The sequence below is a fragment of the Pseudomonadota bacterium genome (genome assembly GCA_039028935.1).
Lineage (GTDB): Bacteria > Pseudomonadota > Gammaproteobacteria > Steroidobacterales > SZUA-146 > SZUA-146.
The window spans coordinates 57,672-115,342 of the sequence record JBCCHD010000008.1 but is presented as its reverse complement, the minus strand read 5'-3'; the positions used below and the strand labels follow the sequence as shown (position 1 = coordinate 115,342).

Annotated in this window: 50 protein-coding genes (1 of these 50 only partly in view); 29 read left to right on the top strand and 21 right to left on the bottom strand. The window is 56.8% G+C overall.

What is annotated here, in order from left to right; translation table 11 throughout:
- From AAF465_06070 to AAF465_06060, 3 genes are all read left to right on the top strand, one after another.
- A protein-coding gene (locus AAF465_06070) for a protein-L-isoaspartate O-methyltransferase (protein ID MEM7082282.1) crosses the window boundary here: on the top strand, nt 1-462 show its 3' portion. The gene continues 189 nt to the left of window position 1, outside the view; 462 of the gene's 651 nt are visible here — the last part of the coding sequence; the start codon falls outside the window, past its left edge; it ends in the stop codon at nt 460-462.
- Nucleotide 463: 1 nt separating this feature from the next.
- Nucleotides 464-790, top strand: coding sequence for a rhodanese-like domain-containing protein (locus tag AAF465_06065; protein MEM7082281.1), 327 nt, complete (start codon nt 464-466; stop codon nt 788-790).
- 154 nt (nt 791-944) lie between these two features.
- On the top strand, nt 945-2,285 hold the full coding sequence (locus AAF465_06060; protein ID MEM7082280.1) for a TolC family outer membrane protein: 1,341 nt from the start codon (nt 945-947) through the stop codon (nt 2,283-2,285).
- A gap of 123 nt (nt 2,286-2,408) precedes the next feature.
- On the opposite strand, the gene waaA is transcribed toward AAF465_06060, so the two are convergent.
- Together waaA and hldE are read right to left on the bottom strand one after the other, a co-directional pair.
- Entirely contained in the window at nt 2,409-3,683 is a 1,275-nt protein-coding gene (gene waaA, locus AAF465_06055) for a lipid IV(A) 3-deoxy-D-manno-octulosonic acid transferase (protein MEM7082279.1), read from the bottom strand.
- Nucleotides 3,680-5,098, bottom strand: coding sequence for a bifunctional D-glycero-beta-D-manno-heptose-7-phosphate kinase/D-glycero-beta-D-manno-heptose 1-phosphate adenylyltransferase HldE (gene hldE / locus AAF465_06050; protein ID MEM7082278.1), 1,419 nt, complete (start codon nt 5,096-5,098; stop codon nt 3,680-3,682). Before hldE ends, waaA begins: the two co-directional genes overlap by 4 nt.
- Before the next feature lie 26 nt (nt 5,099-5,124).
- On the opposite strand from hldE, the gene lpxL reads away from it, so the two are divergent.
- A complete protein-coding gene (lpxL, locus tag AAF465_06045; GenBank protein MEM7082277.1) occupies nt 5,125-6,123 on the top strand; it encodes an LpxL/LpxP family Kdo(2)-lipid IV(A) lauroyl/palmitoleoyl acyltransferase in 999 nt (332 codons plus the stop codon).
- Between the two features lie 22 nt (nt 6,124-6,145).
- Here lpxL and AAF465_06040 read toward each other — a convergent pair whose 3' ends face one another.
- The gene (locus AAF465_06040) at nt 6,146-6,904 is read right to left on the bottom strand and encodes a 3-deoxy-D-manno-octulosonic acid kinase (protein ID MEM7082276.1); all 759 of its coding nucleotides are present in this window, start codon (nt 6,902-6,904) and stop codon (nt 6,146-6,148) included.
- 44 nt (nt 6,905-6,948) lie between these two features.
- On the opposite strand from AAF465_06040, the gene AAF465_06035 reads away from it, so the two are divergent.
- Nucleotides 6,949-7,992, top strand: coding sequence for a glycosyltransferase family 9 protein (locus AAF465_06035; protein ID MEM7082275.1), 1,044 nt, complete (start codon nt 6,949-6,951; stop codon nt 7,990-7,992).
- A gap of 101 nt (nt 7,993-8,093) precedes the next feature.
- Here AAF465_06035 and waaF read toward each other — a convergent pair whose 3' ends face one another.
- The 4 genes from waaF to glnE form a co-directional block, all read right to left on the bottom strand.
- The gene (gene waaF / locus AAF465_06030) at nt 8,094-9,104 is read right to left on the bottom strand and encodes a lipopolysaccharide heptosyltransferase II (protein ID MEM7082274.1); all 1,011 of its coding nucleotides are present in this window, start codon (nt 9,102-9,104) and stop codon (nt 8,094-8,096) included.
- Nucleotides 9,101-10,048 (bottom strand): ADP-glyceromanno-heptose 6-epimerase, encoded by a 948-nt coding sequence (rfaD, locus tag AAF465_06025; GenBank protein ID MEM7082273.1) that lies wholly within the window; start codon nt 10,046-10,048, stop codon nt 9,101-9,103. The genes waaF and rfaD overlap by 4 nt, the downstream gene beginning before the upstream one ends.
- Before the next feature lie 46 nt (nt 10,049-10,094).
- On the bottom strand, nt 10,095-10,238 hold the full coding sequence (locus AAF465_06020) for a zinc-finger domain-containing protein (GenBank protein MEM7082272.1): 144 nt from the start codon (nt 10,236-10,238) through the stop codon (nt 10,095-10,097).
- Between the two features lie 95 nt (nt 10,239-10,333).
- On the bottom strand, nt 10,334-13,189 hold the full coding sequence (glnE, locus tag AAF465_06015) for a bifunctional [glutamate--ammonia ligase]-adenylyl-L-tyrosine phosphorylase/[glutamate--ammonia-ligase] adenylyltransferase (GenBank protein ID MEM7082271.1): 2,856 nt from the start codon (nt 13,187-13,189) through the stop codon (nt 10,334-10,336).
- A 215-nt stretch (nt 13,190-13,404) separates the two neighbouring features.
- Between glnE and AAF465_06010 the strand changes: the two genes are divergently transcribed.
- The gene (locus tag AAF465_06010) at nt 13,405-14,589 is read left to right on the top strand and encodes a DUF2914 domain-containing protein (protein ID MEM7082270.1); all 1,185 of its coding nucleotides are present in this window, start codon (nt 13,405-13,407) and stop codon (nt 14,587-14,589) included.
- 99 nt (nt 14,590-14,688) lie between these two features.
- Here AAF465_06010 and groL read toward each other — a convergent pair whose 3' ends face one another.
- Entirely contained in the window at nt 14,689-16,326 is a 1,638-nt protein-coding gene (groL, locus tag AAF465_06005; protein MEM7082269.1) for a chaperonin GroEL, read from the bottom strand.
- A gap of 56 nt (nt 16,327-16,382) precedes the next feature.
- The gene (gene groES, locus AAF465_06000) at nt 16,383-16,670 is read right to left on the bottom strand and encodes a co-chaperone GroES (protein ID MEM7082268.1); all 288 of its coding nucleotides are present in this window, start codon (nt 16,668-16,670) and stop codon (nt 16,383-16,385) included.
- A 352-nt stretch (nt 16,671-17,022) separates the two neighbouring features.
- Between groES and dsbD the strand changes: the two genes are divergently transcribed.
- The 5 genes from dsbD (at nt 17,023) to AAF465_05975 (ending at nt 23,716) form a co-directional block, all read left to right on the top strand.
- On the top strand, nt 17,023-19,206 hold the full coding sequence (gene dsbD / locus AAF465_05995) for a protein-disulfide reductase DsbD (GenBank protein ID MEM7082267.1): 2,184 nt from the start codon (nt 17,023-17,025) through the stop codon (nt 19,204-19,206).
- Nucleotides 19,207-19,264: 58 nt separating this feature from the next.
- Entirely contained in the window at nt 19,265-19,813 is a 549-nt protein-coding gene (locus AAF465_05990) for a TlpA disulfide reductase family protein (GenBank protein MEM7082266.1), read from the top strand.
- Nucleotides 19,814-19,854: 41 nt separating this feature from the next.
- Nucleotides 19,855-20,421 (top strand): elongation factor P-like protein YeiP, encoded by a 567-nt coding sequence (gene yeiP / locus AAF465_05985; GenBank protein MEM7082265.1) that lies wholly within the window; start codon nt 19,855-19,857, stop codon nt 20,419-20,421.
- Nucleotides 20,422-20,598: 177 nt separating this feature from the next.
- The gene (locus AAF465_05980; protein MEM7082264.1) at nt 20,599-22,146 is read left to right on the top strand and encodes an AbgT family transporter; all 1,548 of its coding nucleotides are present in this window, start codon (nt 20,599-20,601) and stop codon (nt 22,144-22,146) included.
- Nucleotides 22,147-22,189: 43 nt separating this feature from the next.
- Nucleotides 22,190-23,716, top strand: a complete 1,527-nt coding sequence (locus AAF465_05975) for a leucyl aminopeptidase (GenBank protein ID MEM7082263.1) — start codon at nt 22,190-22,192, stop codon at nt 23,714-23,716.
- 101 nt (nt 23,717-23,817) lie between these two features.
- Here AAF465_05975 and AAF465_05970 read toward each other — a convergent pair whose 3' ends face one another.
- The 5 genes from AAF465_05970 to AAF465_05950 are packed head-to-tail and all read right to left on the bottom strand — an operon-like array spanning nt 23,818 to nt 27,058.
- On the bottom strand, nt 23,818-24,615 hold the full coding sequence (locus tag AAF465_05970) for a hypothetical protein (protein MEM7082262.1): 798 nt from the start codon (nt 24,613-24,615) through the stop codon (nt 23,818-23,820).
- Between the two features lie 14 nt (nt 24,616-24,629).
- Nucleotides 24,630-25,451, bottom strand: a complete 822-nt coding sequence (locus AAF465_05965) for a hypothetical protein (protein ID MEM7082261.1) — start codon at nt 25,449-25,451, stop codon at nt 24,630-24,632.
- Complete coding sequence (locus AAF465_05960; GenBank protein MEM7082260.1) at nt 25,448-26,149, bottom strand: HEAT repeat domain-containing protein; 702 nt, start codon at nt 26,147-26,149, stop codon at nt 25,448-25,450. The genes AAF465_05965 and AAF465_05960 overlap by 4 nt, the downstream gene beginning before the upstream one ends.
- Nucleotides 26,142-26,711 carry an RNA polymerase sigma factor gene (locus AAF465_05955; protein MEM7082259.1) on the bottom strand — a complete coding sequence of 190 codons (570 nt, stop codon included), beginning with the start codon at nt 26,709-26,711 and terminating at the stop codon, nt 26,142-26,144. The genes AAF465_05960 and AAF465_05955 overlap by 8 nt, the downstream gene beginning before the upstream one ends.
- Nucleotides 26,699-27,058, bottom strand: coding sequence for a hypothetical protein (locus AAF465_05950; GenBank protein MEM7082258.1), 360 nt, complete (start codon nt 27,056-27,058; stop codon nt 26,699-26,701). Before AAF465_05950 ends, AAF465_05955 begins: the two co-directional genes overlap by 13 nt.
- Before the next feature lie 449 nt (nt 27,059-27,507).
- Here AAF465_05950 and AAF465_05945 point away from each other — a divergent pair, with 449 nt between their 5' ends.
- The 9 genes from AAF465_05945 (at nt 27,508) to purD (ending at nt 40,556) form a co-directional block, all read left to right on the top strand.
- Nucleotides 27,508-30,540 (top strand): EAL domain-containing protein, encoded by a 3,033-nt coding sequence (locus AAF465_05945; protein MEM7082257.1) that lies wholly within the window; start codon nt 27,508-27,510, stop codon nt 30,538-30,540.
- Between the two features lie 432 nt (nt 30,541-30,972).
- Nucleotides 30,973-31,449, top strand: coding sequence for an acetyl-CoA carboxylase biotin carboxyl carrier protein (gene accB / locus AAF465_05940; GenBank protein MEM7082256.1), 477 nt, complete (start codon nt 30,973-30,975; stop codon nt 31,447-31,449).
- Nucleotides 31,450-31,453: 4 nt separating this feature from the next.
- Entirely contained in the window at nt 31,454-32,794 is a 1,341-nt protein-coding gene (accC, locus tag AAF465_05935; GenBank protein MEM7082255.1) for an acetyl-CoA carboxylase biotin carboxylase subunit, read from the top strand.
- A gap of 74 nt (nt 32,795-32,868) precedes the next feature.
- Nucleotides 32,869-33,747, top strand: coding sequence for a 50S ribosomal protein L11 methyltransferase (gene prmA, locus AAF465_05930; GenBank protein MEM7082254.1), 879 nt, complete (start codon nt 32,869-32,871; stop codon nt 33,745-33,747).
- Nucleotides 33,748-33,785: 38 nt separating this feature from the next.
- Nucleotides 33,786-36,152 (top strand): DUF3426 domain-containing protein, encoded by a 2,367-nt coding sequence (locus tag AAF465_05925; GenBank protein ID MEM7082253.1) that lies wholly within the window; start codon nt 33,786-33,788, stop codon nt 36,150-36,152.
- Nucleotides 36,153-36,368: 216 nt separating this feature from the next.
- Nucleotides 36,369-37,364 (top strand): tRNA dihydrouridine synthase DusB, encoded by a 996-nt coding sequence (gene dusB / locus AAF465_05920; protein MEM7082252.1) that lies wholly within the window; start codon nt 36,369-36,371, stop codon nt 37,362-37,364.
- A 37-nt stretch (nt 37,365-37,401) separates the two neighbouring features.
- Nucleotides 37,402-37,680: a DNA-binding transcriptional regulator Fis gene (gene fis, locus AAF465_05915; GenBank protein ID MEM7082251.1), complete on the top strand. Its 279-nt coding sequence runs from the start codon at nt 37,402-37,404 to the stop codon at nt 37,678-37,680.
- Between the two features lie 10 nt (nt 37,681-37,690).
- Nucleotides 37,691-39,262, top strand: a complete 1,572-nt coding sequence (gene purH, locus AAF465_05910) for a bifunctional phosphoribosylaminoimidazolecarboxamide formyltransferase/IMP cyclohydrolase (protein MEM7082250.1) — start codon at nt 37,691-37,693, stop codon at nt 39,260-39,262.
- A 16-nt stretch (nt 39,263-39,278) separates the two neighbouring features.
- The gene (gene purD / locus AAF465_05905) at nt 39,279-40,556 is read left to right on the top strand and encodes a phosphoribosylamine--glycine ligase (protein MEM7082249.1); all 1,278 of its coding nucleotides are present in this window, start codon (nt 39,279-39,281) and stop codon (nt 40,554-40,556) included.
- Nucleotides 40,557-40,563: 7 nt separating this feature from the next.
- Here the strand turns inward: purD and AAF465_05900 are convergent, their stop codons facing one another.
- The 5 genes from AAF465_05900 to AAF465_05880 form a co-directional block, all read right to left on the bottom strand.
- Nucleotides 40,564-41,166, bottom strand: coding sequence for a response regulator transcription factor (locus AAF465_05900; GenBank protein MEM7082248.1), 603 nt, complete (start codon nt 41,164-41,166; stop codon nt 40,564-40,566).
- Nucleotides 41,163-42,296 carry a sensor histidine kinase gene (locus AAF465_05895; protein MEM7082247.1) on the bottom strand — a complete coding sequence of 378 codons (1,134 nt, stop codon included), beginning with the start codon at nt 42,294-42,296 and terminating at the stop codon, nt 41,163-41,165. The genes AAF465_05900 and AAF465_05895 overlap by 4 nt, the downstream gene beginning before the upstream one ends.
- Nucleotides 42,293-44,074 carry a CIA30 family protein gene (locus AAF465_05890; protein ID MEM7082246.1) on the bottom strand — a complete coding sequence of 594 codons (1,782 nt, stop codon included), beginning with the start codon at nt 44,072-44,074 and terminating at the stop codon, nt 42,293-42,295. The genes AAF465_05895 and AAF465_05890 overlap by 4 nt, the downstream gene beginning before the upstream one ends.
- Nucleotides 44,075-44,149: 75 nt before the next feature.
- A complete protein-coding gene (locus AAF465_05885) occupies nt 44,150-44,887 on the bottom strand; it encodes an ABC transporter permease (protein MEM7082245.1) in 738 nt (245 codons plus the stop codon).
- Nucleotides 44,884-45,768: an ABC transporter ATP-binding protein gene (locus AAF465_05880; GenBank protein MEM7082244.1), complete on the bottom strand. Its 885-nt coding sequence runs from the start codon at nt 45,766-45,768 to the stop codon at nt 44,884-44,886. The genes AAF465_05885 and AAF465_05880 overlap by 4 nt, the downstream gene beginning before the upstream one ends.
- A 223-nt stretch (nt 45,769-45,991) precedes the next feature.
- On the opposite strand from AAF465_05880, the gene AAF465_05875 reads away from it, so the two are divergent.
- The 9 genes from AAF465_05875 (at nt 45,992) to AAF465_05835 (ending at nt 55,332) form a co-directional block, all read left to right on the top strand.
- Entirely contained in the window at nt 45,992-46,183 is a 192-nt protein-coding gene (locus AAF465_05875) for a hypothetical protein (protein MEM7082243.1), read from the top strand.
- The gene (locus tag AAF465_05870) at nt 46,183-47,484 is read left to right on the top strand and encodes an efflux RND transporter periplasmic adaptor subunit (protein ID MEM7082242.1); all 1,302 of its coding nucleotides are present in this window, start codon (nt 46,183-46,185) and stop codon (nt 47,482-47,484) included. Before AAF465_05875 ends, AAF465_05870 begins: the two co-directional genes overlap by 1 nt.
- Nucleotides 47,485-47,524: 40 nt before the next feature.
- Complete coding sequence (locus AAF465_05865; protein MEM7082241.1) at nt 47,525-48,244, top strand: ABC transporter ATP-binding protein; 720 nt, start codon at nt 47,525-47,527, stop codon at nt 48,242-48,244.
- Between the two features lie 9 nt (nt 48,245-48,253).
- The gene (locus AAF465_05860) at nt 48,254-49,570 is read left to right on the top strand and encodes an ABC transporter permease (protein MEM7082240.1); all 1,317 of its coding nucleotides are present in this window, start codon (nt 48,254-48,256) and stop codon (nt 49,568-49,570) included.
- A 39-nt stretch (nt 49,571-49,609) separates the two neighbouring features.
- Nucleotides 49,610-50,824 (top strand): FtsX-like permease family protein, encoded by a 1,215-nt coding sequence (locus AAF465_05855; GenBank protein ID MEM7082239.1) that lies wholly within the window; start codon nt 49,610-49,612, stop codon nt 50,822-50,824.
- Nucleotides 50,825-50,857: 33 nt separating this feature from the next.
- On the top strand, nt 50,858-52,186 hold the full coding sequence (locus AAF465_05850) for a sigma-54 dependent transcriptional regulator (GenBank protein MEM7082238.1): 1,329 nt from the start codon (nt 50,858-50,860) through the stop codon (nt 52,184-52,186).
- A 55-nt stretch (nt 52,187-52,241) separates the two neighbouring features.
- On the top strand, nt 52,242-53,555 hold the full coding sequence (locus AAF465_05845; protein ID MEM7082237.1) for an ATP-binding protein: 1,314 nt from the start codon (nt 52,242-52,244) through the stop codon (nt 53,553-53,555).
- A 64-nt stretch (nt 53,556-53,619) separates the two neighbouring features.
- Nucleotides 53,620-54,369 (top strand): gamma-glutamyl-gamma-aminobutyrate hydrolase family protein, encoded by a 750-nt coding sequence (locus AAF465_05840; protein ID MEM7082236.1) that lies wholly within the window; start codon nt 53,620-53,622, stop codon nt 54,367-54,369.
- Between the two features lie 249 nt (nt 54,370-54,618).
- Nucleotides 54,619-55,332 carry a DUF6090 family protein gene (locus AAF465_05835; protein ID MEM7082235.1) on the top strand — a complete coding sequence of 238 codons (714 nt, stop codon included), beginning with the start codon at nt 54,619-54,621 and terminating at the stop codon, nt 55,330-55,332.
- A 166-nt stretch (nt 55,333-55,498) separates the two neighbouring features.
- Here AAF465_05835 and AAF465_05830 read toward each other — a convergent pair whose 3' ends face one another.
- Together AAF465_05830 and AAF465_05825 are read right to left on the bottom strand one after the other, a co-directional pair.
- Nucleotides 55,499-56,239 (bottom strand): Abi-alpha family protein, encoded by a 741-nt coding sequence (locus AAF465_05830; GenBank protein MEM7082234.1) that lies wholly within the window; start codon nt 56,237-56,239, stop codon nt 55,499-55,501.
- A gap of 239 nt (nt 56,240-56,478) precedes the next feature.
- Entirely contained in the window at nt 56,479-57,252 is a 774-nt protein-coding gene (locus AAF465_05825) for a hypothetical protein (GenBank protein ID MEM7082233.1), read from the bottom strand.
- Between the last annotated feature and the right edge of the window lie 419 nt (nt 57,253-57,671).

Here is a 57,671-nt window from a genome sequence, read left to right as displayed (position 1 = left end):
TCAGTCGCGGGCCGCATTCTCCAGAGTCTGGACGTGCAGCCGACCGACACAGTCCTTGAAATTGGCACCGGCAGTGGCTACCTCACCGCCTGCTTGGCGCACCTGGCAAAACGGGTGGTTAGCCTCGATACGCTGGGCGACTTTATTGCTCAAGCCTCGCAGCGCTGCGAGGATCTGGCGCTCAAGAATGTGTCCTTTGAACAGCGCAGCAATTTTGCCCCCGATGGCGAGCGCCGCTACGACGTGGTGGTTTTTACCGGCTCATTGCCCGAACTCGATCCGGGCTATCTGGACCTACTCAATCCCGGTGGACGTCTGTTTGTAGTGGTGGGTGATGCGCCTGTCATGACCGCGCAGCTCGCTACCCGAGTCGATGCCAGTCAAACGCTCACACGCAATCTGTTTGAAACCACTTTGCCCCGCCTCGCGGGCCTTCATGAACCCGACGAATTCGACTTTTAATATGCAGCAACGCTCAGCCGCCGCCGTTGCGCGGCAACTTAAATCCGATGAACCGGTCGTCATCTTAGATGTGCGTGAACCCTGGGAGCTCGATCTTGCGCGTCTCGATCAGACAATCGACATGCCCATGGCCACCATCCCCGACAGGGTCGAATCTTTGCGCGACCAATTGCGCGGTCGTGAACTCATAGTGATGTGCCACGGCGGTGTGCGCAGCGCCCGGGTTGTTCACTACCTTGAACAACAAGGCTTTAGCGACGTCGTTAACCTCGAAGGCGGCATTCAAGCCTGGTCTGAGCAGGTTGACTCATCCATACCAACATACTGATCGCGGCGTGGTGGCCGCGGTGGTTTACGCTTAGGCGATATAGTGATATAGTGAACTATAACACCTGGCAGAGACGCTGGAACTTCACACGGAACTCGTTATGAAACGTGCAAATTTTATACTTTTCACAATATTTATCAGTGGCTTAACATCAATGCCTGCAACGGCGGAGAACCTCATGGAGGTCTACGAGATGGCCACGGCCAGCGACCCCCTGCTGAAGGAGGCCGCGGCCAACCGATTGGCGACGCTCGAGACGAAACCGCAGGCCAGGGCCGGATTGTTGCCGCTTATCAACCTTGGCGGCAACTATGACGATCAGTCCTCCGACGGGGTCTTTTCCAATTTCTCCCCGAGCCTCGGCACGACCGTTGAAACCAACAGCGACAGCGACACCACCTCGTTGGCGTATCAACTTCGACTGCAGCAGCCCTTGTTCCGCTGGGACCGTTGGATCGCGTTGAAGCGCGCCGATAAGAGCGTCGCACAGGCGGAGGCCACATTTGCGGCGGCCGAACAGGATCTGGCTGTTCGGGTCACGAGCAGTTACTTTTCGGCGTTAGCCGCGCGCGATAGTTTGGACGCCGAAACGCTGAACAAAGAGGCCATTAAGCGCCAGCTTGAACAAAACGAGACCCGTTTCGAAGTCGGGCTGATCGCGATTACCGACGTACTCGAGTCTCGTGCGGCGTACGATCAGTCCGTTGCGGCCGAAATCGCCTCGAAACGTCAGCTCGCCATCGCCATTGAGAGCCTGCGCGAAATTATTGGCCAGCGCGTCGACGATCTGGTGGCCCCCGGTGAGGACCTGCCCCTGATGAATCCCGACCCCGCCAATGAAGACGCCTGGGTAGAGAAAGCCATGGCGCAAAATCTCAATCTTGAGGCCAGTCGCATTGCGGTACAGATTGCCAACGACGATGTGCGCTCCCAGCGCACAGGGCATTACCCCACGTTGGATCTGGTGCTCACACACGGTGAGTTTGACTCAGACGGTAACTCCCTCAACACCGTAATGGGCGTGAGCACACCCGGTAGCAACGATCAGGACAGCAACAGCGACACCATCTCACTTCAGTTCAACGTACCAATCTACAGCGGTGGCGCGGTGTCGTCGCGGGTACGCCAGGCGGTCTACAACAAAGAAGCGGCTCAGCAGCGATTGGAACGCATAGCGCGCGAGACAGAACGACAGACACGCGACGCGTATCTGAGCGTGCTCGCCGAGATTTCACGAGTCAAAGCGCTCAAAGAGGCGGTGAAATCTAGCGAGACTGCATTATCGGCCACCGAGGCCGGATTCGATGTCGGCACGCGCACCAGTGTCGACGTTCTCAACTCCCGACGCGATCTACTGCGTGCCCAGGTCAACTTCTACCAGTCACGCTACGACTACCTGGTGAACCTGATCAACCTTAAGCGGGCGGCGGGAACACTGTCCGGGGCCGATCTGCAGCAAATCAGTGATTGGCTTGAAACCAGTCGCAGTGAATAACATCGACAACCACTCCAAACCAAACGCCGATCATTCGTATCGGCGTTTTTTTTAGGCCAATACACGTCACCAATCGATGCACCGACTTACTGGCGAGCTCTTAAGCGACCACGGGTGTGTGGGTTACCGATGCTCGATCAGCAGCGGTTCAATAAGGCGTAACAAGCGATCGAGCGCGCCGCGATTCTCTTCCACCACTTTTTTGCCCGCCTCGCCCTGTCGCAAACGAGCGTCTGGATCGCCGAGCAAACGAACCATTTCGGCGCCCAGACCGGCCGCATCACTGACGGTGTTCATGGCGCCAGCAGCCAGAAACTTCGAAGCAATATCCTCGGTGTTGTATAGATGCGGGCCGGTAATTACCGGCTTGCCCAGCACCGCAGGCTCCAATAAGTTGTGGCCGCCCACCGGCACCAGACTGCCACCCACAAACGCGACATCGCACGCCGCGTAGTAGTCGCGCAACTCTCCCAGCGTGTCCAGAAGCAAAATAGCCGTCGCGTCAGTAGCGGCCGAACCGCTGGTGCGAGTGACGAAACGCAATCCGTGTCCTTCCATCAGTCCTTCTACGTAGGCGAGACGCTCGGGGTGCCGCGGGGCCAAAATTAGCAGCGTTTCAGGGTAGCGTTGCCACACATCATCCATGGCGTCGAGCACCATGGGCTCCTCGCCGTCGTGGGTGCTCGCCGCCAACACGACAGGTCGATTTGGCGCATGCAGCGCGCGCGCCACCTTGCCGTTCCGGCGCACCGATTCGCTGAGTTCAAAATCAAATTTAATGTTGCCCGTTGTATGGGTGCGCTCTGGGTTGGCGCCCAAATCGCGAAAACGCTCGGCGTCGGCCTCGCTTTGTGCTGCAATCACAATCCCGTGAGAAAGCGCTTCTTTGAATAAGCCGATGAAACGCCGGTACTTCTTGACCGACGGTGGTGAAATACGTGCACTGGCCAAAATCAGCGGCACGTCCCGTCGACCACACTCGTGATACAGCGTTGGCCAAAGTTCGGTTTCCACCACAATCATGATGCGCGGTTTCACTCGGGCAAAGAATCGTGACACCGAACCGGGTAAGTCGTAAGGCGCATAGTGATGGCGCACACGTTCACCAAATATGGCGTTCACGCGAGCACTGCCGGTCGGCGTCATCGTGGTAATCAGCAGCGGCAGATCGGGGTTCTGCCGAAGTAACCGCTCGACTAGCTCCTTACACGCCTGCACCTCGCCGACCGACACGGCGTGCACCCAAATGCACTCCCGGTTGTAATTCGGCAGGCCAAACCCGAAGCGTTCCGGCAAGCGATCCCAATAGGCTCGATTGCGAAAGCCCCGCCAGACCAAAAACAGCAGAACAACCGGCGCGAGTAAATACGACAGTGTAATGTATAAAAATCGGGTCATCGCATTCGCTGAATAGCCGCGATGAGTTCGGTGGTTGAGCGACCGGCCTTGAAGGTCAATACCTTGACGTCGCCACCGCTCTGTCGGACCCAATCAGCACCGACAATGGCGTCTGCCTCGTAGTCACCACCCTTGACCAACACATCGGGACTGAGTGTTTCGATCAGCGCTAAGGGTGTGTCGTCTCCAAATGACGTTACCCAATCGACGGAGGCCAATCCGCTCAATACGGCCATGCGATCTTCAAGTGAATTGACCGGGCGGCCCTCCCCCTTCAGGCGACGCACCGAATCGTCGTCGTTTACCGCCACAATAAGCCGATGGCCCAACGCTTTGGCCTCTTCCAGATAGGCCACGTGACCGGCATGCAGTAAATCGAAACAGCCGTTGGTAAATACCAGCCTTTCTCCGCGCGCACGCGCCTCGTTTACCGCCTGTTCTAACTGGGTTGGTGTGAGTGTGCTGCGACCGCCGGTACCCCGTCGATGGAGGGCCTGACGTAATTCGGAACGCGACACCGTGGCGACTCCGAGCTTGCCCACGACGATACTGGCAGCAAGATTTGCCAGCGCCACGCTTTGCTCCAGGGTCGCACCCGCGCCAAGCGCGGCGGCAAGCGTCGCGATGACTGTGTCGCCCGCACCCGTCACGTCGTAAACCTCACGTGCCGCGGCCGCAAAGTGCGTGCTCTTGTCCGCTTCGATGAGCGTCATGCCTTGAGCCGAGCGCGTGACCAGCATCGCCTGAACAGAGAGGCGGCGGCACAGCTCGCGACCCTTTTGAACCAACTCATCATCCGAATGACATTGGCCCACCACCGCTTCAAATTCGCTGAGGTTTGGCGTCAGCAGTGTGGCGCCACTGTACTTCTCAAACTGCGCCCCTTTTGGATCAACGAGCACCGGTTTTCCTGCCGCTCGCGCCTGCTCGATCAACGTCAGCGGATCGCGCAACGCGCCTTTGGCGTAGTCCGATAACACCACCACATTTGCTGCGGCCAGCCCGGCCTTAAACGCGTCGATCGAGATCGCGTCGACCGCATCCGCCCGATCTTCGCGATCAAGCCGAATCAGTTGCTGGTTGCGGCTCAACACGCGCAGTTTTGTGATGGTGCGCGGCGCACCGTGTTCGAGCAAGCTCGTCACACCCGCATCGCTCAGCAAGCGCTCGAGCACGTGCCCCTCCTCGTCATTACCGATCACACCACTGACCGCGCAGACTGCGTCGAGCGCGCGCAAATTGGTGGCCACATTGGCCGCGCCGCCTGCGCGATCCTCATGGCCTTCAATGTTGACGACCGGCACCGGCGCTTCAGGGGATATGCGCGAGGTCGGACCAAGCCAATAGCGATCCAACATGACATCGCCAGCGACCAGCACGCGGCTTGCGGAAAAATCGGGAACAGTGAGCGTCATGGCTCCTTCCGGTAGGTAAATAACGCGTGCAGTATACCTACAATTGGAACGTATACCCCGTCTTCACGCTACAACCCGTGCGCGCCGCCGGGTACACTTCGGCTGTGTCCGACACTACGCCTACACCCAACGTACCCCTCACCCGCTTTCTGGGACCCCGCTACTGGCCGGTCTGGCTCGGTCTCGGCTTCATGCGTCTGAGCAGCTGGTTGCCGTATCGTGGCCTCATGCTGATCGGGCGCCTGCTGGGCAGGCTGGCGTACTACGCCATTCCCAAACGGCGTCGTATCGCCGAACGCAACATCGCCAAGTGTTTTGCCGATTTATCCGAGCAGGAGCAAGCGCGTCTCGTCAAAGAACACCTGCAATCTATCGGCACGGCACTGATGGAAATTTCATTGGCCTGGTGGGGTTCCGAAAAACGACTGCGCGAACTCACCGAATTGGTGGGCCTGGAGCATCTACAAGCGGCGCAGGCTCGAGGCTGCGGCGTCGTGCTCTTGGCCGGTCACTTCACGACGATTGAAATTGGCGGTGTCTTGCTCACGCGACACGCCGAGTTTGATGCGATGTACCGAAAGTTCGAAAACCCGCTTTTTGAGGAAGTCATGCGGCGCAAACGTGAGCGCTGGGCGCGAAGGGTGATCAAGCGCGGCGACTTCCGACAGATGCTGCGCAGCCTCAAAGAAGGACGCACCGTCCTGTATATGCCCGATCAGGCCTATGTGCGAAAAGGCCACGTACTGGCGCCGTTCTTCGGTCATCCGGCGCCCACCAACACCGGCACCGAGCGTCTTACGCGGAATACCGGCGCTCAGGTTGTACCCTTTTTACCGGTACGTAAAGCCGATGGCAGTGGCTATCGCATCATGCTCTTTCCAGCGCTTGACGATTTCCCAGGCGATAACTCTCTCGCTAACGCCACGCGCATCAATCAAGTATTTGAAGCACATGTGCTCGAAGCCCCCGAACAATATTTGTGGATGCATCGTCGCTTCAAAGATCAGCCTGGCTTTTACGACTGACCTCGTCGGCCCACGCCATGATTCAACGCGAACCGAGCAACGAACGCTCGTACGCGGCGAGCAAATGTGGCCAACCGCGTGTCAGCACCTTGCTGTCAGGCAAAATTTTCAGTAGAGAGCGCTTCAAACGAGCGATATTGGCCTGCTGCCAATCTCGCTCGGGCGGTCGCTCAACGCATTTATCGAAATCAATAATAAACACCGCGTCGCGAGCATCAACAAGAATGTTGTGTGCGTTGAGATCCACATGATCAACTCCCGCGCCATGCAATCGGGCAATCGTCGCGCCGATTTCAGCCCACCGCTTATCCGACGTCGCGTCGCCGGATTCACGCGTTACCAGTTCGGACCAGGCGCGGGCATCGGGAATGCGTCGGGTAATCAGCTGCGCGGTATACCAACGCCCATGTCGGTGAAAACCGGCCGCCAACGGCTCGGGAACAGGCAGTCCCTTTTCATGTATTACGCGCAGTAAACGAAACTCGGCCATACTGCGCACCGCTTGCTCCCCACGAAACCAGTACTTGTCGCCGAGCACGCGCGCAAGGGCCCCGCCTCGCTGAAAGTGCCGCAGCACACACTCATCCTGCCCGTTTCCGATGAACCAGTTGGCCCCACGACCCGTGCCGACGCGTTCGATGTGCGGCCACGCATCCGGATCAAATAGCTGCTCCGGCTCAATCGCCGCCAGTGCCTTTACATACAACACGACGCGCGGTCCGCTTTGCCAACGGTGCACGCCATCGCGCGCTTCATTTTGCTTTGCGCTACTTTCAGCCATCGGCTACGATCCCAATCGCATAGACAAACCCTGACGGGAAACGCGTGAATCCCACTTCGCCGCAATCAATCTGCGTGCTCAGGCTTTCGGCCATTGGCGACACCTGTAACGTGGTGCCCACCGTCCGACAACTGCAGAGCACCTTTCCCGACGCCACGATCACTTGGATCATCGGCGCAACGGAGCATCGCTTACTCGGCGCGTTTCCCGGCGTTGAGTTTATCATTGTTGATAAAAGTGGCGACAGCCAGTCGCAACAAGCGCTCAAGGCGTCGTTGCGTGCCAGGCACTTCGATGTGCTGTTACACATGCACGCGTCAATGCGAGCAAACTTGTTGAGCCGCTATATCCGAGCGACTCGAAAGGTGGGCTTCGACCGAGCCAGGGCGCGAGATTTCCAGCGCTGGTTCTGCACCGAGCGCATCGCACCGCGCCCGCGCAGTCATGTGGTGGATGGGTTCTTGCAGTTCGCGATGCACCTTGGCGCAACGCCGGCGCCGCCCTGCTGGGATCTTCCGATCGACGCCGACGCCGACGCCTTTGCCGCGCGACACATCGTTTCACCCACTTTGATCATCAGCCCATGCAGTAGTGATCGACGACGAAATTTTCGTAATTGGTCCGTCGACAACTATGTGGCACTCGCACAGCACGCTATGGATACATTCGGTCTCTCGGTCATGTTGACCGGCGGCGATACGAGCCGAGAGCACGAATACGGCCAGGCGATCGGTGAATCAGTGCCCTGCACTAACCTGATTGGTCAAACCTCCTTGCCGCAGTTGCTCGCCCTAATCGCCCGTGCGCGCGTGGTGGTATGCCCAGATTCGGGTCCGGCCCACATGGCCAATGGTGTGGGCACGCCGGTTGTCGGTTTGTTCGCGACATCGAATCGACTTCGCACGGGCCCTTGGCGCTATCAGGCACTAGCCGCCGATCGCTACCCAGATGCCGTGAATCGATTTTTGGGGAAAGGCGTCGACGAGGTTCGTTGGGGGCAACGGGTTCGTCATCCCGATGCCATGCACCTGATTCAACTGACCGACGTCACCGAGGCGCTTGCGCGTGCGCTCAACACCGATGCGTAACACGCCGCCCGTGCGGAAATCACCCATGACATCTCCCCGCGTCGATTCGCCGCAGCCCGTCGGTGCAAAGCGCCTCCCATCGCGCGCTCAGTCGCCACGGCTTAATGTGTACGAAGCGTCGACACCGCCGTAAACACCTCGTCGGGCGTCATATCGTTGAGGCAGCGCGTGTGCCCAAGCGGGCAGACTCGCTTGAAACAGGGGCTGCACGACAGGTTTTGGCTCACGATTTGTTTATTCTCGGTGAGCGGTGGCGTGAACACGGGCGAGGAGGAACCATACAAGCCGACCACCGAGCACCCAACGGCTGCCGCTACATGCATCAGCCCCGAATCATTGCTCACCGCCACATCCGCGCTAGACAAGAGGTCGATGGCCTCGACAAGCGAGGTTTGACCACACACATTATGAACGGTCTTTGGCAGTCCGCTCACGATCCGTTCTCCCAACGCTTGTTCTTTGCTCGAACCGACCACAATGACTTGAAAATCGTTGGCGGCCAGACGCTCTGCCAGCGCCCGAAAATGAACCACAGGCCATTGCTTCGCCGGGCCGTATTCCGCGCCGGGCATCAACGCCACGGTCTTCGCGCGGGCCAAACCCAAACGATCGAGTACATTGCTGTCCTGGTAGGCGGTCAATACCGGCGTCGGCACCGGCTGTGGTTGAACCGCTGTGCGGTCGTGACCCAGCGCTACATAGCGCTTGGCCGTGCCGTCCAGCACGCTTTTGTCGAGCGGCCGAATGTCGTTAAGCAAACCGTAGCGACCTTCACCTTTGTACCCGGTGCGCATCGGAATGCCAGCAAAAAACGGTACAAGCGCGGCCTTGAAAGAACGTGGGATTATGATCGCTTGGCTGTAGCGTTCGACCCGCAAAGCGCGACCCAATTGTTTGCGTACCGACCAGCCAAATTGACCGTGCCCAAGCGGTAGCGGAATGGCCCGCCGCACGCCCGGCATCCGTTCAATCAGCGGTTCGGACCAAGCGGGCGCGACAATATCGATTGATGCTCCCGGCTGTTTACGGGCCACCGTTTGCACCAGAGCGTGGGCCATGACCATATCCCCAACCCAGGCCGGTCCCACGATGAGTACGCGTGGTTCGGTCACCGTCCTCCCAGCATCCGATCCAAGTAGGCGTGCGTGCCCGTCGCCACATCCGCGAACTCACCGTCGTAACCCGCGGCACGCAATTGGGTCAGGTCGGCTTGGGTGAAGCTCTGATAGCGGCCGTCGAGATGGTCAGGAAACGGAATGTACTGAATTTGGCCGCCGCCATGCCAACCGATCACCGCCTGCGCCACGTCATTAAACGTCTGACTGCGCCCGGTGCCGACATTAAAAACGCCCGACACGGAAGGCGTATTGAGCAACCAGCCAACCACTCGGCACACATCGTCAACGAACACAAAATCACGACGCTGCTCGCCGGAGCGGTACCCGTCATGCCCCTCAAACAGACGACACACACCGCCGTCTTGGATCTGGTTGGAAAAGTGATAGGCCACGCTCGCCATTGACCCTTTATGCTGCTCATGCGGCCCATAGACGTTGAAGTATCGCAGTCCCACTACCTGAGCCTTGGATTGAACCAGCCGGCGCCGGACGCGTTGATCAAAGAGTAGCTTGGAATATCCATAAACATTTAACGGCCGTTCAAACTCGACGCGTTCTGCAAATGTATCGCTACCGCCGTAAACCGCGGCCGAAGACGCATAGATCAGCGGTATTTGGTGCCGCTCGCAATAGTCCAATAAGGCACACGAATAATGATAGTTCACGTCCATCATGTACTTGCCATCCCACTCGGTCGTCGCCGAGCACGCACCCTGATGGATAATGGCGCGCACCTGGCCAAACGATTCGTTCCGTTTTACGCGGCCCAGAAAATCGTCCTTGTCGAGATAATCCACAAGATCGGCGTCAATCAAATTCCGAAATTTGGTCCCATCGGTAAGATCGTCCACCACCATTACGTCTTCGCTGGTGTGGGCGTTGAGATACGCAACGATATTGCTGCCGATAAAACCGGCACCGCCGGTTACGATGATCACAGCGTCACTCGTCTGTTTGGATTACTCATTACGAATCAGTCTCGACCTACCGGCTCAGCGTATACACCGCCCCACAATACGGACATTTGGCGGTGCCCGTCTTTTCAATGGGCAAATAGACACGCGGATGGGAATTCCACAGACTCGTGCCCGGCAACGGGCAATGCAGTGGCAAATCATCGATGGTCACGGTGTAAGCGTTATGAGTGTTGGGCTGAGTCGGTTTGCCGCTGTGGGTGGTTTGAGAATTAGTCACGGTCAGGCCTTTTAAAAAGTGGAGCCGGGTTAAGAAAGTATATCAGGCGACGATTCAGGCGCCAGCGCCTGAGCGTTGAACTGAGCCGTGACCAGGGCGCGCTCCTCGCGAATGGCACTCTGATCGATGAGCACGGATCCACCGGCGAGCGCCTGAGTATGCGAGTGTCGCCGCATGGTCAAATACGCAGCCCGCAGCGCCCGCGCCACGTCTACATCAAGCACACCCGCGCGCTCGATGGCTTCCAACTGCCGCACGTTATCGCTAAACACGGCCAGATCGGGCAACTGTGCGGCATGCGCAAGCACCAAGAACTGAACGAGAAACTCAAGATCCACGATGCCTCCATCGCCCTGCTTGAGATCAAAGTGGCTGGCCGTGCTTTTATCGAGCTCCTTTTTCATGCGTATGCGCATGCTGCGCACGTCGCGGCGAAGAGTGTCGATCGGCCGTTGCTGCGACAAAAACGCGAGACGAAAGCCTTCGAATGCCTGTTTGAGTGTCGCATCGCCCGCCACTGCTCGAGCACGGATCATGGCCTGATGCTCCCACGTCCACGCCTGCTTTTGCTGATAGTCGGCGAACGCCGATAGGCGACTCACCAATAGTCCGGAGCGACCGCTCGGCCGGAGTCGCATGTCCACCTCATACAACGTGCCAGCTCGCGTCGGCACGGTAAGCACATGGATCAACCGACGAGACAGTTTGGCAAAATAGACGCTATTGTCGACCGACTTTTCACCGTCGGTCTGACCGTTGCCGTCATCGTCAAACAAGAACACCAGATCGAGGTCGGACCCAAACCCAAGCTCAATACCGCCCAGCTTACCGTAACCAATAATGGCAAAGGCGGCGACCGCACCCTGGCCCCCATCGCTGCGAGGTACACCATAGCGTGCTTGCACATGATCAGTGGCCAAGCTCAACGCTTGTTCAAGCGTGAGCTCGGCGATGTCGGTGAGACGATCGGAGATTTTCATTAGCGGCATTTGTTTTTCAAGGTCCGCCACCGCGACGTCAAACACCGCGGCTTTGCGAAATTCCCGTAACGCGATCAGTGCCGCCTCCTCGTCATTGTGGTCGACACCAGCGAGTTGTTGTTGCAAGCGCGCCTCAAGGCCATCACGATCAAGCTGTGCGCTGCTTCCGCGTGGATCGACCAGTGTGTCGAGCAGCACTGGACTGATCGCAAGCTGGTCGGCCAGATCCGGACTACGACGACAAATTGAAATCACCCGTTCCAACACGGCGGGGTTCTCAAGCAGCAGCGAAAAGTAAGCGCTCCGCCGACCGATACCCGTCAGCAAGCGCGTCAGTCGGGGGGCGATGTACTCGGCGTCGTCGGCGCTTTGCAGACGTTCAACAATGCAGGGCATCAACTGATCGAACCGTGCCTGTCCGGTTTTTTCTAACCGCCCCCGTAGCGTGCGCAACGACTGCAACGAACGAAGGGCCTCATTGTTGTCCACCTCATCAAACGTTTGCGTGGTGGTCATACTCGACGAACGGGCGTCTTTAGATAGCAGGCTCATGTCGTCAAACAGCGCTTGTACGCGCGTGCGAACCGCATGAAGCGCTTCTTCAAGCTGCGCGTAGGAGCCGGTATTTAGCAGTAACGCTAAGCGCTGCTGATCCACCGCTGCCGTCGGCAGCACATGCGTCTGCTGATCACGGATTCCCTGAATACCGTTTTCAACGCGGCGTAAAAACCGATAGTCCGCGATCATCGCCTGCGCCATCGCCTCGGGCAGGTAATCAAGCTCGGCGAGGCGCTTGAGAGCAATGAAGAACGAAGGCGTCTGCAATGCAGGAAACTTTCCACCAAAGACCAGCTGCAGAGTTTGAACCATAAACTCGAGTGAGCGAATACCGCCTGGCCCACGTTTGATGTCCGATTGTAAGTCGCTGCGTGTCACCTCTTCGTCGATCAGTGCTTTCATCGCACGCAAATCGTCGTAGACGCCATAGTCCATGTATTTGCGATAGACGAACGACTGAACAAGCGCATTGAGTTCGCGGACGTGTGACTCCCCGCCCGTGAGCGTGCGCTGCTTAATATAGGCGTAGCGCTCCCACTCACGTCCGTGGGTCGCCAAATAATGTTCAAGCGCGGCGAGATTGACCACCGGTTGCCCGCTCGCGCCGAAAGGACGCAACCGCGTATCGAGTCGATAGCAGAAACCCTCCGCCGTCGGAGTCGCCAGAAGATCGGCAAATACCTTGGCCTGCCGTGCAAAAAACTCTGTGTGTGTCACCGATCGTTTGCCGTCCGTTTCGCCCGCCTCGGCGTGGGTTAAAATCAGATCGATGTCGGACGACACATTGAGCTCTCCACCCCCCAACTTACCCATCGCCAGCACACACAGCCGGTCGGCGTTCGGTTCACCTGTACGTTCGACCACCTGCGTATGGCTGAGTGTGACGGCTTGGCGAATCTGATGATCGGCAAGCGCTGATAAGGCGTCGAGGGTTGTTTCAAGCGCATCCACCTCGCCGTTCGCTCGCCAGAGAATGCGGGCGAGGTTGAGATGCCTTTGCTGCCGCAATGCGGTGCGTTGTGTATCGAGTGGCGCATCCTCGGGCGCACCGACAGACAACACGCCCGGTGCGTCAAATGCCGTATCAGCGAGCAAACGGTCAATAAGCCGCTCGCCGGTCGCGTTCGCACCGGGCTCGGAAGCCGCACCAATTTGGCGCGTGAGAATGGATACAAAGTAGTCGCTAGTCGCAAGCGTGCGCAGAAACGACATTTCAAGGCCACGAGCGGCCAGTCTCTTGGCCTGCACAGGGCATTCCCTGATAAACGCATCAAGCGCCCGATGCGTGACGTCACGCAATTCGTCGGGTAGCGACAGTCGCTCTAGAGCGCGCTCAAGGTCTGACATTCCGATTCTCTCCGTTCCACCGCCTATCGTCACAGCACACCGTGTTTCGCGCTATACTCTGGCGCAGCAGGTTGAGGACCGACCCGCCGGCATGCGCCGGGGCTTGTCGCACACCGGCAAAAAACGGCGCCTACACGATCTCGGTGACGATTGCCTAAACAGTCAGTCGCCAGAGCGGTTCTCAACACGCTGCACGCGCTGCAACCGGAGTCTGCATGACCGACACCACCGAAGAAGACGCAAACGAAGATCGAGCGGCGGACGAGGCGTCTTACAGTGATGAGACTCTCGATACGCTCAGCGACGATTACATCCGCGATCTCGAACCAGAGAGTCAGCGGTACGATATCACGCTCGCACCGGATTTCGTGATCAGCGTACTGCCCAACGGCATCAAAACGTGGGCCTTCATCTACGACTTTCAAGGACGACACCGACGCAAGACGCTCGGCGTATTTCCCGAAATGAGCTTCGACGACGCACGGACCGCCCTCAATAAGGCGCGCGAATCCATGCAGCGCATGGATGAACCGACTGTGGCGCCCAATGAATTTGGTCAACGGCCAGCCGTTTTGAGCGGCGGCCACTATCGCGCGCGCAAAGAAAAAAAACCGATCAATTTTCAATTGTGGCTGCGGGCCATCGCGGCCGTTGTGGCGCTCGCAATATTGGCTGGCGCCGCCAAACTTGGTCTCGATTGGTACCAATCGCGCCCGTCGACAACATCCGCTCAGGATGCGCCGCGCCCCGACCTGCCCTTTGCGATCAACACCGCCGAGGACCGCGCTCCGGCAGCGGAACTGTCGAACCCTGGAACGCCCCCCGGCACGACCTCGACGCAGACGCCGACTCGCCCTGATACAGCATCGCCGGCGCCGGCGGTGACGACACCGACTGCACCCAGTTCCTCGACACGGCCAGCGAGCGACGACCGCTCGCCCGTCTCAAACGATCGGCCCACGTCAAACACAACGTCGAGCCGTGCACCCGCCAGCACGTCGACGACAGGTCGTGACTCGCCGCCGCCCCTGGCGTTGGCGAACACCACAGCCACCGCATATGGCGGGCGCGTTTCGCGCTCGCGATTGACCACCGGTGTACAGGATCTCGAACCGGTCGACACGTTGGGTCCGGAAATCACCTACAAAAACAGCGGCTTTACGCGTGTCTTTTACTTTACCGAGCTGCGCGAGTTTTCCGATGGGGTGGTCGTACACCGCTGGCTGCTGAACGGCGAAATACAGGACATTGTCGAACTCAAAGTCAAAAAGAGCTGGCGTTGGCGCACCTATTCAAACAAGGACATCACCCCCGGACTCAATGGCGAATGGCGCGTCGAGACGATCGACGCGACCGGCAAGATACTGGACACCGAGAGCTTCACCTACGACTATCGCTAAACGCGCTTCGTTGAGGCCTTAATGGCGATCGACGCGTTTGATGCAGACAAAAAAAACCCGCCGATAAGGCGGGTTTTTTGTCGGTCGCCGTGACACGATTTACATCATGCCGCCCATGTCGGGCATACCGCCACCGCCCGGCATTGCCGGTGCCTCGTCTTTGGGCAGATCCGCAATCATGCACTCAGTCGTGAGCAGTAGACCGGATACCGACGCGGCGTTTTGAAGTGCCGAACGCGTCACTTTAGTGGGATCCAAAATACCCATGTCGATCATGTCGCCATACTCGCCTGTGGCCGCGTTGTACCCAAAGTTGCCTTTCCCTTCGGCGACTTTATTCAGCACCACGGACGCGTCATCGCCTGCATTCGAGACGATTTGACGCAGAGGCTCTTCGATCGCGCGACGCAAGATATTGATTCCAACGTCTTGATCGTCGTTGTCGCCTTTGAGCTTATCGATACCCGACACGGCGCGCAGCAAGGCCACACCACCACCGGGCACGACGCCCTCTTCAACGGCTGCTCGTGTAGCGTGCAGTGCGTCTTCAACACGTGCTTTTTTCTCTTTCATCTCCACTTCGGTTGCGGCCCCGACTTTGATCACGGCCACACCACCAGCGAGTTTCGCAACACGCTCTTGGAGCTTCTCGCGGTCGTAGTCTGAGGTGGCGTCTTCGATCAGAGTGCGGATCTGGTCGACACGCGCTTTGATGTCTTTCGCTTTGCCGCTTCCGTCGATCACCGTCGTATTTTCTTTGGTGATCTGGACTTTTTTGGCACTGCCCAAATCTTCAAGCGTTGCTTTCTCGAGGCTCAGACCCACTTCTTCTGAGATCACCACACCGCCGGTCAAAATCGCAATGTCTTCGAGCATCGCTTTACGACGATCACCGAAGCCAGGGGCTTTTACCGCGGCCACTTTCACAATACCGCGGATGGTGTTCACCACCAGTGTAGCAAGCGCTTCACCTTCTACGTCTTCGGCGATGATCAGCAGAGGACGACCCGCCTTGGCCACGCCTTCAAGCAGCGGCAGCAAGTCACGGATGTTCGAGATCTTCTTGTCGAACAGAAGAATATACGGCGCGTCGAGTTCGCAGTTTTGATTCGCCTGGTTGTTAATGAAATACGGCGAGAGGTAACCACGATCGAACTGCATGCCTTCGACCACGTCGAGCTCGTTTTCAAGGGTTGATCCCTCTTCGACGGTGATCACGCCTTCTTTGCCAACTTTTTGCATCGCGGCGGCGATGTTATCGCCGATTTCGCTATCGGAGTTGGCGGAGATCGTTCCGACTTGGGCAATCGCCGTGTCGTCGGTGCAGGGCTTCGATGTTTTCTGCAGTTTCTCAACGATGCCGGTAGCGGCTTTGTCGATACCGCGCTTAAGGTCCATGGGGTTCATACCGGCTGCCACCGACTTCAAGCCTTCACGCAGGATGGCCTGGGCCAGCACTGTGGCGGTGGTGGTACCGTCACCGGCGATGTCGGACGTTTGCGAGGCCACTTCTTTGACCATTTGCGCGCCCATGTTTTCAAGCTTGTCCTCAAGCTCAATTTCCTTGGCGACCGATACACCGTCTTTCGTTACGGTCGGCGCGCCGAAACTCTTATCGAGTACAACGTTGCGGCCTTTGGGGCCGAGTGTCACTTTTACTGCATTGGCGAGAATGTTGACCCCGGCGAACATTCGCTGGCGGGCATCATCACCAAATTTCACTTCTTTAGCAGCCATGATGGATTCCTTTAACTACTGATTTTGAATTTGAAAATGAGGGGTTGGTCAGGGAACTAGCTAAATACCGCCATGATGTCGTCTTCGCGCATCACCAGATATTCTTCGCCTTCAACCTTGACCTCGGTGCCGCTGTACTTGCCAAACAGGATCGTGTCGCCCTTTTTGACGTCCAGCGCACGGACCTCGCCCGAATCGAGCACTTTGCCGTTGCCCACTGCGACAATTTCGCCGCGGCTGGGTTTTTCGGTCGCTGAATCGGGAATAACGATCCCACCAGGTGAGGTCGTCTCTTCTTCCATTCGCTTTACAATCACGCGGTCGTGAAGTGGACGAAGTTTCATCGTTGCAAACTCCTTGATTTATTTGCTAAAAAATTAAAGTGCCCGTCGAATCAACCGGTGCTGGCGCGACTGAAATTAGCACTCTCGATAAAGGAGTGCTAATTCTATGCATGGCATTCATTAAGTCAAGCCAAGATGACCAGCGCGCAATATCTCGCGGCCTTCGAAGGTCCCCTGTATCATGCGCGTCAATGTCGGGGCTTCCGCCCCGCCTGTCGCGCCAATGACCGACTACCTGAGGACAAAAACGTGAACTTCAAGGTTTGCGACGCCTCCTAGTCAGGACACACTCACAATCCGGACGCTAAAACCGCTCACACAGCGGGCCCCAAGGCCCGACAACGAGGACCGTATGCCGACTTTTTCTGCCCCAAATGTCACTCGTCGCCTGCTCGCTCTGCTCGCGATTCTGACCCTGCCTCTGAGCTCGGCCGAAGAGCCCGACCTGCTACGGGCCACGGAAGCGTTTCAGTACAGCACCAGCTCGCAGCCTGATGCGGTCATCGTTAACTGGAACATCGCGCCGGAATACTACCTTTATCGCTCTCGCATGCGCTTTGAAAGCACGACAGACGGCGTTACCCTCGGCGAGCCAAGGATGCGCAAGGGCAAAATCAAAACCGATGAGTTCTTTGGTGAGCAAGAGGTGTTTCGCGGCAACCTGCGCGTGGAGATACCGTATCAGGGCGATGCGGAGTCGCTCGAACTGAAAATCAAATCCCAAGGCTGCGCCGATGCTGGTTTGTGCTATCCACCGCAGACCTGGACGGCAACCATTGAATTGCCAGCCTCCACATCATCAGGCGGGTTGCTCGACATGCTCGCCACGGAGGCGAACGGATTCGATGAGGACGGTCCTCTCCCCCCTGAAGTGGCCTTCCGGGTCGACGCGTTGATGGTTGATGATTACACCCTATTGGTGCGTTGGGATATCGAGCCCGACTACTATCTTTACCGAGACAAACTGGGGCTCACCGTGGAGAGTGACCTGATCCAACTCGGCGCGATCAAATGGCCAGACGGTGTCATGAAAGACGATCCTGAATTTGGACGGGTAGAGGTGTATGAAGCGCCTACCGAGATTCGCATACCGGTGTCGCGCGCCAGTCGCGAGGCGGGCACGCTCGAACTGACCGCCACCTACCAAGGATGCGCGGAAGTATTCGGCATATGCTACCCACCCGGATCACGCACGCTGCTTGTGACGGTCGACGAAGCCACGACAGATGCCTCAGCACTGAGTTCGGCCGGCGGCACTGAGCAGGTCGCGGAGCAGGATAAACTGGCGCAACTGATCAAATCCGGTTCGTTGCCACTGGTGATGGCAACGTTTTTCGGCTTTGGTTTGCTGCTGGCGTTTACACCGTGCGTACTGCCGATGGTGCCGATTTTGTCGGGCATTATTGCCGGCCAAAAAGGCGAGGTGTCCACCCGCCGTAGCTTCATTCTGTCCCTTGTATACGTACTCGCGATGGCGCTGACGTACACCATCGCCGGCGTGATTGTGGCGATGCTCGGGCAAAACGTGCAGGCCATGTTCCAAAACCCAGCCGTGCTCATTGCGTTCAGCTTGATTTTCGTCGCGCTCGCCTTGGCGATGTTTGATGTCTGGCAGTTCCAAATGCCGGTCGCCATTCAAAATCGGCTCAACGCGGCGGGTAGTGGTGGCGGCTACACGGGTGTGGCAATCATGGGCGCATTATCCGCCCTGATCGTCGGACCGTGCGTCGCCGCGCCGCTGGTGGCGGTTCTGATCTTTATCGGCCAAAGCGGTGACGCGGTGCGCGGAGGCGTGACGCTGTTTGCGTTGGCGATGGGTATGGGCGCACCGTTGCTCGCGTATGGCGCAACAGCCGGTCAATTGATGGTGCGAGCGGGCCCGTGGATGGAAGTGGTTAAACGCCTATTTGGCATTATGCTCTTGGGCGTAGCGATCTGGCTGCTCGCGCGCATTTTGCCGGCGCGCGTTATCATGGCGCTGTGGGCGGTGCTGGCGTTTGGCGCGGCCTGGGCGTTTGGTTTGTTGCTCAAGAAAAACCTGCTGGTGTTTCGCGTGGCGGCCATTGCGTCCGTCGCGTACGGACTGGTTCTCGGCGCGAGCGCCCTACTGGGCGGCAGCGATCCGCTCAACCCGGCGCGTGGCACGCCGTTTGGCGAACACGAAGAACATCTCGCATTTCGTAAGGTGGCGACCGTGGAGGCGCTGCAGCAGGCTGTGGCCGAGGCGGCCGCCAACGGCAAGACGTCAATGCTCGACTTTTATGCCGACTGGTGCGTGGAGTGCATCAAAATGGAAAAAGAAGCCTTCAGTGATGCGGCGGTACTCGAGGCGCTCGCCGATACGGTCGTACTGCAAGCCGACGTGACCAAAAACGACGACAATGATCAGGCCTTACTACACTATTTCGGCATCTATGGCCCGCCCACGATTGTGTTCTTCGATAAGGACGGAGTTGAACGACGCAACTTCAGAGTGGTGGGTTACATGGGTCGCGACGAGTTCGCCGATCACGCCCGTCGCGCCGTTGCGCCTTAAGCGCGCGCCATTTTTCGTCTAATCGTATCTTCACGCGATTCGTGCGATCCTCCACGCTATGACAAACTCGCGCCAATCAGTGCTGTTTCTTGTTGTGGTACTGGCCTCAACCGCAGCCGGCTACTTCGCCTATACGGCCGCCCAGCCCGGTCCTCCCGCTAAACCGGCGGTGAACGTGGATTCGGCAGCGCTCGATGCGCTTGGGCTGGCGACACCGTCGGGCGACATGCGCACCATGAATGAGTGGCAGGGACAGCCTCGGCTGGTCAACTTTTGGGCCACTTGGTGCGGACCCTGTCGAGAAGAAATGCCCGTGCTCGTCAAGGCCCATCAGGACTATGCCGAACGCGGATTGGCGGTCATTGGCCTTTCTATGGACTATCCGGATGACACCGCATTGGTGCAACAGTTTGCGGACGAATACGGTGTCGAGTTTCCGATTCTAATGGCGGCTGATCATGGCAATGCGCTCGCCGCCAGTTTTGGCGCCGACAACTTTGCGCTGCCAATCACTGTCTTTGTGAAAGCGGATGGTACGGTCACCACCATCCACATGGGCCTACTGTCACAAGAAGAAGCCGACCAGGAATTAGCGAAGCTATTTTGATCGATCGGCGGAAACACGCCGCCTATCTCGAGAGACAAATCATGCCAAAAGCCAGTGAACTTAAAAAAAACATGATTGTGCGCTACAAAGATCGCGCATGCGTCGTACGCAAGGTCGAACAGCGCAGTCCGTCGTCTCGCGGCAGCAACACACTGTATAAAACCCGCCTGCAAGATGTGCAGTCCAAGCAGAACTTTGATGAATCGTTCAAAGGCGACGACCAGCTCGGCGATATCGACTTTGTGCGTCGTCAAGCCGCGTATTCTTATTTCGACGGTGAGCTGTACGTCTTTATGGACAGCGAGGACTACTCGCAGTATTCCCTCAATGCCGACGATCTGGAGGGCCAGCTGCCCTATTTGAACGACGGATTAGAGGGCGTGTACGTAATGGTTATTGATGGCTCTGCCGTCGGCATCCAGCTCCCGCCCTCAGTCGATCTGGAGATTGTTGAAACCGCGGCGGCACTAAAGGGCGGCACCGTCACCAAACGCAGTAAGCCAGCCATTTTGGCCGGTGGGCTCGAAACCCACATTCCGGAGTACCTTGCTCAAGGCGAGGTCATTAAAGTGAACACCGAAACTGGCGAGTACATTTCTCGAGCGTAAACTCGCCCCGTCCCGAAGTCTCGACATCAAAGGCCGTACTCTTGGCCAATCGCCTCTCCCCCCCGGGCGTGGAAAAAAACCACGCACAATCTGAGGTAAACTCGGGGCATTACCTTGTGGAGAAAAACAGTGGCCAATTCGGACGCTCACGGCGATATCACTCAGCAATCTAATCGGATGACTCGATTCCTCAAGGTGGTTGAGGCGCTCGGCAATGCCCTTCCCCATCCGGTCACACTGTTCGCGCTGTTCGCGCTCGGTGTCATTGTGGTCAGCGGGCTGCTGGGCTGGATGGAAGTCGCCGTGGAGGATCCACGACCCATCGGCGCCAAAGGGCGGGCCGACAACGGCATGATCGAGGTGGTTAGCCTGATGAGCGCCGATGGATTTCGCAAAATCGTGCTCAACCTCGTTACGAATTTCACCAGTTTTGTGCCGCTAGGCACCGTGCTGGTTGCGCTGTTGGGGGTTGGCGTGGCAGAGCGCTCTGGATTGCTCACCGCCATTATTCGCTCGATCGTGTTGAACGCCAGCCCAAGGGTCGTCACCGTGGCAATCGTGTTTGCCGGCATCTTGTCCAACACCGCATCGGAAATGGGCTACGTGGTGCTTATTCCACTAGCCGCCATCGTGTATCTGTCGCTCGGACGGCATCCGCTCGCGGGCCTGGCCGCGGCGTTTGCGGGCGTGTCGGGTGGCTACAGCGCTAATCTATTGCTGGGCACGGTGGATCCGCTGCTGGCAGGCATTACCGAAGAAGCGGCGCGTCTGATCGATCCGGACTACGTGGTGGATGCGAGCGCGAATTGGTTTTTCATGATTGGCAGTACGTTTTTGATCACCTTTGTCGCCAGCTTTGTGAGTCTCAAAATCGTTGAGCCTACGCTTGGGCCCTATGATCGCAATCAGGCCGGGCTCACCGATGAGGACAACCAACAGCTCGACCCACTCACCAACGAAGAGTCTCGCGCACTGAAAGGCGCTGGAATCGCAGCGCTTTTGATGATCATTGGCATCGCACTGTTGGTTGTGCCCGAAGGCGCTGTACTGCGCAACCCCGAAACGGGGCTGGTGAAAGGCTCGCCATTCCTCAAGGGCATTGTCGCGCTCATTTTCGTCTTTTTCCTAGTACCCGGCATCGTTTACGGTCGCATGACAGGCACAATGCGCTCCGATCGTGACGTGATCGACGCAATGGCCCATGCAATGAGTACACTTGGCCTCTATATCGTGCTGGTGTTTTTTGCCGCGCAGTTCGTCAAGTTCTTTGCATGGACCAACCTCGGCGCCGTTACAGCGGTGACTGGGGCAAATTTCCTTGAAAGCATCGGGTTAACCGGCCCGGTTCTGTTTTTCTTCTTTATTCTGATCTGCGCGTTTATCAATCTCATGCTGGGTTCGGCCTCAGCGCAGTGGGCAGTCACGGCGCCGATCTTCGTACCGATGTTGATGCTCATTGGGTACGCACCGGAGGTTATTCAGGCCGCTTATCGTATTGGCGACTCGAGCACCAACATCATCACACCGATGATGAGTTATTTCGGACTCATCATGGCCTTTGCGGCCCGTTACGTTCCAAAAGCGGGTGTTGGCACACTGATTGCGATGATGCTGCCGTACTCGGTCGCGTTCATCTTGCTATGGAGCACGTTCTTTTTTGTGTGGGTGTTTTTGCTCGGTCTACCGGTCGGACCCTCCACGCCTACCTACTACAGCGCGGGTTAGCCCCCGATCAAGCCTTTTTCGCTACCACCCCCTGGAGCACGATGTGAAACACCTTATTACGCTGATCATCGCCGCGTTACTCACTCTGAATGCGGCCGCTGAACCCTTTGCCTTCAGCTCGTTCTCTATTCCCCCCGATGGGCGACTGGTTATACCGGTTAGCGAAAGCGAGGCATTAACCGGTCTTGCGGCGACGCTGGATGAGCAACTTGGCGGCGCTTTGTCGATCGCCGCGGAGGAAGCGTCTTTTACCGCTGCCGAGGGCCAAACTCTGACGCTGTACGGTGTTGGCGGTTATACACGAATCGACATGATTGGTGTTGGCCGCTCGCCCGCGAGTCGAGTCGCCGCCGAAAATTTTGGCGGAACGGCCGCAGCGCTGCTGGCGAACACCAGTGGCGGCTCCGTGCAGATTCTCTGGCCTGACGCCATCGGTACACGCGATGCCACGGGCGCCCGTGTTGCGTTTGGCTACGCATTACGCGACTACCGCTTCGACCGCTACATGCGGGAAAAAGCCCAACCGGGTCCTGAAGTTCGCGTGTTGAGCGACGACGATTCGGCCGAACAGTTTACAGGCGACCTGAGCTATCTTGCCAAGAGCGTGCATCTTGCACGGGACATGAATTCCGAGCCCGGCAATATCATCTATCCGCAGTCCTTCGTCGACCTGTACAAAGCGCAGTTTAATGGGTTGGATAATGTGCGCGTAAAAGTACTCGATGAAACGGATCTTTTGCGCCTGAACATGGGCGCGCACTATGGCGTAGGCAAAGGCTCGGTCCGGCCCCCACGACTGCTCATTGTCGAGTACCTCGCCGGTGGCGACGCACCGCTGATCGCACTGGCCGGTAAAGGCGTGACGTTCGACACCGGCGGCATTTCGCTCAAAAAGAACGACAAAATGTGGATGATGAAAGGGGACCTAGCGGGAGCGGGTGTGGTAATGGGCACCGTGCTCGCCGCTGCCAGACGTGGTGAACCGGTCAATGTGGTGGCGCTCGCAGCGCTTGCCGAAAACATGCCGTCAGGCGTCGCCATCCGCCCCGGCGATGTACTCACCTCTATGTCTGGACTCACAATCGAGATTCGCTCGACCGATGCGGAGGGCCGCCTGGTACTCGCCGACGCCGTGCACTACGCGCAGGAGCGGTATAACCCGGCGGTGTTAATTAATGTCGCGACGCTGACCGGCTCAGTGGGACGTGCGCTAGGCGATCGCTACGCCGGCGTTTTTGGACGGCATGATGCGCTCATCGACGAGCTCAGTCAGGCCGCCGACACCGCTGGTGAGCGCGTATGGCGACTGCCTTTGGACGAGTCTCACTTCGAACAGATCAAATCCAAATACGCGGATGTGATCAATAGTGGTGTGGGCAGCCCCGGAGCGAGTGTGGGTGCCGCGTTCGTCGGCTCGTTTGTCGACGAAGACCAAGTGTGGGCCCATTTTGATATCGCGGGTGTCGATTTCTATGAAAAAGACCGCCCCACTGTGCCCATGGGTTACTCGGGCTGGGGCGTGCGCACGCTGGACGAGTACTTACGACGACAATCGCGTCAAACCAACTGACGCCGCTTCACTAACAGCGTCGGTGGTCCACATCGGCTCGTGGCACCGTTCGAACACAGGAGTAAAAGACGCCTGGGCACTCACCGCCCAGGCGTTGGTCACTACTGGTTCTTTTCGATATAAATATCACCTTGAAGTCCTTTCATTCTGACGACGGGACCACCGCCGTTAACGTTCGCGATAATCACACTCTCAATACGAATCGCGGCGCCACGCGCATCATCCTTGCGTTTGACGACGGGCTTGCTCGGTTCCACATCAACATCGAAATCTGAGTACACTTCGCCATTGCTGGTATCCAGATACAGCTTTGCGCCTGCATCGGGTGGCAGTCCGAGTCGAAGATCGCCATTAATCGTTTCGAAACTGGTCGCGCTATCACCGTCAAGTCGGGCAAAACTCACCGTAATGTCTTTGTTTACCGACTCGGCGATCACCGAGCCCGAGATGTTGGTGGCCGTGATTGGGCCATTGACATTCGATAGCTTGAGACTTCCCTCAACGTTGCTCACGATGATCTCGCCGTTATTGATGGTTCGCAGGGACAGGTTGGCCCGTCGTGGTATCCGTGCCAAAACGGTAACTCGATTACTCCGCCAGTCGGCGTCGAATGAAATAGCATTGTTATCTTCTTCAATCTCCAACGCATAGGCGCCCCCTTTCAATAGCTGCGTGCCCGACGGCGTCACAATCTTTCGCTGGCCGTCTGCCACCATCACTTCAAACTGGGCATCATCGCGGTTTTCGCCGATCACCTCGATGCGCGCCGACATGATGTTGATGTCTAACTCGATCGGCTCACCTGGGCGCGAAATGGGCACATTAACGGTTTGCGGCCCCTGCTGCGCGAACGCGCACGCGGTCAGGAGAATGGCCAGTAAACAAAAACTCTTCTTCATGGTTGTCTCCACCATCACTGTTTACGAATTTGAATATCACCGTTCATCGATTCGACGGTGTAAAGCGGCCCACCCGAGCCAATCCGAAACCCGGATTGCTTACGGATGAGAAATTTATTGCGTCCTTTTTTGGTCACTTGCTCGACACTTGCCGGACGAGCCATCGGTTCGATGGGTAGATCGGACGAAACGTCCCCATTGAATAGATCAACCGCCACATCAAGCCCGGCAGTCGCGGGAACAATGAGCGTGATGTCGCCGTTAATTGTGTCAAAGCTGCAGTCATCGGTCGGGGCCTTCGCGAATGCAATGTCCACGGGGCCATTCACCGTTTTTATCCGCGCGCAGTTGTGTACGCCAGACACGTCGATGGCGCCATTTACATTGCCGGCGCTGACGACACCACGAATGTCTCGCACCTGTACATCTCCATCGAGAACCGTGCGCACGTCGATCAATGCATCGGGCGGGACGACGACATCAAATTCAAGCTCGAGACGACAATCATCGCAATGGCGCCCACTGTTCCAGCGTTTTTCCGGGTCACCCACTTTAAATTTGACCGCGTCGTCTGACGCGTCAACACTCAGCTGGATGACTTCTTTTGACCACTCGAAGTCTTCCTGCGTGGCGGCCGATCGCTGCTCTTTGACAGACACTTTTATCTCGCCGCTCGGCCCCGGTTTCACCTTGACACTGCCCCATACATTGCGGATGACCAACGTGGGAGAGGCGTTAACGGTATAGGTTTTTGTCCAGCTGTCCTTTTTAACCTCACTCGCATCGGCACTCGCCCAGAGCGTAGCGATGACCGCGACAATAAGCAGGATTTTCATACTGAGTTCCTTTTTAGGGTGTTCAACACATGTTGATTGAGATCTGGAAATAGTCGTTTCTGTTCGGCAAGTTGGCGTAATGCGTCAATTTGAGCGGGGGTGCCGTGCCGCAACACCAAGTCCACCAGAGCAAATTGCACGAGTGGCGCGTCGGCATTTTCCAGTTGCTGCATCAATGGCGCCGCGACCTCAGCCGATGCCAGTCGTCGGCCGAGCGCCTCGACGGCCGCGGAGCGAATCGAGTCGACCCGATCAGTCGTGGCGACAGTCAGCAATCGCTCTGTCACTTGCGCATCGTCGAGTCCCGATTCAGCGGCACCGAGCACGCCCATGAGACGTTTCCCCGGTTGTTGGTTTTCCAGCCGATCGAGGATAAGACTGCGATTGAGTTGCGATACGTTTTGCTCCAGAACCGCGAGTCGGTCAGAGCCGCTATCGCCGGTCCACACTAGGCCGGAGACCACGCCTGCCAATAAACACGCTGTGGCCGTGACCCAGCCAGTACCGGATGCCAAACCCAACCAGTTACCGAGTCGCGTGATCAGTCGAGGCTTACTTTCGTCGTGAAGGCGAGCATAGAACTGTTGGCGCAAACGATCCGAGGGCTGCTCGCGCTCCAGTTGTCCTAACGTCGACCAGAGCGAGTGCTGTTCACCCGTTTCATCGTTGGACAAGTCGGGAAAGACTTTTTTAGTCATCAATCGATACTCCGTGTACGCGGGTAAAGGTGTCATTGAGTTGGGCCATGGCGCGATGCATGCGCACTCTTGCCGCCCCGGTGCTGCATGCCAGCGCTTGGCCGAGCTCTCGATAGCTGTCAAATTCGAAACGTCCGAGCCAAATCACTTCCTGCGCGGCAAGCGGCAACTGACCCAGGGCGTGGAGCACCTGCTGCATTTTTTGCGATCCGGCCGCCGCCTGCTCGGCGGATCGATAATCCGCTAGCGAGTTGACATCGGCCGCGTCCTCCACCGACACCGAACGGCGGGTTGCACTTTGGCGCAAATAATCGAGTGTGAGATTACGGGCAATGTTGAACATCCAGGCTTTGAAGCTGCCCTCGTTACGAAAACTGTCGGCACGCTTAAGTAGTCGAATGAACACGTCCTGAACCAGATCTTCGCTTTGGGCGCGGTTGCGGGTCATCTGCAGGCAGAACTGAAAAACACTGCGATGGTGGCGCTCAAATAGCGTCGCCAAACAAGACGCGTCGCCACTCGCGACCCAGTGAATCAATTGCTCATCCGTTACAGTGTGCATGAATCCAGGTTCTCAAGCGTGTGCGCCCGATTCGACAAGACGCCACACCGTGACAAACTCAACCGAGGCGCCGTGACACACCAGTACAGGCCAATCGGCGCGTCGCAGACATCCGGATGCGACAACGGTACCACCTTAATGTCCAGCCACATCACGGGCTGTTCGTACCCGAGCCACTTAACGCTGAGGCGCACAACCACGCCAGACCCATCCTGCCAGTCTGCTGATGACTCCACGTGCGCCGCCGCCGGCGCCGTGATGGCCTGAATCTCAACCTTGCCGTCTGCGCTGAGTGCGAAGAAAACGATTACAACAACAAGCAAATACACGTGATTTGACGAAAACATGAGCCAGCTTCCATTGGGTTGCTTACTCTCATGACGAAGCCACAGCAAAAACGTTACAGACAATCAGTCGTCAAACGGCAGGCGCCGCGGCTCATCGGCATCGATTGACGGCATTCGCAAGCGAAAGTTACCGCGCCGGTCACCTTGGCGGTCTCACCGTATCGGCCCGCCCAAGACAGCGACCACTCCGCTCAGGTCGCGGTGGTTGACAAAACACCCTCCCCCAGCGAGCGAAAAAAGACGCGCCCCTACCGGAATCGAGCCCTGTTCTCAGTTTGCTCGTCTCACCCTGTGCGTCTGATTGACATAAAGTAGGAGGCTCGACGCTCGTCTCTCGCTAATGTTTCCGTATAAGTGGTCGCTAGGGTTAGAAGCCACCCGACACTGTGTCGGTGCGGGGTTGCGCGCACCTCAAACGCTGATAAAACAGTGTATTAGCCTGGATGACTATGCGACTCACTTGCCTGTCCTTAACGACAATCGCCTTTTTGCTATTCAGCGTCTCGTCGCTCGCTATCGAGTTTACTGAAGAAGAACGGGCTTTCATTCTAAATAATCCTAAGATTATTGTCGGCGGCGAGACCGATTGGCCGCCGATGGATTACGTTGAGAATGGCGAGTACACCGGCGCTGCGCTGGACTACCTCAACGAAATCTCCGCTATCACAGGACTTGAGATTGACTTGGTGGTTGGGCCCACGTGGGGTGAACTCATGGGCATGATTCGTCGCCAGGAAATCGACTTCCTTCCGATGATGTACTGGACTGAGTCGCGCGCACGCGAATTTCATATGACGCTGCCTTACATCACGATTCGGCACTACGTCTTTATGAAAGGTAAACGGCCAGACATTCGGTCGTTGGAGGATTTGTATGGCCTCACGATGGCAATTCCATCCGGTTACGCGTCCATTGAGTACCTCTCTGAATTTCATCCGGAGATCAACATCCTCGAGACAACCGGCGTTGTCGACGCGATGGACGCGGTCTTGATCGGCGACGCTGATGCCGTCGTAGAGAGTACGGCTAGCATTGCTTACTACGCCTCATCGCAGAGTATCATCGGACTTGAACCCGCATTTAAAGTCAGATTCGAATCGAATAACTTAGCCATGGCCGTCCGCAGCGATTGGCCTATCTTGCGCGATATTATTCAAAAAGCCCTCAACGAAATTTCCGCTGAGCGGGCAACCGCCATCATGGCAAAATGGAGTGGTAGCGAAGCGGCGGCCAAGACCTTCTTGACCGCAAGCGCCGAATTTACCGAGGCCGAAAGCACTTTTCTGAAGCGTAACGCCGTGTTCACGGCATGCGTCAATACTCAGCGCATGCCGCTGGAATCGTCACGAAATAATGTGGCTGACGGCATGGCTTCGGACTATCTTGCCGCATTGGGCGCGACGCTCAACGTCAATTTCAGTGTGCGTGGGTATGAGTCCTGGCGCAATATCGAAACCGCAATCCAACGTGGCGAGTGCGACCTGGCCACGTTGGGACGTATCAACCGCACCGCAAACACGCTGGCGTTTTCACCCGCGCACATCACAGAAAAACTGGCGCTGGCAACACACTCACGTAGCGGCTTTGTCGACGATCTTCGGTCACTTCCAGACGGTAAAGTCGGCTATGTCAATGGCTACGTTGATCTTGGTCTCCTTGAGAATCGCAGCCCGAATGTCGAGTTCGTCGCCTACGATTCGCTTCAAGCCGCCCTTAACGATGTTGTAGACAATGAGTTATACGGAGTTATCGACCTCATGTCGGCCGTTAACTACGCGATCCATCGCCGCGCCGATTCGGCATTGAGGATAAGCGGAATTTTCTTGGATGACAACGTACGGTTTGGTGTCGCTAGCGCGGGCAATCGCCCACTGCTGTCTTCGACGATCAACAAAGCGATCTCGGCGATGCCGCCTGCCTTAGCGACAAACGTGCACCAAAAGTGGGTGGCCGTGACGATTGAAAAAGAAACCGACTACACGCTGCTGTGGCAATCGATGCTAGTGGCAGGTGTTATTTTGCTCGTCGTGCTTAGTCGCGTCATCGAGTTGCGCAGACATCGCGAAGAAATCAACCAAAAGAACCAAACGCTGCACGAAATCAATGCCAAACTAGAAGCGCAACACGACTCCGCCCTGCACATGGCCTATCACGATCAGCTGACCGGCCTGCCCAATCGGGCCAAACTGATGCAAGACTTAGACTACGCCATGAAGGTTCGACGGCGAGAAAACCAGCAGCTTGCGGTGCTGTTTATTGACCTCGATCGCTTCAAGCCAGTCAACGACACACTCGGTCATGCCGTGGGCGACAAACTACTGAAGCTCGTGGCGCGTAAGCTCTCGGGACTGTTGCGCGAAACCGATCACCTTTGCCGCTTGGGTGGCGACGAATTTGTGGTGATCCTGCCAAACGTCGCCAATAGCTATAATCCAAGCCTTGTCGCTCAGCGCATCATCGATTTGTTGAGCGCCACGATGATCGTCGATGAGCACGTGGTCAACATTGGTTGCAGCGTCGGCATCGCGATGGTGCCGGATGATTCGGATGATTTACACAGCGTGATCAAATGCGCCGACAGCGCCATGTACACCGCCAAGCAAAACGGTCGAAATGGCTACGCGTTCTATCGTGAAGATCTGTCCAATAAAATGGCGCGACGTACGCAAATTGAAAACGCGTTGCGAAAGTCGATCGACGATCAAGACTTTTCGCTGGTGTTTCAACCGATCGTCGACCTTGAGCGCCAAGAGGTGGTGAAGGCTGAAGCACTGATTCGGTGGAATCATCAAACGCTGGGCCTAGTACCACCCGATGAATTTATTCCGATCGCAGAAGAGGTCGGCCTGATCGTCAAAATCGGCGACTGGGTGCTGCGCAAAGCCTGCGAAACCATGCAGCAGTTCATTTTCGATGGCGTTGATATTCATGCCATCGCCGTCAATGTATCGAGTGTGGAATTTGTTAAGAGCGACGTACCGGCTCGCTTCCATGACGTGCTCCAACACTACGGCGTGAAACCAGAACAAATCGAAATCGAAATGACCGAACGTTATATGCTGGAGCCGTCACAGGGCGCGGAAAACGAACTGCAGCAACTTCGCGATATGGGCCACACATTGTGCGTCGACGATTTTGGCACAGGCTACTCGTCGTTGAGCTACATGAAACAACTGCCGCTGAACGTCGTCAAAATCGATCGCTCCTTTATTAGTGACCTGCCACACGATCAAAACGATTCGGCTATTTCGCAAGCCATCATTTCGTTGTCTCACAATCTAGGCTACAAAGTGGTGGCCGAGGGTGTGGAAACGCGTGAGCAGCTGGACTTTCTTGTCGACAAATGCTGCAACTACGCCCAAGGCTATTTTCTCAGCAAACCGGTGCGCGCCATTGAATTTGCACAAGCGATGCGTGACATTCGCGATCGGCTCGAGCAAAAGGACAATTGGACACAGACGCTGAAGGTCCTTCGCCGCTAGCTTCGAATCGACCTCGCGCCCGCCCACCCCTGTACTCGGCGCGAATGCCAGTCTGCGCAACACCCTCTGACCCACCTTGATGCGTGCCTGACACGGGTGGTCACACCGGATATCTTCCTGTATTGCACCGTTTTGGGGCGGCCGTTATGCCTGCCCATGAATGCCCATGAATGCCCATGGCGGGACACGTGCTTTGGAAACTTCCCTAATTTCCTGTAATATCCGGCAAACTCCGGCGAAAACTGGAACGGGTAACGCACTGATTTAACCTAATAGCGTCTCGCCGACTGAGTGCGGCGTGGAGCAATCACCAAACCAGTCGATCCACGATGATCGCGTCGGTTTGGACCAAAAGGCAGCCGAACGGCGAAAGATAGCCCAAAATACAATCATACGCGCGGCACATTATGCACGCGCCCAGGGGACATGATGATGGACATTCGAAAAGTTAAAAAACTGATCGAAATGCTGGAGGCCTCCGGCATCCACGAAATTGAAATTACGGAAGGCGAAGAGTCGGTTAGGCTCTCCCGACAACCGGCGGTCACGGCGCCCGTCCGATACGAAACCATCACCGCGCCAGCGCCCGTCGCCGCACCCCCACCGCCTGCGGCGGCCGCCGCGCCGGTCGCCAACACCACCGAAGAGGCCGCCAAGAGTTCAGAAGTGCCCAGCGGACACATTGTGAAGTCGCCGATGGTCGGCACGTTCTATGCGGCGCCCACCCCCAACGCCAAGCCCTTTGCGCCCGTGGGTGCGAGCGTGAGCAACGGCCAGACTCTGTGCATCATCGAGGCGATGAAAATGATGAACCAGATCGAATCCGACGCCGCAGGTGTCGTGAAAGAAATTCTGGTGGCCAATGGCGAGCCGGTGGAATTTGGCCAGCCTCTCTTTGTTATCGAGTAAGGCCATGCTAGATAAAGTACTTATTGCCAACCGCGGCGAAATTGCGCTTCGCGTTTTACGCGCCTGTAAAGAGCTCGGCATTGCGACGGTCGCTGTGCATTCGACCGAAGATCGCAACTTGTCCCACGTCTTGTTGTCCGACGAGTCCGTCTGTATCGGCGCACCCCCACCCGGCGACAGCTATTTGAATATGCCGGCGATCATCAGTGCGGCCGAAGTCACGGACGCCGTTGGCATCCATCCGGGCTATGGATTTTTGAGCGAAAACGCCGACTTCGCCGAACGGGTTGAGCAATCTGGTTTTACCTTTATTGGTCCGCGGGCAGACACTATTCGCATCATGGGCGACAAAGTGTCCGCCATTAAGGCAATGAAAAAAGCCGGTGTGCCGTGCGTGCCGGGCTCCGACGGTCCCATTGGACACGACCCAGGCAAGAACCTCGACATAGCAAAGCGCATCGGATTTCCAGTGATGGTTAAAGCCTCAGGCGGCGGCGGTGGTCGTGGTATGCGCGTGGTTCAAAGCGCCAACGATCTCGAACAGGCGGTCAATCTGACCCGACGCGAAGCGTCCGCCGCATTTGGCAACGATGCGCTCTACATGGAGCGATTTATGCCGCACCCGCGCCACATTGAGATCCAAGTGCTGGCCGACGAGCACGGTAACGCCATTCATCTGGGCGAGCGCGACTGCTCCACACAGCGCCGACATCAAAAGGTCATCGAGGAAGCGCCGGCCCCAGGACTGTCCGATGCGCAGCGCAGTGAGATTGGCAAGATTTGCACCGATGCCTGCCTGGAGATCGGCTATCGCGGCGCTGGAACGTTCGAATTTTTGTACCAAGATGGCGAATTTTTCTTTATTGAGATGAACACTCGGGTGCAGGTCGAACACCCCGTTACCGAAGAAATCACCGGTATCGATATCGTCAAAGAGCAACTGCGCATCGCCTCGGGTCTTCCGCTGTCGTTTAAGCAAGAAGAAGTGGAGATCTATGGACACGCCATCGAATGTCGTCTCAATGCCGAAGATCCCGACACCCTGTTGCCGCAGCCGGGTCTCGTTCACCAGTGGCACGCGCCCGGCGGCCCCGGCGTGCGCGTCGACTCCCATTTATACAGTGGCTACAAGGTGCCGCCGTATTACGACTCCATGATTGGCAAGATCATCTGTTATGGCCGCAATCGCGAAGTTGCCCTCGCGCGCATGCGCAACGCGCTGGCCGAAGTGGTGGTCGAGGGAATCAAAACCAACGCCCCTCTGCTCGACAACATTTGTCGGGATCCGCTTTTTATTAAGGGCGAGAACGACATCCACTTTCTCACCAAGAAACTCGGTTTATAGGCCGCGCGCCCACGGGACGTCGACCGGAGGGAAACGGGCCTTGTTTTACACTTCCCAGCCACTACCCATTTACCGTGAACTGGCTTGAACTGCTGATTGAGCTTGAAGCGGACGACTGCGAACGCGTCGAGGCGCACTTACTAGACGTCGGTGCACAAGCCCTCACCTTACGTGACGCTGGCGACACGCCGCTGCTCGAGCCGCTGCCAGGCGAGACCCCTGTATGGCCACAGGTGCGACTGACCGCGTTGTTCAATGAACACATCAACACCCATGAAATCGAAAAATCGCTAACGCCTGTGTTGCCCGCCGCCTTTATTCAGTGGCGCACGGTAAAGGACCAAGAATGGGAGCGTGTGTGGCTGGCACGCTTCAAACCGCGCCAGTTTGGCGAGCGTCTTTGGGTGGTGCCTTCCGGCCTGACACCGCCCGCCGATAACGCCGTCACTGTTGTGCTCGATCCCGGCCTGGCGTTTGGAACCGGCGATCACGCCACCACGGCGCTGTGCCTCGAGTGGCTCGATGGCACCTCGTTGCACGGGCGCCGCGTTCTCGATTACGGACATGGTTCGGGCATTCTGTCAATCGCTGCGCATAAGCTTGGGGCGCAGGAAGTGGTGGGTGTCGACATCGATCCGCAAGCGATCGTTGCGGGCAACGACAACGCGACCCGAAATCACATCGCCACTGGCGTGCGATTTACGGACCGTGATGTAAATGAACAATTCGATGTGTTGGTCGCGAATATTCTCGCGCGGCCGCTAATCGACATGGCCGCGCGCTTGTCGCGCTACGTCGTATCGGGCGGTGATATCGCGCTCTCTGGCCTGCTTGCTGATCAGTCTGACGAGGTTCAACACGCGTTTGCACCCTGGGTGGATTGGCAGGCACCACGAGAACTCGACGAATGGGCGTTGTTACGCGGCGTGCGCAACGACCGCAAGGCAGAGTAAACTGTGGTTGATCGGACCAACAGGAGCAAACTGTAACCGTGTACACGCAGTGTCCAGAGTGTGAATCTGTTTTTGAGATCAGTCCCGAACATTTAGGGGCGGCCTCTGGCATGGTGCGCTGTGGGGTGTGCGGTACCACCTTTAACGCGCTGCGCAGGCTAAGCGAAGAGGCCCCCATCGCGACGACACCCGTGGAGGCAGCCTCCGACGACGTTGCGCAATCGGACGTCGATGCACCCATCCGCCCGGAACGCGCCGCCGATGAGCAAGCCACAACCGATTCGGGCGCCGTGGCCGCGACGGAACACGACCAGGAACGGAGAGCCGACGACGAAGGGTTGGAAAAAGAACGCCACCCCGACGCGGAACACGCCGTTGACCCAGAGATCATTGCGGACACCAACCAATCGATGTCGAATGACCCAGCGGACACCGACGTCGGTGATGCCCCATCAAGTGCCGCCGGCGAAGTCAGCGCACCCCGCTCGCCCAGCACCGGCGACTCGACCGATTCAATCATCGACGACGACATCGACGACGACGTAGACGATGACATCGGCGACGGCATGATCGAGGACCTCGACGACCAATTCGACGAACCCACGTATGCCGACGACACGCCTCGATTTGCGGATACCCCAGACGCGCAGTCCGATGCGGAAGCCACAACGCAAGAAACCGCTCAGCTCGCTATCGATGAGACCAATGAGGAGTCCGCCTCTGACACCACATCAGACGCGCCATCACCGACACGCGTCACCGAAATCACCGCCGACGCCGATGGCGTGATCAATCCCGATGACCTTTTTAGTACCAGTATGGTGTTGGACGAATGGGACATCGAGGAAGGTGAACAAGATTTAGAAGCCCTGCTTGCTGATGAGTCACTGCTGGACGATGGCGCGCAGACCGATACAGTCGATACCGAGGTCTCCGCCGACGCGGTATCGGACACCGAACAACGCGAGGGGGATGACCCGCCGTCATCGCCGGAACCGGCCCATGCGACCACCCGGGAGGACAACACGGACGAAGAGGAAGCGGTCGACCCAGTGACACAGGACGCGGCGGATACCATCGAAGCGGACGACCCGGCGACACAGGACGCGGCGGATACCATCGATTCGGACGACCCGGCGACACAGGACGCGGCGGATACCATCGAAGCGGACGAGCGTGACACGGCGTCCGAGCAGGACGGCGACGCAGACGCAACGTACGCAAAAGAACCCGACGAAAACGAGACAGACCAATACGCACCCGACGAACACACGGAACCGACTCCGACAAGTCGCAGCGAAGACAAGGAATTCTCGGCTAAGGGTGATCAGGTCGAGGACGACAACCACGTCGAATCGAGCGACGACCCGGCGTTGACCGAAAGCCCAGCAGAGGATGGCGACGACAGCAACAACGAGATTGAGCCGGAGTCTGACGACGCAGAGGCTGCCGTCAACAGGGAAGACGACCCGTCGCCGGATGACGACGCGGGGGCGATGGAATCCGACGACCAAGATTTGGATCATGTTGACGTGGACGACCCGAACGACAACGAGGCGGAACGGGAAGCGGATGAAACGGAAGAGGAAGAGGAAGAGGAAGAGAACGAGCTTGATCGCGATTTTGATCAAGAACGGGAGCAGGACGACGAACAGGGGGACCTCTCCGCGCCGCTAACCGATGACGGTGATGTGGCGCACGACACGCCGGCCGATCATGACGTCGAGGACGAGGCGGCTGAACTCGAACAGGACCCCTCGGCGATGGACGATGCCGCGGCGATTTTGGTCGACGGCGCCGACGGGCGGTTCGAGGGCGATTACGCCGACGACGTCGATGACGCGGATCTCAAAGACCTCGGCGATTATCTAGCGCCGAAAAAATCTGTGATGCGTCGTGTTGGCGAATCCACCGCTGTCGCCCTTCTGTTGGGCGGTTTGGCGGGGCAATACGTACACACCCATCGCGCGGAATTGGCCACACATCCTAAGGCCGGCGACACAGTGCAAGCACTCTATTCGGCGTTCGGCGCGCCGATCAAGGCGGACTGGTCGGTCAGCGACTATCGCGTGGCGCGCCACACCATCGTGCCAGATGGCGAAGATCCCACCGTGCTGCTGGCCCGCGCCACCGTCGTCAACAACACCGAGCATGAGCGCCCGCTGCCGTTGGTGCGATTGAAACTCAACAACCGGTGGGGCGACGCAATATTCGGACGCGTGTTTGCCCCCGAGGAATATCTCACAGCCCCTCCACCAGACCGATTGGCCGGCGGCGGTCGACTCGAAATCAGTCTCGATCTGGTTCATCCAGAACAAGGCGAAGAGATCGGCTACAACTTCGATATCTGCCTCGAGACCGCCGATGGGCCCGATTGCGGGCCAGAGGACGTGTTTGCGCCCTAACGCGGCTCGGATCCCCGATAGCCTGTCACCACGAACCGACGGAACGCGAGCACCCCCTCGAACCGGCTAATCCCTCGGCCCCGACTCCAAGCGCTCAGCCAACGTCGATCCCACTGTTCATCGAGCGGCCGCCACCGCCCGATTTAGGACCTTTGCCGAGACAGGAGGCCCGGATCGGGTATCATAGCCAGCCCAGATCCTCCGCCCCGACTCGCCATGCAAATAGGCCCTTATCAATTTGACAATGCGCTCGCGCTCGCGCCGATGGCCGGCGTGACCGATTTGCCGTTTCGCACGTTGTGTCGCTCGCTCGGAGCGGGCATGGCCGCTTCGGAAATGATCACCAGCGATACACGGCTTTGGCACACGCGCAAAACCCGATTGCGGCTTGATCACAGCGGCGAGCCCGAGCCTCGCATTGTGCAGATCGCCGGTGGCGATCCCGACATGATCGCAAACGCGGCCCGCCTCAATGTGGAACGCGGCGCGCAAATTATCGACATTAATTTTGGCTGCCCGGCAAAGAAGGTGTGCAAGAAAGCCGCCGGCTCGGCGCTCCTGAAAGACGAGTCGTTAGTGCGTGCCATCTTAGAAGCGGCGGTCGATGCTGTGGATGTACCGGTCACAATGAAAATGCGCACCGGTTGGTCGCCCGAGCAACGCAACGGAGTAAGCGTTGCGCGCATCGCCGAGGACGCCGGTGTGCAGGCGCTCGCGGTGCACGGGCGCACGAGAGAATGCAAGTTCAAAGGTCATGCCGAATTCGATACGATTCGCGACATCGTGCGCGAGGTGTCGATCCCGGTGCTGGCCAACGGTGACATCACCTGCGCAGAATCTGCGCGTGCAGCACTGCAACACACCGGGGCGGCGGGCGTGATGATTGGTCGTGCTGCACAGGGCCAACCGTGGATTTTTCAGCAAATCCTTAACGACCTCTCTCCCGACCGTGCAAATTATTCTCCGATCTCGGAGGACATTGGCTTTGTCCGTGATACTATGACCAACCATCTGGTCAATCTCTATGGCTTCTATGGGGATAGCCATGGCGTCAGAATTGCACGCAAACATCTGACCTGGTATCTGCAAAGTCGACCGTTCGCCAAACCATATCTTCACGAGTTGGTTCGGTGCGACACATCGGTCGAACAATTAAAATGGGTTGCCCGATACTTTTCTGTTCTCATCACACAGAAAACGGCCGCAGCCTGATCTAAAAATCGATTACGAATTGGGGTGGTTGTTTTACATGACCGAAAAAATGATTGAGCGCGCGGTACCGTCTGAACTGGGAGGGTCACGACCACTGCGCGATTCCGCTGAAGAAGCCTTCGATGCTTACTTCGGTTCACTGAATGGACACGCACCTGTTGAGTTTTATCAGACCGTTCTTCAAGAAGTGGAACAGCCGCTGTTCCGTGCTGTGATGACGTATACGCGAGGCAATCAGTCGCGCGCCGCGAGCATCCTCGGCATCAATCGCGGCACGCTTCGAAAAAAACTCAAAACCTACGGCATGATGGGGTAACCAAACCGCCATGACGGGCAACAGCAAGGCGCTCATAAGCGTTTCCGATAAAACCGGAATTTTTGAACTGGCTCAAGGGCTTATAGCGGCCGGTGTCGAGGTCATTTCGACCGGCGGCACCGCGCGATTGTTGCGCGACAGTGGTCTCAAAATCACGAGCGTATCGGACGTAACCAACTTCCCCGAAATCATGGACGGTCGCGTTAAAACGCTGCATCCGCGGATTCATGGCGGACTGCTTGGTCGTCGCGGGATTGACGATGACATCATGCGTGAACACGATATCGCACCGATCGATTTTTTGATCGTCAATCTTTATCCCTTTCGCGAAACAGTCGCCAATCCCGATTGCTCATTCGCCGAAGCGATTGAGAACATCGACATCGGTGGTCCCGCTATGATTCGTGCGGCGGCAAAGAACCATCAGGACGTGGTGGTGATCACCGATGCAGACGACTACGCCGGTTTGCTCGCGCGACTAGGACGCGGCGACGGCATCGACGCCGATTTTCGTAAAGCCATGGCCACTCGAGCGTTTCGACATGTCGCCAGCTATGACGCCGCAATTGCCGCCTACCTTGAAGGCGCCGGCGATACGGAAACGAACATTGAGCTTAGTGCCTTTGATGATTCACTGTCGCTCGACTTCAACAAAAAATTCGATTTACGCTACGGTGAAAACCCGCATCAACGCGCCGCATTCTATGTGGACCCAACCTTTAACCAGGCCTCGGTGTCCACAGCCGAACAGCTCCAGGGCAAAGAACTGTCCTACAACAACATTGCCGATGCCGACGCCGCACTTGAATGCGTTAAACAGTTTTATGAGCCCGCGTGTGTGATCGTCAAACACGCCAATCCGTGTGGGGTCGCCCGCGACGACAACATTCTCGACGCCTACAAGCGCGCGTACAGCACCGATTCAACTTCTGCGTTTGGCGGTATCATTGCCTTCAATCGTCGACTCGACGGTGAAACGGCAGAGGCGATTCTCAAGCGACAGTTTGTTGAGGTGATTTTAGCCCCCGACATCAGCCAAAGCGCACTCGATTTACTCGCCGACAAACCCAATGTGCGGGTGCTCAACACCGGGTGGTGGAATATGGAGGCCACGCCGATCATGGACACCAAACAGGTGACCGGCGGCCTGCTTGTACAAGATCGCGATATTCAACTCGTTGACCAAGCCGATCTCAAGCTCGTGACCGAGCGCGCGCCAACCGAAAACGAACTGACCGACATGCTGTTTGCCATGAAGGTGTGCAAGTTTGTCAAAAGCAACGCCATTATTTTTGCCAAGAACGCCTTCACTGTCGGCATCGGCGCTGGCCAAATGAGCCGCGTTTACAGCTCGCGGGTCGCGGCGATGAAAGCCGCCGACGCGGGACTCACACTGAAAAACAGTGTGATGGCATCCGACGCGTTCTTCCCGTTTCGTGACGGCCTCGACATCGCCATCGAACACGGCGTGACCGCCGTCATTCAGCCCGGGGGTTCCAAGCGCGACGACGAAGTAATCGCCGCCGCAGACGAACACGACATCGCCATGGTGTTCACCGGCATGCGCCATTTCCGGCACTAAGGAATCGCTGAATCCTATGAAAGTACTCGTCATCGGCTCCGGTGGGCGCGAGCATGCGCTCGCTTGGAAACTGAGTCTATCGCCATCGGTCTCTGAGGTACTTGTCGCGCCCGGCAATCCCGGCACTGCCGACGAGCCCAATGTCCGCAACGTCAACGTGGCGGCCAACGACATTCCCTCACTGGTCGCACTGGCCAAAGACGAGCAGGTGGCACTCACGGTCGTGGGCCCTGAAGATCCGCTGGTTGCCGGCGTGGTCGACGCGTTTCAGGCTGAGGGGCTCAGCTGCTTCGGTCCCAATCGCGATGCGGCGCAGCTCGAAGGTTCCAAAGCCTTCATGAAAGAGTTCCTGTTTCGGCACCACATCCCAACCGCCGCCGCGCAGAGTTTTTACACGCTCGAACCCGCGCTCGACTTCATTCGTGAACACGGCGCGCCCATCGTCATCAAGACCGACGGCTTGGCCGCCGGCAAAGGCGTGATCATTGCGCAGACGGTGGATGAAGCCGAACGCACGGTGCGCGACATGCTGTCCGGTGATGCCTTTGGCGATGCGGGTCGACGAGTGGTGATCGAAGAGTTCTTACGCGGCGAAGAAGTCAGCTTCATCGCCATGGTCGACGGAAGAAACATCCTACCGCTGGCCAGCTCACAAGATCACAAAGCGCGCGACAATGGCGATCAAGGACCGAATACCGGCGGCATGGGGGCCTACTCCCCCGCCCCGGTACTTGACGCCACGCTTCATGAGCGAGTGATGAACGAGGTCATGCGCCCGACCGTCGACGGCATGGCCGCCGATGGCCATCGCTATGTGGGCTTTTTGTATGCCGGCATTATGGTCGACGACGACGGCAATCCGCGCGTGCTTGAGTTCAATTGCCGCTTCGGCGACCCCGAAACCCAGCCCATCATGCTGCGTCTAAAATCCGACTTCGCCGCACTGTGCGAAGCGGCCACCCTCGGCACACTCGATCAGTGCAATGCCGAATGGGACGAGCAGGTCGCGGTGGGTGTTGTTATGGCCGCCGGCGGTTACCCGTACGATTACAACAAAGGCGATGTCATTAGTGGGCTTGAGAAGGCCGGCGAAACCGCCAAGGTGTTTCACGCCGGGACGGCACAAAAAGGCGATGACATCGTTACTAACGGCGGTCGCGTGTTGTGCGTCACGGCGTTAGGTAACACCACGTCCGAAGCGCAACAAAACGCCTATGCGGCGCTGAACAACATTCAATGGGATAACGCGTATTTTCGTGACGACATTGCCCATCGGGCCATCGCTCGCGAATAGCATCTCGCTATAGCCAACCGTTCTCGCGCGCCGTACGAAACGCTTCAATGCGGTTTGATACGCCCAAAATATCGTTGATTTCATTTAGGTAATTGCGCACCGTGCCCACCGACAAATGCAGGCGCGCGGCAATGTCCTTATTGGTTAAGCCCTGCTCCGCTAATTGCAGCAGCCGTCGCTGTGAATCGGTTAGCGGGTCCTCACCAATCCATGCATTGCTGCGCGCATCGAGCGTAAACACCTCTTCGCCGCGCGCCACGCGGCGCACCGCCTCGGCCAGTTCCTCGCTGGGCGTATCCTTGAGCAAATAACCCTTAACACAGGCCGCTCGCGCGCGTTGAAGATAGCCAGAACGGGCAAACGTGGTGATAATCAGTACCGCCGTATCGGATTGTTGTGCATCGAGTTCGGCCGCCACGTCCAGACCGGTCATTTCCGGCATTTCGATATCGGTCACCAGCACATCCGGTTGATGCGTATTCACCAGTTCCAGCGCTTCTCGGCCATTGTCGGTTTGCGCCACCACCTGCATATCCGGTTCAAGTGCGAGCAGCGTTGCCAGCGCACCGCGCAGCATCGATTGATCTTCCGCCAACACCAGTCGAATCATGACGTCACAGGCAAGCTTGCGCTGATGCTCACTCCCGACCAATCCGCCATCGCATGGGAGAGGCGATCATTCGCATTGCCAGCCACCTGAACCGTTCCGCCCAGCGCCTCAATACGACGACGCAAACCACTCAACCCGCGACCCTCTGCACCGATTTGTCCCCCGCCGTTATCCCGCACGGTGACCGTTTGCACCGCGTCGTCAACGGAAAACTCGATATGCGCGTCAGTCGCGTCCGTGTGGCGAATGATGTTAGTGACCGCTTCGCGAATCATTAAACCGATTGCCTGATCTTGATCGGCCGAGAGTGTCGGCACATGGCCGGTCACGCTCAACGATACGTCTGCGGCTCCGAGCGCTTTACGCGCATTCGCCAACTCCCCGGCAATCGACACCGCGGCGAGCCCACTTAAGGCGGCACGAACGTCCTGCAGCGCCTGCCGGGCACCCGTTTGAATGTCACCGATCTCCGCTTTGGCTTGTGCCGGATCCGTGTCGATAAGACGTCGCGCAAGATCTGACTTCAAGGCGACCATTGTTAGAGTATGTCCGAGCAGATCGTGCAGATCTCGACCGATGCGCTCGCGTTCCATTAACGATGCTGTCTGCCGATCCAACTCATGTTCACGCTCGAGTTGGCGATTGTCGATCAGGGTTTGCGCGGTCGACAGACAGCTAAACCACACAATCGCCGACATAAACAAGATGAATCCCATTTCGACCAGGGCCCGGTCGGCCATCCACGCGCTCGCGGTAAACACTACCGCGCACAGACCAAGCAGCAGGCCCGATAGTTTGACCGGACGACAAAAGCCGGCCATGGCGCCGCAGTACACCTGAAACACGCCCGCACCCAGCACGAAGAAACTGCAGACCGACCCGAGCAGCGCGGTAATCGCGATGGGCAACAACCGTTTACGGGTCGGCGCGAAAAACGTCTTAAGATGAAGTGGAATGAAAATTGCCAGCACGACCATTGCGACCGCAACATCCACTAACCGCGGCTTTACCCAGATCCACGGGAAGAGCAAAAACACCAAATAGATGAGATTGAACGCCGGCGTCGTGCTCAATCGGCCCGCCGCGTTTGACAGCGGATGTTCATCATTCAGGTCAGAGGGCGAGGTCATGGATCAAATCTTACCTCATCAATCTCAAACTCCACGACTCGTGGGCGCGTATCCCCCACAATACTGAGCATTGAGAACGCCTTGGCGTCGAATCCGGCAAAACGCTCCAGGGGCAGCGTCACGGTTTGCCACGTCTTGGTCACATCAAACTCCAGAGTGGGTGGTGCACCGGCTCCCCGGCCGCTGAACATCATGAGTCGATAGCGCCCCGGCGTACCGCGAATCTCGAAACGGATCACCGCGAACGCCGTCAGATCAACCGGCGAGGCCGAGGGCCCAGCGCCGAGCCCCACGCCGGCCCACGGATACGCAAACCCCGGTTGGACCTCGGCTTTCACCGCTAAGGCGTAGTTCTCGCCATCGCGCTTAACGCGCTCAATGGTGGCCGTCGAATTGCCACCCATAATGCTGTCGCTTGTGGCGGACCACTGGAGTGAACCGGGCCCCTTCAAATCCTGCTCAAAAGCACTGAGCTGCCCAGTTTCAATTGGCGGGTTAGATGATTTGGGCCTTTCGCGCCGCGAAATTTCGTGACCGTTTTTAATCACGTGTTTGATTTGTCGCGCCGCGCTGACATTTTGATAGGGGTTACCGCGCACCAGCAGCACATCAGCGCGTTGCCCCACGCTCAGTTCGCCGCGCTGTTTCAGCCCAAATGCCTGGGCGGGATAACGGGTGGCGGCAAGAAGCGCTTCCGTTGGGGAAAGACCGGCTGACGCCAAGAGTTCGAGCTCACGATGCAGACTGTAGCCGTGCGCGGTGCCGGGATTGGGCGCGTCCGAACCAGCCAGGATCATTACCCCACCTTCGTGCAGCGCCCGCACGTTGCCCAACGCCGTCTCAAAGTCAAAGCCCGGAATGCCGGACGGAAAACGCGCACCCAGAGTCTGCGCTTGCATGGGCGACAGCCATTTTTTGACCTCGTCGTGTTCAGCAACCGGATCGTCGATGCCAGCCACGGACGCGATGATCGCCAGCGTCGGCACCACAAACACATTATTGCGTTGGGCAAGCTGCACCAGCTCATCGCTTACCGCCTCGTCCGCAAAGACATGCACCAGTCCATCGATGCCGTCTTCAATCATGTGTTGAGCAGCCTGCTGAATCGAGATGTGCGCAACAGCAAGGAGTCCCTCGGTATGCGCTGCATCGATCACCGCCCGTGCGGTTGCGCGGTCGAGGCTCGGCACGCGCGACTGATTCGGCATGTACACCAGCTTAATAAAATCGGACCCCTCTTTTTTGCGTGCGAGCACAAACGCAGTCGCGTCATCGGGTGTGGCAAGAGTCTCGACGGGCAATCCGAACTGCGTGCCGTGACCGCCCTCCGCGGTTGCCAACATACCGGCACTGTACAGATCGGCCTGGCTAACCTGATTCACATCCTCGCGCTGCGCACGACTCGTTCCCAGCACCGTAGGGGCCGAGAACATATCCACGTTGGCCGTCACCCCCCAACGGAGCGCGTCGGTCAACGCCGATCCATAAGAATGCGTATGGCTGTCGATAAGACCCGGAATGGCGGTGAGGCCCGTGCCATCAATGCGTGTTGCGGTCGCGGATACCGGCGGCGTCTCGCTGATCTGCACGATGTGCCCCCCTTCCATTACGATCGATTCCGTGGTGCGCGCGCCCGTTTCGTCGGTCACATACGCGTTCTCGATAATCAGCCCCGCATCGATCAACGCAACAGCGTTGCTGGGCACCGGCAGTGTAAAAAGCAGCAGCGTGAGCAGAGCCACAACACTCACTACCGCCAAACCAAATATTCGATTCATGATCGACTCCTTAGACCGAAGCAAACGTGTTGTGATGGTGGCAAGGTGATGGGCATGACCGACACACAACAGCCATTAGATATTGCGTTGGCGGTGCCACGCGAACAGCGTTAAGCCCGCCAGCGCCAATGTCATGACAAGCATGATCACGGCATGATTCGTAAAGGTGTGATCACCGGGCGCACCCGCTACCGACAGCGCCATTTCACCGAGATGATATGAAGGCAACGCGCGCGCAAACCCCTGCATGACATCTGGATAGAGGGAAATCGGAATCCATAGCCCCCCGAGTATGGCAAGCCCCATGAACACCAGATTGGCGACGGCGACGGCCGCATTGGCGCCGAGCGTAAATCCGATAGTCAAACCGATCAGAATAAACGGCAGTGCCGACGACACGTGGACAGCAAAAAGCGCAAGCCATACCGACCTTGGCAATGCCACGTCTGCCGCAAACCCAGCGACCGCATACACCAGCGCCACAGCCAAGGAGGCGACCAGCAGCGTGACCACGATTTTGGCCACGATATAACTGGCACCGTGCGCCGGTGACGCGCGTTTCAGATCGAGCCAACCGCGATCGCGTTCATTAGCGACCGCCACCCCGAATCCAAAGACCGCCGGCCCCATGACCGCAAAGACGCCATACGTTGCAAGCAGATATTCGCTGGCACCGTTACCTTGAGGCATGATCACACCAAAGAACGTGTAGAACGCCACCGGAAAAATCATTGTAGGAATCATGTATTCGGGTGCGCGCAGCGCTTTGAGCAGTTCAGCGCTGCATTCGGTTATCCAGGCACGTGTGGTCATGATGAATACTCCCTTGCAAACACATCTTCGAGATTGGGCCGCGACACACTCAAGTCCTCAATCGCTGGGTCTTGGTCGAGCAGCTCACGCAGTGTCGTCGCCGCATTGGACGACTGGATTTCAACCATTCGACCCGCCATTGATACGCTCGACACACTCGATAACGTGCGCAGCGAATCTTGAGATAACGTGGACGCACAGCGAATGATCGAGCCACCCAGCGTGGCGCGAATATCCGCCGCTGGCGCATCCGCCACCAGTTGTCCTTCGCGCATCACCACAATCCGATCGGCGAGGGTATCCGCCTCTTCGAGGTAATGAGTGGTCAGCACAATAGTCTTACCCTGTTCGACAAGCGCACGAACCACCGACCAAAGTGTGCGCCGGGCGTCAGGGTCAAGGCCCGTGGTTGGTTCATCCAAAAACACAAGGGCCGGGTCGCCCACAATGGCAAGCGCGAATTGCACACGTCGTTTCTGACCGCCAGACAAGGTTTTGTATCGTTTATCAGCAAAGTCTTCGACGCGGGCCAGCTCCAGTGTGCGAGCCACACTAAAGGGTCGCGGATAGTAGCTACCAAATAGCTCAATCAACTCGCGCGGTGTAAGCAAGTCGGGCAAATCGGAATCCTGCAGCATGACGCCGACCGATTCGCGCGCCGATCGCTCGACCGACTCGATTCCAAATATTGTCGCTGAGCCCGTATCAAGTGCCAGCAACCCAAGCGCAGCACGAATGAGAGTGGTTTTTCCGGCGCCATTTTGGCCCAGCACCGCCACCACGCCACCGCCGTCAATGCGCAGCGATACCGATCTGAGCGCATGCGTCTTGCCAAACCGTTTGTCGGCGTGTGCTAGGTCGAGCGCGGGTGCATCTGTCATGGTCGGGCTCCTGGAAAGTCTGAACACAGTGTGTCTTGACCACCGCCCTTCGCACCATTGACAAATGTCATGAATCGCATTGAGTGTGAACAGAAAGTGTCCGCAGTCCGCACAAACCGGACACTTCGGACGGTATCGGTCACCTTTAATGTCGCGGTTGAATAATAAAAACAACAGGTTAGATGATTACAAAACCTGGCACGGAAAATGCTCTATACACATCATGAACACAAAATCACTGCTGCTCATTCTCGCCCTAAGTCTCCTGCTCATCGCCACCGCGAGCGTCAGACTCTCTTCTCGTGTCGATACGCCACCGTCCGTCGTGACACACGACAGTGACGATGCGCTTGAGGTTACTGTCTCGCTGAAAGTGCGATTTCGGCTACCGATTTTCAAAAAGGAATCGATCTGATGTCTTCTGTGGAACGTTTGCGAAAACCCGCTGAATCGAGTCCCATCCGCAACACCGGGGCACAGGATGTGCAAATCGAAGCGCCTCGCTCGACGCGTAAATGGCTGATCGCGGTTGTGGCAATTGCGCTTGTTGCCGGCATTGTGCCGCTCGTCAACACGTTCCTGGCCACCGAAAAATCCGTACCGCTCGCGCGACTCTCCATTGCGGAAGTCACGCGCGGCGACTTTACGCGCGACATCGCCTCCCAAGGCGTGGTGGTCGCGGCAGTCAGCCCCGGTGTGTTTGCCCCCAATGCTGGCGTGGTCACCCTCGAAGTCAGCGCGGGTGATCGGGTTGAAAAAGATCAGGTCATCGCTCGTATCGCCAACCCGGCGCTAAACAACGCGTTGAAATTAGAACAGTCAACGCTTGCGCGTCTCGATTCGCAGCTGGGTCGACGCCGCATCGAAAACAATCGCGCCGCGTTGGCCACGCAGCAGCGCGTGGACCTGGCTCAGGTTGATCTGACCGCCGCCAAACGCGAGTTGCGTCGTGCCGAAGCGTCGTGGGAAAAGCAGGTGATAAGCCGACAGGATCATGAAAAAGCCGTCGACGATGTCGCCCGCTCTGAAATCGCGCTCGGTCATGCTCAGCGCGGCGCCGATCTTGAAAAAGAGAGCCTCGACTTTGAACTGAATGCGCTGCGTCTAGAACGCGATCGGCAGGCGCTGGTGGTCGCGGATACGCAACGTCAGGTTGAAGAGCTCGAGCTGCTCGCCCCCGTTGCGGGCATCGTGGGCAACCTGGCCGTCACCCAAAAAGCCTCCATTGCCCGCGACGCACTGATTGCGAATGTCGTTGATCTTAGTCAGCTCGAAGTTGAACTGCGCATTCCATCGAGCTACAGCGGCTCGGTGACGGCCGGCTCACGTGTGAACATTCGCTACAGCGGTCGGCAGCATGAAGGCCTGCTCAAATCGGTATCGCCCGAAATTGAAAACAACACCGTGACGGCGCGCGTCACCTTTGGTCAACACACGCCTAGCGACCTGCGCCAAAACCAACGCGTGTCTGCGCAAATCATGCTTGAAGAGCGCACTGACGTGATTAAAGTTCGACGCGGGGCCTTTCTGGATAGCAGCCGCGGTCGCTTTGTATTTGTCGTCAACGACGGAGTCGCTGAACGACGCTCAATCGAGAGCGGGTCGACCAGTGTTGACAGCGTCGAGATTATCTCCGGCCTGCGCCCGGGTGAACGCATTATCGTGTCGAGCTACGAAGATTTTGTCGATCACGAACGAATTCGATTAACCCAATAAACCCTATGCCCATCACATGGAATTACCAAGAGGATCCGTCATGTTGAAAATGACAAACATCAACCGCGTTTATCGTACCGAACTGGTCGAAACTCACGCCTTACGCGACTTCTCATTAGACGTTGACGACGGCGAATTTGTGGCGGTCACCGGCCCATCTGGATCGGGCAAAACCACGTTCTTAAACATTGCCGGATTGTTGGAAGAACCAACTAGCGGCACCTATCGATTGGAAGACCGCGATGTGTCCTCGCTCAACGATAATCAACGCGCCCGTATCCGAAACGAGAAGATTGGTTTTATTTTTCAAAGCTTCAACCTCATTCCCGATTTGAATATTTTTGACAACGTCGATGTGCCGCTGCGCTATCGTAAGTTCAATGCAAAAGAACGGGGCGACCGAATCAATGAGGCACTCGAGTTGGTCGGCCTGGGCTCGCGCATTAAGCACTTGCCCTCCCAGCTCTCCGGCGGGCAACAGCAGCGCGTTGCCATCGCACGTGCGATGGCCGGCAATCCCAGTTTTATTCTGGCCGATGAGCCCACCGGCAATCTCGATTCGCTGATGGCTCGACAGGTCATTGAAATTCTCGAGAACATCAACTCACGGGGCACCACCATCATCATGGTGACGCATGACCCGGAGTTGGCCCGTCGTGCACATCGCACGGTGCACGTCTTGGATGGGCAGGTGGCCAACCCCGAAGCCCAATTTGCTGCACAAGTGGTCACCCACGACGCCCCCAACAACGCCGCTTAGGAGTTCGATATGTTTGGCTACTACCTGCGACTTGGCATGATGAGCATCCGCCGAAACAGCGGCCTGAGCGCGCTGATGATGCTCGCAGTGGGACTGGGCATTGGCGTGTCCATGACCCTGTTCAGTCTGCACTACACGCTGTCTGCCGACCCCATTCCGCATAAGAGCAACGAACTGTTCGCCGTGCGTATCGACAACTGGGATCCCGACAGTCCGTATAGCGATAACCGTCCCACCGAGCCCCCTTGGCAACATACCTACAAAGACGCCAAGGCATTACTTGCCTCGGATGTGCCGACGCGACAAATCGCGATGCATAAATCGTACTTCACACTGAACACGGATAGCGATGACGTCAAACCCTTTATGGTGGTGAGTCGTCAAACGACCAAAGACTTTTTCGCGATGTTCGACGTGCCGTTTTTATATGGCAACGGATGGGACGAATCCGCCGAGGACAGCTTTGAACAAGTGGTAGTGCTCAGCAAAAGCACCAACGAACAGGTGTTTGGGGGTGAAGACAGCGTAGGCGAGAACATTCGCCTAGGTGCCTACGACTTCAAAGTGATCGGTGTGCTCGATAGCTGGGCACCCAACATCAAGTACTACGATGTGAACAACGGACCGATTGACGAGCCAGAAGACGTGTACCTGCCCTTTGCGTTGACCGCCCCGCTTGAACTGCCCATTGGCGGCAACAACAACTGCTGGAAAAACGAAGAGATCGTTGGTTTTCAAGGACAACTCGACAGCGAATGCGTGTGGACGCAATTTTGGGTAGAACTGAATTCCGCGTCCCAAAAAGCGGCGTACATGGACTGGCTCAATGGCTACGTCACTGAGCAAAAAGCACTCGGCCGTTTCGATCGACCGATGAATAACCGGCTCGACAACGTGGTGGAGTGGATGGAGGCCAATGAAGTTGTGCCGAGTGACCTCACCATCATGGTCGGTATCGCCTTTTTGTTTCTTGCCGTGTGTCTGTTTAATGCGGTCGGGCTACTGCTAGCGCGGTTCCTGGCCAAATCGCCGGTGATTGCCCTGCGCCGCGCCGTTGGTGCGAGCAAGCGCGACATTTTTTCTCAGCATCTGGTGGAAGTCGGTCTCATCGGCATCGGAGGCGGGCTGATCGGCATTGTGCTAGCCGTTATCGGCCTTGCTGGCCTCACTAAACTGATTAGCGATGTTGAGCAGGTGGCGCGGTTCAGCTGGAGTCTTGGCGGCATTGCGATTGGGCTGTCACTGGGCGCGACACTGCTGGCCGGACTGTATCCCACGTGGAAAGTCTGCCGCGTACAGCCCTCGTCACAGCTAAAAACTCAGTAGCTTCGTCAATCAATTAGCCTTCGATTTAAAGGAACTGTCATGACCATACGACCTATCTTCAGCGCACTGCTTCGCAACCGCACCGGTGCCATCTTGGTGGTCGGCCAAATCGCTCTCACCCTCGCCATCGTGGTCAACGCTGTGTTCATTATCCAACAGCGTCTCGAACACATCGGCCGCGCCACCGGCATGGACGTTAACAACATTGTCTCAACCCGCGTTCAGGGTTTCGGCAACGAGTACGACCATCTGGCCACGGTGCGCGAGGATCTTGCCATGCTCAATGCACTGCCCGGCGTGGTGGCCTCCGCCGCCATGGAATCGGTGCCGCTGAGCGGCAGTGGATCGGCGAATGGCTTTCGAGACTCAGACGGGGAAGAACCCAACTCGGAAGTGGCCAACTATTATCGGGTTTCCGAAGGCGTGATGGAAACGTTAGGCGTCACGTTATACGCGGGGAGAATGTTCTCGCCCGAGGAAGTTAATTGGCGCTCGACCGAGGAACAAAACGGCGGCTTCATGCCATCCGTTGCGGTTATTTCAAAAGACATGGCCGAAGCGCTCTACGAGACGCCGGATGTGGTGGGCCGTATGATTTACAACAACCTTGGACAGGGCGCGCAGATCATTGGCGTAATCGATCGCATGATGGGATCGTGGGTTAACTGGCCCAACGTGATGCAAGTGGTGCTACTGCCCGAGGTGCCGGAACGCTCATGGACACGCTACGCCATTCGCGTTGAACCTGGAAAGGCCGACGAAATGGTCCCGGTGATCGAAGAAGCGCTTGAGAACCGCGACGTGCAGCGTGTTGTGAACGCGACGCGCACGATGCAAAACATGGCGGAGCACGCCTATTCTCGTGATAATGCGGTGGCCGTGATTCTCATGATTGTTGTCGTACTGTTGTTTATTGTCGCCGGTCTCGGCATCGTTGGTTTGGCGAGCTTCACCGTCAACCAACGCACGAAGCAAATCGGTACGCGACGCGCCATCGGAGCACGCAAACGCGATATCATCTCGTACTTCATGACTGAGAATTGGTTATTAACGTCGATCGGCGTTGCCATCGGTAGCATCCTGGCCGTCGCGCTCAACATCTGGTTAAGCGACGCATTTGGCCTGGAACGGCTCAACTATTGGTACGTGCCGGCGGGCATCGCCGCCTTGTGGCTGCTTGGCTTACTTGCCGCCGCCGGGCCTGCGCGACGCGCGTCGAATATCTCACCGGCCGTTGCTACCCGCACGGTATAACGGCATCCACTAAACGGAGTTTCCGACGCCAATATGAGCAAAGTTCTGATCATCGACGATAACGACGGCGTGTGCAGCGCACTCAGCATGCTGCTCGATGTAAACGGCGTCGAGGCCGTCACCGCCAATGATCCTGAAAGTGGGCTACAACGCGTCGCCAGGGGGGATATCGACCTGGTGATCCAAGACATGAACTTCACGGGCGACACGACGTCTGGCGAAGAGGGCGTGCAGCTGTACTATCAGCTGCGCAAACTCGACGCCGACTTACCCATCGTGTTGCTGACGGCCTGGACGCACCTTGAAACCGCCGTCGAACTGGTGCGCGATGGCGCGTCGGATTATCTGGCCAAACCGTGGGACGACGCCAAACTCATGACCACGGTGCGTAATCTGCTCGAACTGCGCGAGGCGACACAGCTTACGCGCGAGAACGACCGAGAACGTCGCGATCAACACAACAAGCTAGCGCAAAACTACGACCTGTGTGGATTGGTGTACGCCAGCCGAGCGATGCACGAGGTGGTGTCGGTGGCGACACGCATCGCCCGGTCCGATGTGCCAGTGCTCATCACCGGCGCGAATGGCGCCGGCAAAGAGAAACTCGCGCATATTGTGCAGGCCAACTCAACGGTTGCCGACGGCCCCTTCATCACCGTCAACGCCGGCGCCTTGCCGCCGGATCTTATCGAAAGCGAGCTGTTTGGCGCGGAGGCCGGTGCCTACACCGGCGCCGGCAAGGAACGTACCGGACGCTTTGAAGCGGCCGACGGCGGTACGCTCTTTTTGGATGAGATCGGCAATCTTCCGTTGGAAGGGCAAGCCAAGCTTTTGCGGGTGTTGCAAAGCGGCGAGTTTGAACGCCTCGGCAGCAACCGAACACGGCGGGTGACTGTGCGCACTATCAGCGCCACCAATAGCGATTTGACCGAAGCCGTGGCACGGGGCGAGTTTCGTGAAGACTTGTTGTATCGCCTCAATCTGATCGAACTTAGTGTGCCCCCGCTCGTGGAACGTCAGGCCGACATTCTGCCGCTGGCCCACCATTTTCTGGGTGATCAACACCGCTTTAGTTCGGCCGCCGAGCAGGCCCTACGGCAGCATAATTGGCCGGGCAATGTGCGCGAACTGCAAAACTGCGTGAAACGCGCGGCGCTCCTTAGCACCGACTCGGTTATTGATGTGGAAGATCTTGCCTTAAAACTCGACACCACTCCGACAGCAAGTGCCGATCTCGATGAGGAAACCATCCAGCAGGCACTCGGCCGGCATGGCGGAGTGATTGCCCGCGCAGCGCGTGAACTCGGGCTCAGCCGTCAGGCGCTTTATCGACGCATGGAAAAGTTTGGCATTCCCAAATAACCAATCGCAGCCAAATGGTTTAAGCTAGCCTCAAATCCAAGGCTCGTTGTCGCTCATGCGCTCATCATTTGAAGGAAAATTGGTCCTCACCGGGTTGCTTGCTCTATTGATCGCAGGCGGTCTTGGCGCGTTCTTATTTAGCCTAGGGCAAAATCAGGCGCGACTGGCGCTGAGCGTGTCGTTGCTGACCGCCGTTGTGGTGTGGCTTTTTCTCTCGCGCCGCATTATCCGTCCTGCGACCGAATTACTCACAGCCCTTAGCGATAATGTCGCGAGCATGAAAGACAGCGACTTCAGTGTGTCGGTGGCCAATTTACGCACCGACGAGCTGGGGCAACTGGTTGACGCACACAATGAGCTCGGCACCGTGCTGCGTCAAGAACGCCAAAGCCTGTATCAGCGCGAGCTTCTGCTCGATACGGTCATTCAAACCACCACGCTCGCACTCGTACTGGTCGATGCGGGGAAAAAAATCGTATACAGCAACGCCGCAGCGCGCCGCCTGCTGTGGGACGGCAAACCCCTCAACGGCGAATCATTCGAGCGTGTGTTGGCCAACGCCGACCCGGCCTTTGGTGAGGCGGTGGCGCGCAATAACGATGGTCTGTTTACCGTCGAAGGCGAAGAGCCGCAGACGTTTCATTTATCGCGCAGTAATTTCACGCTCAATGTGCGCAACCATCGGCTCTATCTTTTCAAACACCTCACGCAGGAGTTGAATCGACAGGAAGTGGCCACCTGGAAAAAGGTGATTCGCGTCATCAGTCACGAGCTAAACAACTCGCTCGCCCCCATTTCGTCGATGGCCCACTCAGGCGCGACCATCCATCAACGCGGCGCGAACACCGATGACGATCGAAAACGCCTCGACACCATTTTCTCTACCATCGAAGAACGGGCGCTGCATTTGAAAACGTTTATTGAAGGGTATGCGCGCTTCGCACGACTCCCGGCGCCGCGCATCGAAGCGATCGAGTGGTCAGGCTTTCTCGATAATCTCAAACAGACAATAACCTTTTCCATGTATAACGAAGTGCCTGCCGGCGAGGTGCGCATGGATCCTGGGCAGATGGAGCAGGTGCTCATCAACCTGCTCAAGAACGCCCACGAAAGCGGCTCAGAGCCCGATGATGTGACCCTCGATATTTATGCGCTCAACCCCGGTTGGCGCATCGTGGTGAGTGATCGCGGCGCTGGAATGTCGCCGGCGGTGCTCGCCAGCGCCCTACTTCCGTTTTACTCCACTAAGAAAACCGGCAGCGGCTTGGGTCTGCCGCTATGCCGCGAAATCGTTGAGGCCCATGGCGGTCGAATGAGTCTGGCCAACCGCAGCGTCGGTGGCTTGATGGTGACCATTCAGCTACCGTGATGTCCCGCTTGGAATCTTGACCGTTTTACGCCGATACACTCCGCAAGCTTGGCCGGTTCAAACCATGAAAAAACGCAAAATACTTGTCTTTCAGCACGTACCGTTTGAACCGCTCGGTACATTGGATCCAATGTTAAAAAACGCCGGGTTTCGCATTCGCTATGTCAATTTTGCGCGCGACCCTCACCAAGTCCCGTCGCTCGATGGATACGCCGGACTCATCGTGTTGGGTGGCCCGATGAACGTCGATCAAATCGACGACTACCCGAATCTGGCCACCGAAGTCACGCTTATTCGCGATGCGCTTGACCGCAACATGCAGGTGCTAGGCATCTGTCTTGGCGCGCAGCTGCTCGCCAAAGCGCTGGGCGCGCGTGTGAAACCCGGCGCACGCAAAGAGATCGGCTGGTATCCCGTTTCGCTTTGTGACGAGGGCCGCGAGGATCCCATTCTTAAAGACCTAAACGACTCACCAATGCTCTTTCACTGGCATGGCGATCAGTTGACGCTACCGGAAGGTGCGCGCTGGCTCGCGTCGTCCGACGACTGCCCGGTACAGGCCTTTGCGCACGGCGCGTGCGCCTATGGCTTTCAGTTTCATCTTGAAGTGGATCAAAAGCTGATCGAACGCTGGCTCACCGTACCTGTGAATGTGGCCGAGCTTGCCACCGTGACCGACTACATCCACCCCTCGCGCATTCGGGAAGACGTGCCGCGCTATTTACCGGCTATGCAGCAACTGGCTGACACGGTCTTTGGCAATTGGATTAAGCGGTTTGACCTGCAGCGTAAGACGACATTGGGCAGTCGTTAGACGCTATACGCGCGCTAATACCGGCTCCTGGTCGCCGATTCCGCTAGACCGTATAAATTGACGTAGAATAGTGCGGGCTGCGACAGTTGCCCGACTGTATTCATCCCTGTTTGAACGTAGCCCAAGGAGCGGCCAGGCCATGGAACCAGTTCATATTCTTATTGCCTCCCTGACTATCGTCACCACAAACCATCGATTCGAACCTAGCGAGCCTAATCGTCAGATGCGCAATGCCGTGGGCGTGGGATCATGATCCTTCGCCGACTCTCCACGCAGATAAAGAACCAGGACTGGTCTGCGGTCGCCATCGAATTTGTCATCCTGGTCGTTGGCGTCTTTATCGGTATCCAGGTGTCCAACTGGAACGATCAACGGAATGATCGCGAGACCGAAGGCGTTTATTTGCAGCGTTTGCAGCAAGAACTGGCCGATTTGGTGCCGATCGCCGACGACTTCCTTCAGGTCGTCAGTGAACGCGAATCGCAGGTGAACGAAGTCCGCGACTATTTCATCACAGGAGAACAACTGGGTGCGCTGAATGGGGAAAATTGCGGCGCCGTTGGCCGCTCGCACATAATGGCCGGCACCATTCACTACCCGCCCACGATCAAAGAGCTGATTGCGACAGGGCGCATTGTTCTCATACGCGACGAGAATCTGCGTACCGCAATTTTATCGTTTGATCAGGCACATCATGGGATGTTAACGCTGCGAAAAGACATTCAGATTGATCGCCTACCGCTCGCACGCAAACATCCGGAGCTTATCCGCCACGGTCTCGCCTCTTGGGGCGATGCCCAATGCGACTTTGAAGCGATGAGAGCGAGCCAGCAGTTCTTAAATGACTTCACCGACAACCGTCGCCGATTCAGCGCTTATGTGGAGCTGGTCGAGCGCGCGCAGACTGAGCGAATAAAATCGCTCGGCGCTCAGGTCTCAGAGAGTTTGGCCCGTCGATTTTAGGTGTGATGCAGCGGAAGAATAGACGGCCTGAATTCCGGGCGAGTAGAAATAACTTTTCTTTAAATATCTCATTACGAATATTGATACCGATCAAGAAAAGTGATCAAAACACAATTTCTATATTGACTAAGCTGCCAGAATCTACAAGACCGAAGTGCTCAGAAGTCTATTCTTTTGACCAGGCTTTTACACATGCAGAGGCAAACCTCAGACCAAATCCGCTCAATCGAATTCGGCGAAGTTCTTCAATACTAAATACGCGATTAATAGACCTATCTTGAAATGACTTGTGAATAATCTTTGCTAATTTTTCTTGATCGCCGATCTCTGCTGCCTGAATAATTTCTTCTGTTGAAGTTTCCTCTTCTACTAACACAATCCGCATTCTAATCAGATTATGAATGGAACTATCAAATTCATCCGCATCGCTATTACTTAGAAAGCTACTCTCCTCAACGATCCCCTCTATATCTCGATAATACAAATAGCTTACGAGACGAGTTGAAAACGCATCAATCTCGGAAAGGTGTTTCACGAAAGCAGGTTGCAAAGTGAAACCGAACTTCGGATTCGACGAATTAACGAGCAGATTCGCAGCATAAGAAAGCACCTCCTCAGCCTCCTCCATTGATGAGTTACCTACGATTTTCATTACAAGACCGGGCGATAACGACTTAATATGCTCTTCATTAATATTCGATTTATCAATAGCGTCTAATAATTTGTCATGAAATTTTGCGAGATTACGTGCTCTGCGATAAGCGATAAACTCCGACATCATCATACCCATTTGCTCTAGTGGGCCACCGATTGCCTTATGCAAGAATCCTTTCACCGCGTCGTCATAGGCCGTACCTTCCTTAAGAATCTCTGCTACAACTTTTATTTTTCCTTCATTATCACTCATAATTTCTCCAGCCGCGTTACCTCAATACCAGCCCGAAATCTCGCACTTCGCGAAGTTGACACTACACCAAACCAAGTTTCCTAAAAACCAATAAGCTCAATATTGAAACTCATTGCCAACACCAACCTGATTGCAACACTTTGATCGAAATAGCACCCGTTAACCGAAGAAAGACAGGCGTTTAGCTCACCTATCTAGATTACAAGCGTCATAATAAAACTGCATCCTGTCTTTATGAGTTAGGTACTGTTCTCAGTAGACGTAATAATTGCGGGAGCAACGGTGGAAGAAAAGGTGCCAATACCTGCTTCTGCCAGAGGAATCTCAGCTGTGCAGAAAGTACGTAACGCGTCGTTATCTCTATTATACTGCTGACCGAGCTGACTCTTAGTGATATCAGTCATTTGATTAAAGAGCTGTTCGAAGCGTTCATAATAAGCAGGATCTCCATCTTCCTCACGGAGATCAACCACCGTATCTTTAACGATCAACCAATAGTTCTCGATATACCAACTGTAGGTATCCCATACTATGCCGCTAGAAATCGCTTCTGCACGCAAACAGGTACCTAGATGTTCGAAAAACTCGGCTATAATTTCCCAAACGCCTTCCTCAAGCTCCCCGGCGCGCAGGTAACGTGATGATACGGCGTGTCTCGCGCGAAACATTGGAAGCGAATTCCATCTAGTTGAAAGGGAAGCGAGTGCTCCGAAAATTAGAGAGTTGGCCTGTGCATTGGCGGATCGAACGTGTTCGTTTCGAGTCAGTTGTAATTCTTTCCTGGTTAATTCTAACTCTCTTCTTTGAAGCTTTAGATCTTCCTGTTGAAGGACTATCGCGTAAATAACAAAAGCGAACGCCAGTCCAGAGAAAAGCGCATTTACCGCACCAAACATGTCTCCCACTGTGCCTGGGCTACTCGGCTTACCGTAAATCATCAGCATGCACAGAAGATTAATCAGCCATAGGCCAATTACGCCGCAGAGAATCCATAAGAGCTGCTTTCTAACCATCACGGTTCCTACCGAGCAAATAGTCCCCCACAATTCACTTTGGTGAAATGGGGTCAAAAACGCATTGCACAGCAATTACTTCTTTTATACTCACTATCCCTTGTATGCAATGACACTGATCTGGTTTTGGATACGAGCTGCACACTTCTAGAAATTGACATCAAGCCTCTCCCAAAAGTTTGCCAAAATCGAACGCTACATAAAGACTATTTCGTCACCTATCGCTTTACCACTCAGTTCCGATGCTTAAGTGTACAGGAGTATTAAGAGTAATGATGTAGAGATGCTTGGTGAAGCCTATCCATCTCGCTGAACTATGAATTCAGATTATCGAGAATAAAACCAATAACCAAGAATCTGAATGGGCACACGGAAGGTGAGAATCCAGCGGCCCATCAAAGTACCCTCTGCAACCCGTC

Coding starts and splice junctions, on each gene's coding strand:
- AAF465_06065 (MEM7082281.1), top strand. CDS start 464: ATGCAGCAACGCTCAGCCGCCGCCGTTGCGCGGCAACTTAAATCCGAT.
- AAF465_06060 (MEM7082280.1), top strand. CDS start 945: ATGCCTGCAACGGCGGAGAACCTCATGGAGGTCTACGAGATGGCCACG.
- waaA (MEM7082279.1), bottom strand. CDS start 3,683: ATGACCCGATTTTTATACATTACACTGTCGTATTTACTCGCGCCGGTT.
- hldE (MEM7082278.1), bottom strand. CDS start 5,098: ATGACGCTCACTGTTCCCGATTTTTCCGCAAGCCGCGTGCTGGTCGCT.
- AAF465_06040 (MEM7082276.1), bottom strand. CDS start 6,904: ATGGCTGAAAGTAGCGCAAAGCAAAATGAAGCGCGCGATGGCGTGCAC.
- glnE (MEM7082271.1), bottom strand. CDS start 13,189: ATGTCAGACCTTGAGCGCGCTCTAGAGCGACTGTCGCTACCCGACGAA.
- AAF465_06010 (MEM7082270.1), top strand. CDS start 13,405: ATGACCGACACCACCGAAGAAGACGCAAACGAAGATCGAGCGGCGGAC.
- groL (MEM7082269.1), bottom strand. CDS start 16,326: ATGGCTGCTAAAGAAGTGAAATTTGGTGATGATGCCCGCCAGCGAATG.
- groES (MEM7082268.1), bottom strand. CDS start 16,670: ATGAAACTTCGTCCACTTCACGACCGCGTGATTGTAAAGCGAATGGAA.
- dsbD (MEM7082267.1), top strand. CDS start 17,023: ATGCCGACTTTTTCTGCCCCAAATGTCACTCGTCGCCTGCTCGCTCTG.
- AAF465_05990 (MEM7082266.1), top strand. CDS start 19,265: ATGACAAACTCGCGCCAATCAGTGCTGTTTCTTGTTGTGGTACTGGCC.
- yeiP (MEM7082265.1), top strand. CDS start 19,855: ATGCCAAAAGCCAGTGAACTTAAAAAAAACATGATTGTGCGCTACAAA.
- AAF465_05980 (MEM7082264.1), top strand. CDS start 20,599: ATGACTCGATTCCTCAAGGTGGTTGAGGCGCTCGGCAATGCCCTTCCC.
- AAF465_05970 (MEM7082262.1), bottom strand. CDS start 24,615: ATGAAGAAGAGTTTTTGTTTACTGGCCATTCTCCTGACCGCGTGCGCG.
- AAF465_05965 (MEM7082261.1), bottom strand. CDS start 25,451: ATGAAAATCCTGCTTATTGTCGCGGTCATCGCTACGCTCTGGGCGAGT.
- AAF465_05960 (MEM7082260.1), bottom strand. CDS start 26,149: ATGACTAAAAAAGTCTTTCCCGACTTGTCCAACGATGAAACGGGTGAA.
- AAF465_05955 (MEM7082259.1), bottom strand. CDS start 26,711: ATGCACACTGTAACGGATGAGCAATTGATTCACTGGGTCGCGAGTGGC.
- AAF465_05950 (MEM7082258.1), bottom strand. CDS start 27,058: ATGTTTTCGTCAAATCACGTGTATTTGCTTGTTGTTGTAATCGTTTTC.
- AAF465_05945 (MEM7082257.1), top strand. CDS start 27,508: ATGCGACTCACTTGCCTGTCCTTAACGACAATCGCCTTTTTGCTATTC.
- accB (MEM7082256.1), top strand. CDS start 30,973: ATGGACATTCGAAAAGTTAAAAAACTGATCGAAATGCTGGAGGCCTCC.
- accC (MEM7082255.1), top strand. CDS start 31,454: ATGCTAGATAAAGTACTTATTGCCAACCGCGGCGAAATTGCGCTTCGC.
- dusB (MEM7082252.1), top strand. CDS start 36,369: ATGCAAATAGGCCCTTATCAATTTGACAATGCGCTCGCGCTCGCGCCG.
- fis (MEM7082251.1), top strand. CDS start 37,402: ATGACCGAAAAAATGATTGAGCGCGCGGTACCGTCTGAACTGGGAGGG.
- purH (MEM7082250.1), top strand. CDS start 37,691: ATGACGGGCAACAGCAAGGCGCTCATAAGCGTTTCCGATAAAACCGGA.
- purD (MEM7082249.1), top strand. CDS start 39,279: ATGAAAGTACTCGTCATCGGCTCCGGTGGGCGCGAGCATGCGCTCGCT.
- AAF465_05900 (MEM7082248.1), bottom strand. CDS start 41,166: ATGATTCGACTGGTGTTGGCGGAAGATCAATCGATGCTGCGCGGTGCG.
- AAF465_05895 (MEM7082247.1), bottom strand. CDS start 42,296: ATGACCTCGCCCTCTGACCTGAATGATGAACATCCGCTGTCAAACGCG.
- AAF465_05890 (MEM7082246.1), bottom strand. CDS start 44,074: ATGAATCGAATATTTGGTTTGGCGGTAGTGAGTGTTGTGGCTCTGCTC.
- AAF465_05885 (MEM7082245.1), bottom strand. CDS start 44,887: ATGACCACACGTGCCTGGATAACCGAATGCAGCGCTGAACTGCTCAAA.
- AAF465_05880 (MEM7082244.1), bottom strand. CDS start 45,768: ATGACAGATGCACCCGCGCTCGACCTAGCACACGCCGACAAACGGTTT.
- AAF465_05875 (MEM7082243.1), top strand. CDS start 45,992: ATGAACACAAAATCACTGCTGCTCATTCTCGCCCTAAGTCTCCTGCTC.
- AAF465_05870 (MEM7082242.1), top strand. CDS start 46,183: ATGTCTTCTGTGGAACGTTTGCGAAAACCCGCTGAATCGAGTCCCATC.
- AAF465_05865 (MEM7082241.1), top strand. CDS start 47,525: ATGTTGAAAATGACAAACATCAACCGCGTTTATCGTACCGAACTGGTC.
- AAF465_05860 (MEM7082240.1), top strand. CDS start 48,254: ATGTTTGGCTACTACCTGCGACTTGGCATGATGAGCATCCGCCGAAAC.
- AAF465_05855 (MEM7082239.1), top strand. CDS start 49,610: ATGACCATACGACCTATCTTCAGCGCACTGCTTCGCAACCGCACCGGT.
- AAF465_05850 (MEM7082238.1), top strand. CDS start 50,858: ATGAGCAAAGTTCTGATCATCGACGATAACGACGGCGTGTGCAGCGCA.
- AAF465_05845 (MEM7082237.1), top strand. CDS start 52,242: ATGCGCTCATCATTTGAAGGAAAATTGGTCCTCACCGGGTTGCTTGCT.
- AAF465_05840 (MEM7082236.1), top strand. CDS start 53,620: ATGAAAAAACGCAAAATACTTGTCTTTCAGCACGTACCGTTTGAACCG.
- AAF465_05835 (MEM7082235.1), top strand. CDS start 54,619: ATGATCCTTCGCCGACTCTCCACGCAGATAAAGAACCAGGACTGGTCT.
- AAF465_05830 (MEM7082234.1), bottom strand. CDS start 56,239: ATGAGTGATAATGAAGGAAAAATAAAAGTTGTAGCAGAGATTCTTAAG.
- AAF465_05825 (MEM7082233.1), bottom strand. CDS start 57,252: ATGGTTAGAAAGCAGCTCTTATGGATTCTCTGCGGCGTAATTGGCCTA.